Genomic DNA, 57,671 nt, shown 5'->3' on the forward strand with positions numbered 1-57,671 from the left:
GGGGCGCCCCCCCCCCCCCTGGGGTGCCCCCCCCCGGGGCGCCCCCCGGGGGGGGCCCCCCCCCCCCCCCCGGCCCCTCCCCGCGGGGGTGCCCGGCCCCCGGGGGGGCCGGCCCACCCACGGCTGCCGTCAGGCCACGGGGCCCGCGGCCCCGGCCCTGCCGCTGAGGGCCTCCAGGTCGCTCCTGCGGACCCGGATCACCAGGACGGCGGTGAGCAGCGCGACCGCGACCATGGCCACCGCCGCGGTGAACGCGGTCGAGATGCCCGAGGTCAGCACCTCGTGGCTCCAGGGGGCCGGGAGTTCCCCCGTCCGCAGGAACTCGGCCCGCTGCTCCGGGGAGGCGTGGGCGAGGAAGTCCGCCGCCTGCCGCTCGCCCTCGGTACGGCTCGCCGTGCCGAAGACCGTCACCAGGATGGAGAGGCCCAGCGAGCCGCCCACCTGCTGCGTCGCGTTGAGCAGGCCGGAGGCGGCGCCTGCCTCGTGCGGGGCCACCCCCGAGACGGCCGTCAGCGTCAGGGTGACGAAGTTGAGGCCCATGCCGAAGCCGAAGAGGACCATCGGGCCCAGGACCCCGCCGACGTACCCGCTGTCCGCCTCGATGAACGTCAGCCACAGCAGGCCGAGGCCCGTGAGCGTGGAACCGGTCACCATGAAGGGCTTCGGGCCCAGCACGGGCAGGAACCGCTGCGACAGCCCGGCGCCGGTCACGATCGCCACCGTGACCGGGAGGAACGCGAGGCCGGAGGCGATCGGGGAGTACCCCAGCACGTTCTGCACCCACAGGACGATGAAGAAGAACATGCCGAACATGGCCGCCGCGAGGCTCAGCATGATCACGTACGTCCCGGAGCGGTTCCGGTCGGCGAACATCCGCAGGGGCGTGATCGGTTCCTTCGCGCGCGACTCGACCAGGGCGAAGGCGACGAGCAGGACGGCCGCGGCGGCGAACGAACCGACCGTCAGCGAGTCCCGCCAGCCGTTCTCCGAGGCGCGGATGAAGCCGTAGACCAGCGCCGCCATGCCGAGCGTCGAGGTCGCCGCCCCCGCGATGTCGAACCGGCCGGGGTGGCGCTCCGACTCGTTGATGTACCGGGGCGCCAGGAAGGCGATCAGCAGGCCGATCGGCACGTTGACGAAGAGCACCCAGCGCCAGTCCAGCCATTCCGTGAGCATGCCGCCGGCGAGCAGCCCGATGGCGCCGCCGCCGGCCGAGACCGCCGCGAAGACGCCGAACGCCCGGTTGCGCTCCGGCCCTTCGGGAAACGTGGTGGTGATCAGGGCGAGCGAGGTCGGCGAGGCGATCGCTCCGCCCACGCCCTGCAGGGCCCGGGCGGCGAGCAGGTGCCAGGGCTCCTGGGCGAAGCCGCCGAGCAGCGAGGCGAAGGTGAAGAGCAGGATGCCGGCCATGAAGACCCGGCGGCGGCCGAGGATGTCGCCGGCCCGGCCGCCGAGGAGCAGCAGACCGCCGAAGGTCAGCGTGTAGGCGCTGAGCACCCAGGACAGATCGGTGGTGGAGAAGGAGAGCGCGTCCTGGATGTGCGGGAGCGCGATGTTCACGATCGTGGCGTCGAGGACGACCATCAGCTGGCAGGCGGCGATGACCGTCAGTGCGATTCCCGGCCGGCCCCCGGAGCCGGCGAGGCCTTTCTCGGCCTGTGTGTCGACCGGAGTTGTTGTCACTATGGATCCCCCACGGAAGAATTAGTGAACGTGACCGTTCACTGGTCTTCACGGTAGTGAGTCCCTCTCAGTGAACGCAACCGTTCACTGGGCACTGCCGGTGGTTCGCCTCGGATCCAACGGAGAGACCCTGATGATGACTTCGCGCTCCACGGCCGCCGCCCGGCCGGACGGGGCGGCGTCCCGCAGACGCGGACCGGTGCTCGAACGCGCCATCCTGGACGCGGTGCTCGACCAGCTGAGCAGCGTCGGATGGAACGGCCTGACCATGGAGGGTGTCGCGCTCGGCGCGCAGACGGGCAAAGCCGCGGTGTACCGGCGCTGGCCGTCCAAGGAAGACCTGGTCGCCGACGCCCTCCGGGCCGGCCTGCCCCGCTTCGGCGAGGCCCCCGACCTCGGCGGCTTCCGCGACGAGCTGTACGAGCTCTGCCGCCGCGTCCGCGACGTGATGAACTCGCGCCCCGGCCTCGCCCTGCGCGCCGTCCTTCACGAGTGCGACGAGGAAGCGGCCGTGCGCCTCCGCGCCCTGATCGACACGGGCGTCATCGGCCCCTCGAAACAGCTCTTCGGTCAGGTGCTGGAGCGCGGCATCGCGCGTGGAGAGGTGCGCCCCGACGCCCTCGACGACCTCGTCCTCGACGTCATCCCCGCGATGATGATGTACCGGTCGAAGGTGTGCGGCAGCGAATGGACGGACGAGGAGATGGCCGAGGTGATCGACCGGATCATGGTGCCGCTGGTGCGCTCGGGGCCGTCCTGACCGACCTCTCGGAGCGGGGGCGGAGCGCCTGACGGGAATCCGGGTACCGCACGCGGCACCCGGCGGCGTAACCTGTCAGGCGCCATGCCGTACGAACCTCCCACCCACACCGTCGAGCGGTCGCTCCGAGCCACCACCGGCGCCAAGATCGTCGCCGGGGTCGACGAGGTCGGACGCGGAGCATGGGCCGGGCCCGTCACCGTCTGCGCGGCCGTCACCGGCCTGCGCCGTCCCCCCGAGGGCCTGACCGACTCCAAGCTGATCACTCCGAAGCGGCGCACCGCCCTCGCCGCCGAGCTGGAGCGCTGGGTCACCGCCTACGCGCTCGGCGAGGCGTCCCCGCGCGAGATCGACGAACTCGGGATGACCGCCGCCCTCCGCCTCGCGGCCGTCCGGGCCCTCGACGGCCTTCCCGTCCGCCCGGACGCGGTGATCCTCGACGGCAAGCACGACTACCTCGGCAGTCCGTGGCGGGTGCGTACGGTGATCAAGGGCGACCAGTCCTGCATCGCCGTCGCCGCGGCCTCCGTGATCGCGAAGGTGCGGCGGGACGCCATGATGGCCGAGCTGGACTCCGGCCCCGACTGCACCGGCTTCGGCTTCGCTGCCAACGCGGGCTACCCTTCGCCCGTCCACAAGGCCGCCCTCGAAGAGCTGGGGCCCACCCCGCACCACCGGCTCTCCTGGTCCTACCTGGACGCCATGCCCCGATGGAGCCATCTCAAGAAGGTCCGCCTCTCCGCGGAAGCGGCCGCTCTGGAGAGCGGGGGCCAACTCGGCTTCGACTTCTGATCTTCCGGCCGCGGAACCTCACCGACGAGGTCCCGAAGGGCCGGGGGCGCACCTGTGCGCCCACCCGACGGTGCCGTCCGAAACGGCATTTGATAGACATCCACCCATGCCTCTCCCTCCCGAGGAGCCTCAGATTCACGAGAGCGCCCAGGGTCCTAGCGCCACCGCGGCCGCCGGCCGCCCCGCGTCGACCCCTCGTCCCGTCCCCGGCCCGCGTTCCGCGGCCTCCCCGCGTCCCGGTGGACCGGGCTCCGGCCCGGCCCGTCCCGGACCGCCGGCCCCGCGTCCCGTCCCGGGCCCGCCCGCACCCAAGAGCCGTCCGGAGAATCGTTCCGGCCACGGCGGCCCGCAGCTCCAGCTCATCCCCGCCTCCCCCGACGGAGCCCTCGACGCCGCCGAGGAGGCCCTCGACCTGCTTCTGGACAGCGGGAGGGCGCCCGGCGAGGTCCTGGTGCTCACCACCGGCGAACGCCACCCCTGGACCGCGCACGAGCTGTCCTTCGGCGAGTCCGCCTACTGGGCCCAGCAGGACACCGCCGAGGACGTGTTCTTCGCGGAGGCCGCCGCGGTGGACCGGGTCACCGCCCGTCCCGTGGTGATCGTCGCCGTCAACGGCGGCGACGACGTGGCCGCCCGTGCCCTGCCGGTCGCCCGGTCCCGCGCGGGTGCCCTGCTGGTGGTCTGCGGAGACCCCGAGCGGGTCGGCGCGGTCCTCGGCGCCGGAGTCTGAACCGGTCGCGTCTCCGCCGGACCGGCAACGGCCCGGCGGAGCGGCCGGCCGGCTCAGCGCGCGGCGGCCCTGCGCAGCGGTTCGGCCGCCCCGCCCGCCGTCCGCGGCACGAGGTGACCCAGCTCGCCGGTGGGCTCGCCCAGCGCGATCGGGACGGAGTCCGAACTCGGCCGACGGCCGCCCCGGCCCTCGCCGAAGACCTGCCAGCCGGCCTTGGTCAGGGTGATGTACGCGCCACAGCGCAGTCCATGGAGCGTGCAGGCGTCGCGGAGCCCCCACATCCAGGCCCCGTCCTCCTCCGTCCAGCGCTCGTCGCCGTCGCGGCAGTAGACGAGTACCGCCGTCCGGACGGGGGCGCGCCGCCGGAGGTCGTGCGGGACCACCCGCCGCAGGTGGGCCAGGAGCGCGTTGCGGAACTCCCAGCCGTCGGCGGGGCCGGGACGGCGCGCGAACGAGGCGCTCGCGGTGAGGCGCTCCTCGTGGTCGAGCACCGCCACGACCGCGGTCGTGGGCAGGGGACGGTGGCGGGAGTGCAGTCCGCTCACGACCTCACGCGGACTGCGCAGCAAGGGAATTCCGGCCGCGGCCCAATCGGCGGGCTCCAGCATCCGGGCGAGGCGGCTCGCAGAGGCGGAACTCGAGCCGAGCGAGGCGGTGGACGGAGCGAATCCGAGGGTCACGGTCCTCCCTTCGGATACGCGCCCGCGAGGCGGGCAAGGTCGGGTGAGGGCGCAGCACGGCACAGTCCTTCCGGACCGCTGGAGCCGTGTGGGGCGGTTCCCCAATTCTTGCTTGGCCCGAGCGGGGCGGCAACGAGCAATTGAGGCGGCTGACGGTAATGAACCGTTATGCCACTGATATCCCTGCCCAGTTACCCAGTATTCACTCGCCGTTTCCCGGCCCTTCTCAGCCCTGGACGGCGAGCACCAGTGGAAAGACCCCTTCCGCTCCGGACCGCCGCAGGAGCCGGGCCGCCACGGCCAGGGTCCAGCCCGTGTCGGACAGGTCGTCGACCAGGAGCACCGGGCCGCCCGCGGCGGCCACCCGTTCCGCGAGGCCGGGCGGGACCTCCAGCGCCCGGTGCAGCCCGATCACGCGCTGGGCGCTGTTGGTCCGGGACAGGCGCACGTCCTCCGCCTCGGGCGCGTACTCCACCGATCCGAGCAGCGGCATCCGACCGATCTCGGCGATCCGCGTGCCGAGCGAGCCGACCAGGGCCGGTCGCCGCCGCGAGGCCACCGTGACCACCCCGGCCGGCCGGGGGGGCGCGTCGGCGCCGCCGGACGCCCAACCACCGGGCCCCTTCGCCCAGTCCGCGAGCACTTGGACCACCGCCTGCACCACGTCGTCCGGCACCGGTCCGTCCGGCGTCGTCTCGGCGAGCAGCGGCCGGAGGCGGTTGCCCCAGCCGATGTCCGAAAGGCGCCCCAGGGCCCGGCCGCCGAACGCCTGCTCACCGGCCGGGATCCGGCCCTTCAGGTCGACCCCGGCGGCGGCCAGCCCCGTCGGCCACATCCGGCGCGGCTCCACCTCCACGCCCGGGCGGCCCAGCTCGCCCCGGGCCGCGTCCAGCGCCGCGCCGGTCACCTTCGGATCGAACCGCGGCCCCGCGCAGTTGTCGCAGCGGCCGCAGGGCGCGGCCTCCTCGTCGTCCAGCCGGCGCCGCAGGAACTCCATCCGGCACCCGGTCGTGGTGGCGTACTCGCGCATCGCCTGCTGCTCGGCGGACCGCTGCCGGGCCACCCAGGCGTACCGCTCGGCGTCGTAGACCCACGGCTGCCCCGTGCTCTCCCAGCCGCCCTTGACCCGGTGCACGGCCCCGTCCACGTCGAGGACCTTGAGCATCGTCTCCAGACGGGTCCTGCGCAGTTCGACCAGCGGTTCCAGCGCGGGCAGCGACATCGGCCTCCCCGCGGAGGCGAGCACGTCGAGGGTCCGACGCACCTGCTCCTCCGGCGGGAAGGCCACGGAGGCGAAGTACTGCCAGATCGCCTCGTCCTCCTTGCCGGGCAGCAGCAGCACCTCCGCGTGCTCCACGCCGCGCCCGGCGCGGCCGACCTGCTGGTAGTAGGCGATCGGCGACGACGGCGAGCCGAGGTGCACGACGAACCCGAGATCCGGCTTGTCGAAGCCCATGCCCAGCGCCGAGGTCGCCACCAGCGCCTTCACCCGGTTCGCCAGCAGGTCGTCCTCGGCCTGCTGGCGGTCCGCGTTCTCCGTCCGCCCGGTGTACGAGGCGACCGTGTGCCCGCACTGGCGGAGGTAGGCGGTGACCTCCTCGGCGGCCGCGACGGTCAGTGTGTAGACGATCCCGGAGCCGGGCAGCTCGTCCAGGTGGTCGGCGAGCCAGGCCAGCCGGTGGGCCGCGTCGGGCAGCGAGACCACGCCGAGACTGAGGGACTCGCGGTCCAGCGGGCCGCGCAGCACGAGGGCGTCGGTGCCCGCGCCGGTGCCGAGCTGCTCGGCGACGTCCGCGGTCACCCGGGCGTTCGCCGTGGCGGTGGTGGCGAGGACCGGAACACCGGACGGAAGATCGGCCAGCATCGTCCGCAGCCGCCGGTAGTCGGGACGGAAGTCGTGCCCCCAGTCCGAGATGCAGTGCGCCTCGTCCACCACCAGCAGCCCCGTGGCGGCCGCGAGCCGCGGCAGGACCCGGTCGCGGAAGTCGGGGTTGTTCAGCCGCTCGGGGGAGACGAGCAGGACGTCGACCTCGCCGGCGGCGACCTCCTCGTTGACGCTCTCCCACTCATCGGTGTTCGACGAGTTGATCGTGCGGGCCCGGATGCCCGCCCGCGCCGCCGCGTCCACCTGGTTGCGCATGAGGGCGAGGAGCGGCGAGACGATGACGGTGGGCCCGCTGCCGCGCTCGCGCAGCAGGGAGGTCGCCACGAAGTACACGGCCGACTTGCCCCAGCCCGTCCGCTGGACGACCAGCGCCCGGCGGTGGTCGGCGACCAGCGCCTCGATGGCGCGCCACTGGTCCTCGCGCAGTCTCGCCGTGCCGGTCGGGTCCCCGACGAGTCGGGCGAGCACGGCGTCGGCGGCGGTGCGGAGCGCGGCGCGGTCTTCGGGACGGTCTGCGTGGGTCATGCGTCCATGCAACCCGATGCCTCGGACATTCGGCGAACGAGGTGGCGATCTGTGGACAGTGCAAATCTGTTCATCACACCGTATGTAGGGAGTTATCCACAGGGGTTGTCGGAAACGTGAGATCACGAGACGGTCCTCGCCATGAACGCGAATCACCACGAAGTCAGCGCATCCACCCGAGGCCAGCAGATCACCCTGCGCAGCCCGTCCGAACTCGCCGACGCCCTGCCGTTCGTGCTCGGCTTCCACCCGAACGACTCGGTCGTGCTCGTCGCCCTGCACGGCGAGAGCGGACGCTTCGGCGGCCGGATCAGGGTCGGCATCCCCCGCTCGCCCGGCGAGTGGGACTCCACCGCGGACCACCTCGCCGAATGCCTCGTCGAGGCCTCCGCCCGCCGCGCCGCGCCACCCGACGGCATCGTCGGCTTCCTCTGTCAGGACCCGAACCCGGGCGAGACCGCCCGCGAGGTCCACGAGCGGCTGCGACCCCTCGCCCAGCGCCTCCGGACCGCCTGCGGAACCCTCGACATCCCCGTCTACGAGGTGCTGTGCATCTCGGGCGGGCGCCACTTCTCCTACTGCTGCCCCGACGTCCGCTGCTGCCCGCCCGACGGCACCCCGCTCTCGCTCGGCGGCACCTCGGCCCTGGCGGCCGCCGCGGTGTACGCGGGAATCGAGGTGCGGGGCTCGCTGCGGGAGATGGAGGCGAGCTTCAGGCCCACCGGCGCACCCGGTGACGCACGGCAGCGCGCCGCCCTCGACGCCGCCGCGGCCAAGATCGTCCCCCGCGTCGTGGAGGGCGCGGAGGAGCACGGCCGGACGCGGCTGCGCGAGGCGACCGTGGCCCTCGCCGGCCGGCTCCTGGGCAGGTTCGCCGAACCGCCGCGCCGGATCGGGGAGGACGGGACCCGTCGGGGCCGGGCCGTGATCGAGGCGGACGACGACGCCCGAGTCGACCCCGGTGAAGCCGCGGCCGTGATCGTGGGCCTCCAGGACCGCGCCACCCGCGACCGCCTCGCCGAATGGATGGAGGGAGCGGAAGGAGCCGCGGCCGTGCGGCTCTGGCGCGTCCTCGCCCGGCGCTGTGTCACCCCCTACGAGGAGTACGCGGCGGCGCCGCTGGCCCTCGCCGGCTGGGCGGCCTGGTCGACCGGCGACGAACCGACCGCCCGCGTCGCCCTCAACCTCGCCCTCCGGGCGGATCCCGAGTACGTCTTCGCCCGCCTCCTGCACCAGGCGTGCAACGAGGGCCTCGACCCCGAGTCGCTGCGTTCCTGCCTGCGGCAGGGGCGGGAGAGCCGCGCCGAGGCCCGCGAGAGGACCACCGTGCCCCTCTCCCGGACGCGCACCCGGACCCGCGCACGGGGAGTCCGCCCCGGAGGGCCGCGACCGGCGCTCCCGCGGGCGGGGCACGGCGCCGCCCGGCGGGGACGGGGCACCTCGGGCGTGCGGCCCGCGGGCCGCGCCGCGAGCCGGCCGGGCAACCCCGCCCCGCACCACGGCGGACGACGCGGGACGAGGAGCGGCCGATGACGACCGTGACCCCGCCCGCCGCCGAACCGTTCACCTCTGTGGCGGAGCCGGGCGAGCCGTGCCGCCGAGGCCCCGCCGGCCGTCCGGATCGCACAGAGAGCACGCCACACCCTCCATGGTCCTCAGCCCTGTCCCGGCCCCCGGACACCCGACGGAACATCCCGCCCGGCACCCGGTCGCGGGCGGCGGCGCCCCCGCCGCCCACGGCCCCCGCCCCGGCGAACTCCCCCCGGTCCACGACGCCCTCCTCTGCGTCGCCCTGCCCGCCTTCGCCGTCTCCCCCGAGCACGGCCAGCTCACCGGAAACGGACCGGAAGGCGTGTACGCGTCGGGGAGGCGCCTGCTCTCCCGCAGCGTCCTGCGGGTCGCCGGACGCGAGCCCGTCCCCCTCCAGGGACGGCTCGCCGCCGCCGACCGGGCCGTCTTCGTCGGTGTCCTCAGGCTCCCCGGCGACACCGGACCCGACCCCGGGGCCACCGTCGAGCGCTCCCGCGGCGCCGACGGAGCCGAGCGGATCACCCTCCGCAGCGCCTCCCCCCGGCCCGTCAGGGTCCTGGTGGAGCTCGCTCTGGGCACGGATCTCGCGGAGCTGGGCGCGGTCGCGTCCGGTCGGCCCCGCCCCGAACTCAGGCCCAGCGTCCACGGCACCGGCCTCCGCTGGACCGCGCCCGACGGCCGGTCCGTCGCCGTCACGGCCGACCCGGCGCCCACGGACTCCCTGGCGGCGGTCGGCGTCCTCCGCTGGGAAACCGACCTCGCCCCCGGCACCGCCACCACCCTCCGCCTCCGCCTCCACGCCGACCGGAGCCCCGGTGCGGCCCCGCCCGGCGGGGGCGGCCGCCCCGGCGGGCACCTGCTCCCGGACGCCCGGGCGGAGGGCGACGACCGCAGGACCGGCCCGTTGCTCCGCGCCTGCGTCGAGGACCTGCGGGCCCTCCTCCAGCGCGACCCGGCACACCCCGCCGACGTCCATCTCGCGGCCGGCGTCCCGTGGCGCTGCGGACCGGTCACCGCGGAGGCCCTCTGGGCGGCCCGCATGGCCCTGCCGCTCGGCACCCGGCTCGCCGCCGGAACCCTCCGCGCCCTCGGCCGCACCCAGGTCACCGGTGGAGCCGAGTCCGGGCGACTGCCCGGCCCGCTGCGGGACGCGGGACCGCACCTCCCGCCCCGCTGCACCGGAGTCGAGGCCACCCTCGCCTTCCCCGTCGTCCTCGCCGAGGCCCGGCGGTGGGGCCTCCCGGCCGCCGACCTGGACGAGCTCCTTCCGGTGGCGGAGCGCTGCCTCGGCTGGCTGCGCCGCGGACTCGGTGCGGACGGGCTCCTGCCGGACCCGGCGCCCGGCGGCCCCTGGCGGGCCGAGACCCAGGCCCACGCCCATCGGGCCGCCCTGCTCGGGGCCGACCTCCTCGACGCCTGCGGGCGGCCCGGCGGAACCGAACTCCGGGCGGCGGCCCGCACCCTGCGCGAGCGGTTCCGGAGCACGTTCTGGCTCGACGACCCGTCCGGCGGCCGGCCCGCCGCCGCCCGGGCACCGGAGGGACGCTCCTGGCCCCAGCTCGGCGGATGGGTGGCCCACCTCCTCGACACCGGGCTCCTCGACGGCGGCCGGTACGCCCAGGGGCTGCTCGACCGGACGGAGACCGAACAGGTCGCGCGGCTGCTCGGCACCCCCGCGCTCGACTCCGGCTGGGGGCTGCGCGGCCTCGGCGCCAAGGAGCCCGGTCACAATCCCTTCGGCCACCGGGCCGGAGCCGTCCGCGTCCACGAGACGGCCGTCGCCGTCGCCGGACTGGCCGTCGCCGGCTACGAGAAGGAGTCCGCGTCCCTGCTGCGGGGCCTCCTCGACGCCGCCGAACACTTCGGCCACCGGTTGCCCGAGATGTACGCGGGTGAGCAGCGGACCTCGGGCGCGCGCCCCGTGCCGCACCCGGCCGCCTGCCGGCCCGCCGCCGTCGCGGCCGCCGGAGCGGTCCACGCGCTCGCCGCCCTGGCCGGCATCCGCCCCGACGCCCCCGGCCGGAGCGTCGCCGTGCAGCCGATGGCCTCGGCACCGCTGGGGGAGCTCCGGCTCTCGGGTCTCGTGGTCGCCGGGGAGCCCTTCGCCGTGCGGGTGAGCCGTCTCGGACTCGGTATGGTCGAGGAGGCCGCCGAGGGCCTGCAGCTGGGGGTGTGACGGATGCCGGAGACGGAGAAGAGGAAGCCCTCGCGACAGGGCGGGGCCCTCGCGGGCGGAGAACGCGAGGGGCGTGCTTATCGTCAGGAAGACGACTATGATCGCGGCATGCCTCCCTACGACCCGTCGGCCTTCCCGCCCTTCGCTGTCACCGTCGACCTGGTCGTCCTCACCGTGCGGAGCCACGCGCTGTGCACCCTGGTCGTCCGCAGGGGAGAAGACCCCTTCCGGGGGCGGTGGGCGCTGCCCGGGGGCTTCGTCCGCGACGACGAGGACCTCGGCGCCGCCGCCGCGCGCGAACTGGCCGAGGAGACCGGGCTGTGCGCCCACGACCCGTCGGCGGCGCCGGTGCCGGACAACGGCGCGCACCTGGAGCAGCTCGCGACCTACGGGGCGCCCAAGCGGGATCCGCGGATGCGGGTGGTGAGCGTCGCGCACCTCGCGCTCGCCCCCGACCTGCCCGCCCCCCGGCCCGGCGGCGACGCCAACAGCGCGCGCTGGGCCCCCGTGGAGGAACTGCTCGACCAGGCGCGGGCGGCCGGGCCCGACTCCCCGGACGCACTCGCCTTCGACCACGCCCAGATCCTCTCCGACGGGGTGGAGCGGGCCCGCTCCAAGATCGAGTACTCCTCGCTCGCGACGGCGTTCTGCCCGCCGGAGTTCACCGTCGGCGAGCTGCGCCGGGTCTACGAGGCCGTCTGGGGCGTCTCGCTCGACCCGCGCAACTTCCACCGCAAGGTCACCGGCACCCCGGGCTTCCTCGTGCCGACCGGCGGGACCACCACCCGCCAGGGAGGCCGCCCCGCCCAGCTGTTCAGGGCCGGCGGCGCGACCCTGCTCAACCCGCCCATGCTGCGCCCCGAGGTCTGAGGGGCGCACGCCCCCGCCGCCCCCGGGGCGACACCCCTGCGCCAAAAGTCCGAAATCTGACGTTATCTTGCTGCGATAGCGCCGCCCTGCCGCGGAGCGGTGACTCCTACCGCGAGAGAAGCGATGCTCCAGGCCATCGGACTGACCAGCACCCCCCGCCGCGATCGCCTGCCCGCCGTGGACGATCTGACCTTCGAGGCCCCGCCCGGGGCCGTGACCGCCCTCGTCGGCCCGCCGGGTTCCGGCAAGACGACCGCCCTGCGCCTCCTGCTCGAACTCGATCCGGGGCGCGGCCTCTCCTACTTCCGGGGCCGGCCGTTGCGCCGGATCGCCCAGCCCGCGCGCGAGGTCGGGATCGTCCTCGGCGACGTGCCGGGGCACCCCTCCCGCACCGTCCGCGGACAGCTGCGGATGCTCGCGGCGGGCGCGGGAGTTCCGGTGGCCCGGGCCGACGAGGTGATCCGCGCCGTGGGCCTCGGCGGACTGGAAGGGCGAAGGCTCGGCACCCTGCCGCGCGGGGCCGAATGCCGACTCGCCCTGGCGGCGGCCCTGTTGGGGGAGCCGCACACGCTCCTCCTGGACGACCCGGGCGCGGGGCTTTCCCCGGACGAGCGGGGCCGGCTGCACGCGCTGCTGCGCGCGCACGCCCAGGCCGGCGGCACCGTCCTCTACACCACCCGGGACGCCAAGGACGCGGCGCGCAACGCCGACCGCGTCGTCACGCTCGACGGCGGCCGCCTCGTCGCCGCCCAGGACGCCGGCGACTTCGCCCGTACCCGGCTGCGGCCCAGGGTCGCCGTCCGCACCCCGCACGCCGCCCGGCTCGCCGCCGCCGTGACCCAGGAGGCCAGGGCCGCGCGCCGCCCGGTCGAGGTCGACACGGAGGACGGCACCCTCCTCCTCGTGTACGGCGGCGACTGCGCCCAGGTGGGGGACATCGCCTTCCGGCACGGCGTACCGGTCCACCGGCTCGTGGACGAGACCGGCGACGGCGGTCTCGCCGGGGCCCGGCCGGAGGAGGCGCGCGACCCCCTCCCGGCGGCGGGCGGCGCCGCGCCGGACCGGGCCGCAGGGGCGCGCCGGCCGGTCCGCTCGCCGCTGCGCCCGCTCCGCTACGAGCTGCGCCGGATCGCCGGCGTGCCGTCCACGGGGCTGATCCTGGCGGGAACCCTGGCGGTGTCGGCCGTGCTCGCGGTGCTCCTCGGACGGGGCGGCGGCACCCCGCTCCCGGCGGTGCTCGCCGCGTGGCCCGACCTCCTGCCGCTGCCGCCCGCGGCGCTCGGCGCCGGGCTGATCGGCGCGCTCTCCTTCGGCGAGGAGTACCGCTACCCCGCGCTCGCCGCGGGCCGTGGCGCCGTGCCGCGCCGGTTCGCGCTGCTCCTCGCCAAGCTCGCCGTTTCCGGGGCCGCCGCCCTGCTCCTCGGCGCGCTCGTGGCGGGTGCCGACCTGGCCGCCCTCCGCCTCTTCTACGGCGCCGACTTGATCGACCTACCCGGCAACCGGCACGCAATGGGGGCGAGTTGGCTGGGACTCTCGGTCGGCTGCGCCTGGGCGGGGGTGCTGGGGGCCGGGGTCTTCAGGGCCGCGGCGGCCGGGGTGGCGGCGGTCCTCTTCGTCCCGGTCGCCTTCGTCCCGCTGCTGCGGCAGGTGATGAGCGGTCCCGCCGTCCGGTCCGTCGCCGGACTCCCCGCCCGGCTGGGCGAGTTCGCCGCCCCTCGGTGGGCGCCGCCCCTCGACCGGTGGATCGCCGGTGTGCTGGAGGTGGTGGCGCAGCCCGCCGGAGTGGCCCTCCTGCTCACGTTGACGGTCCTGCTCTGCGCCTATCTGCTCACCGGGCTTCGCCGGCAGGCCCGTTGGTGACCGCTTCCGGATCGGTATGTTCCGCTTGGGCCGCAACTCCCTTGCGCAATGCCCCTTATGTCCGAATAATCGTCAATTGTGTAGGGGGTGCTGATCACCCTTTCGTGTGCTTTTCACCAAAGACCTCAAGGGCCACGGAGGCCACGCCGACAAAGGATGCGTGAGTACCCTTGCGCACACGATGATGACCGCCGCCCGCTCCGTCGACTCCGGCCTCGGCGCCCCGGGCGATCTCGACCGCTACCCCTACGCGGAGGCGTCCGTCGCCGACCGCGTGGGCCCGCCCTCCTGGGAGGGGGTGGACACGGAGCTCGGCCGCGTCGGCCGCCGCACCGCCGGCAGCCGGGGCCGGGGACTGCACGGCCAGCTCGTCCAGCAGCTCGGCCAGATGATCGTCTCCGGCGACCTCGGCGCGGACCGCCCCCTCGTCCCCGAGGAGATCGGCCAGCGCTTCGAGGTCTCGCGCACCGTCGTGCGCGAGTCCCTCCGCGTCCTGGAGGCCAAGGGCCTCGTCAGCGCCCGTCCCAACGTCGGCACCCGGGTCCGCCCGGTCAGCGACTGGAACCTGCTCGACCCCGACATCATCGAGTGGCGCGCCTTCGGCCCGCAGCGCGACGACCAGCGGCGCGAGCTCAACGAGCTGCGCTGGACGATCGAGCCGCTGGCCGCCCGCCTCGCCGCAGGTCACGGCCGCGAGGACGTGCAGCAGCGCCTCGCCGACATGGTCGAGATCATGGGGCACGCGTACGCGCAGGGCGACGGCATCACCTTCTCCCGGGCCGACACCGAGTTCCACTCCCTGCTCATCCAGCTCGCCGGCAACCGCATGCTGGAGCACCTCTCCGGCATCGTCGCCGCCGCCCTCCAGGTCTCGGGCGGCCCCGTCACCGCCTGTGACCGCCCGAGCGAGAGCTGCCTGGCGCACCACGGCCGGATCGTCGACGCCCTCGGCGCGGGGGACGCCGTGGCCGCCGAGGCCGCCATGCGCCAACTGCTCACGGTCCACCCCGAGGTGGAGCCGCGCGTGGTCCCCGCCCCCCGCGAACACTGATCCGCGGACCGTGGCCGGAAGCGCACGGGCGCGTACGCAGGGAGAGCCGCCGGATCCGAGCGCGGTCCGGGGAGCCCGACCGGGTTCCCCGGACCGCGCCAGGGTGTCGGCGGCGCCGAATGTACGCTTGATCACCCTTCCGCCCGGTTCGTCGCCGATGCGGTGTGACTCGGGACACGAAGATTGGGCGTAACACTCCTCCGAGCCGTGCGATGACCTAAGAGGTGACAGCCGAGGAAGGAATACAGCAGCCGGTGCAGGCGCTGTGCACTTCCCCGGTCCAGCCCGCGCCGTCGGCACATTCCCCGTCGACGGTCGTCGGCTCCGGCCCGATCCTTCGGGCGGGGCCGGAAGCCGTTTCCATCGTTCCGAGAGGTTGTTCGTGTCGGCCAGCACATCCCGTACGCTCCCGCCGGAGATCGCCGAGTCCGAGTCTGTGATGGCGCTCATCGAGCGGGGAAAGGCTGATGGGCAGATCGCCGGCGATGACGTGCGTCGGGCCTTCGAGGCTGACCAGATTCCGCCAACCCAGTGGAAGAATGTTCTGCGCAGCCTCAATCAGATCCTCGAGGAAGAGGGTGTGACGCTGATGGTCAGTGCAGCGGAGTCGCCGAAGCGCGCCCGCAAGAGCGCAGCAGCGAAGAGCCCGGCCAAGCGCACCGCCGCCAAGACCACCGTCACCGCCCGGGCGACGACGGTGACGAGGACCACCGTCGCGACCGGCTCGGCAGCCCCCGCGGCCGAAAGCGCCGACCCGGCCGACGAGGCCGCGTCGCCCGCCAAGAAGGCGGCCGCGAAGAAGACCGCCGTCAAGAAGACGGCGGCCAAGAAGACCGTCGCCAAGAAGACGGCGGCCAAGAAGACCGCGTCCAAGAAGTCCGACGACGAACTGATCGAGGGCGAGGAGCTGCTCGAGGACGTCGCGCCGGGCAAGGACGAGGAGGAGACCGAGGGCGAGACCAAGGGCTTCGTCCTGTCCGACGAGGACGAGGACGACGCGCCCGCCCAGCAGGTCGCCGTCGCCGGTGCCACCGCGGACCCGGTCAAGGACTACCTGAAGCAGATCGGCAAGGTCCCGCTCCTCAACGCCGAGCAGGAGGTCGAGCTCGCCAAGCGCATCGAGGCCGGTCTCTTCGCCGAGGACAAGCTCGCCAACTCGGACAAGATCGCGCCCAAGCTCAAGCGCGAGCTGGAGATCATCGCCGAGGACGGCCGCCGCGCCAAGAACCACCTCCTGGAGGCCAACCTCCGTCTGGTGGTCTCGCTGGCCAAGCGCTACACCGGCCGCGGCATGCTCTTCCTGGACCTGATCCAGGAGGGCAACCTGGGTCTGATCCGCGCGGTCGAGAAGTTCGACTACACCAAGGGCTACAAGTTCTCCACGTACGCCACCTGGTGGATCCGCCAGGCGATCACCCGCGCCATGGCCGACCAGGCCCGCACCATCCGTATCCCGGTGCACATGGTCGAGGTCATCAACAAGCTCGCGCGCGTCCAGCGCCAGATGCTCCAGGACCTGGGCCGCGAGCCCACCCCGGAGGAGCTGGCCAAGGAACTCGACATGACCCCCGAGAAGGTCATCGAGGTCCAGAAGTACGGCCGTGAGCCGATCTCCCTCCACACCCCCCTGGGTGAGGACGGCGACAGCGAGTTCGGTGACCTCATCGAGGACTCCGAGGCGGTCGTCCCGGCCGACGCGGTCAGCTTCACGCTCCTCCAGGAGCAGCTCCACTCGGTCCTCGACACGCTCTCCGAGCGTGAGGCCGGCGTGGTCTCCATGCGCTTCGGCCTCACCGACGGCCAGCCGAAGACGCTCGACGAGATCGGCAAGGTCTACGGCGTGACCCGCGAGCGGATCCGCCAGATCGAGTCGAAGACGATGTCGAAGCTGCGCCACCCGTCGCGCTCGCAGGTCCTGCGCGACTACCTCGACTGACCGGTCCGGTCCGTCAGAGGCGCACGACAGCGGACGAAGGGTCCGGTTCCCCGCTCGGGAGCCGGGCCCTTCGGCCGTTCGCGGGTGCAGGGGACCCCTCCGTGGCGGACGCTGGGTGAACGTACATCAGCGGAGAGTCAGGAGGCTCCATGCGTGGTCCCTTCGCCCGAGCGTTGACGGGTGCCCTGGGTCTGGTCACGGCGATGGCGGGACCGGTGGCCGGTGCCGCCCCGGCCGCCGCGGACGGCGTCGTGGTGGGCGGCAGCCCGGCCGCGATCACCGACGCCCCCTGGGTGGTGGCGCTGTCCAGTCGTGACCGGTTCGGGGGTACGCGGGCGGGCCAGTTCTGCGGCGGGGTCGTGGTGGCGCCCACGAAGGTGCTCACGGCGGCCCACTGCCTGGGCCGTGAGGTGCTCGGAGGCGAGCCCTGGCAGCTGCGGGACTTCTCGGTGATCGCGGGGCGGGCGGCGCTGCGCGGGCAGGGCGGGCAGGAGGTGCGGATCGCGAGCACCTGGGTGAACCCCGACTACGACCCGACGACCAACTCGGGCGACCTCGCCGTGCTCACGCTCGCCGAGCCCCTCCCGCGGTCCTCCGTCATCGAGGTGGCGTCGCGCGGCGACGCGGCGGAGGAGCCGGGGACGGCGGCCGAGGTGTACGGCTGGGGCGACACGAGCGGGAACGGCAGTTACGCCTCCTCGCTCCGCTCGGCGCGCGTCCAGGTGCTCCCGGACGCGGCCTGCGAGCGGGCGTACCCGGCCGGCTTCGGCGGGGCCTCGTACCGCAAGGAGACCATGCTGTGCGCCGGCGACCCCCGGGGCGGCCGGGACGCGTGCCAGGGCGACAGCGGGGGCCCGCTGGTGGCGCGGGGGGTGCTGGTCGGGCTCGTCTCCTGGGGCAGCGGCTGCGGGCAGGCCGAGAACCCCGGGGTCTACACGCGGGTGTCCACGGTGCTGCCCGAGCGGCTCTGAGGGGCCTCGGGGCACCTCCACGGGCGACCCCCGGCCCTGACGCCCGGCGTCCCCCTGCGGTACGACGCGGAAGCGCCGCCCCGCAGGGGCTCCGGGCACGAGAACGGGCGGTCATCCCCCTGGTCGGGGATGACCGCCCGTCGTCCGGTCGTCAGGGACCGGTCCTGAGCTCGTCGTGGCCGCGCGGCGTCAGTGCTCGTCGCCCACCGTGCGGGCCGGCACATCGGTCAGCCGGTCCGTCTCATCCTGTATCTCAACGGCGATCTTCTTGAGTTCCGGCTCGAACTTGCGACCGTGATGGGCGCAGAAGAGCAAGTCACCTCCGCTGGCCAGGACGACACGCAGGTAAGCCTGGGCGCCGCAGCGGTCGCAGCGGTCAGCGGCCGTCAGGGGGCTCGCGGGGGTCAGAACAGTAGTCACGTCGCCTCTTCTCTAGCTCGACGAGCTGTCGTACCAGGGCCAACATCCAACCAGGCCGAAAACGTTCCCGCTCGTGGCTTTTCCTTGAAACTTTTTCCCAAGGTGGCTGTCTGCTGCCGGTTGGCGGCGAATGAGCCGTATTGCGTCGCTCTACGGGTTTCGCATTGCTGTGGTGGGTCGGTTGCCCTCCCGGCGGGGTTGCCGGTTGTTGATGAGGACGTGCCCGGAGCCTAGATGGTTCATGCCGGGAAGGGAACGTGATGTTCGCGTCACCCCTTCGAGGGATCGAACATCCATGCGAGTCTGGACTAGCATGAGTAAACCGGGAGGGTGGCGTTTCAGCGGCCCCACCAGGCATCGGTACCCTCTGAGCGGTGAGCGACGCCGGTACTCACCCCATCGTGCAAGATTTCAAATTCAGCGAGGAGCGAACCGCGTGACCGCCGAAACGTCCGCGCCGTCCAGTGCGCTGCTGACCGCAGACCGTGACGGTTCCAACTACACCGCGCGGCACCTGCTCGTCCTCGAAGGGCTCGAAGCGGTCCGCAAGCGCCCCGGAATGTACATCGGGTCCACGGACAGCCGCGGCCTGATGCACTGCCTCTGGGAGATCATCGACAACTCGGTCGACGAAGCCCTGGGCGGCTACTGCGACCACATCGACGTCATCCTCCACGACGACGGGTCGGTCGAGGTCCGGGACAACGGCCGGGGCATCCCGGTCGACGTCGAGCCCAAGACCGGCCTGTCCGGCGTCGAGGTCGTCATGACCAAGCTGCACGCCGGCGGAAAGTTCGGAGGCGGCTCGTACGCGGCCTCCGGCGGTCTGCACGGCGTCGGCGCCTCCGTGGTCAACGCGCTCTCGGCCCGCCTCGACGTCGAGGTCGACCGGAACGGCGCCACCCACGCGATCAGCTTCCGGCGCGGCGTCCCCGGCATCTTCACCGAGCAGGGCCCGGACAGCCCCTTCGACCCGTCGAGCGGCCTGGTCAAGGGCAAGCGGGTGCCCAAGACCCGCACCGGCACCCGCGTCCGCTACTGGGCCGACCGCCAGATCTTCCTCAAGGACGCCAGGCTCGCCCTGGAGACCCTGCACCAGCGCGCCCGCCAGACGGCCTTCCTCGTGCCCGGCCTCACCATCGTCGTCCGCGACGAGCGGGACCTGGAGGGGATCGGGAAGAGCGAGGAGGTCTTCCGCTTCGACGGCGGCATCAGCGAGTTCTGCGAGTACCTCGCCCAGGACAAGGCCGTCTGCGACGTGCTGCGCCTCACCGGCCAGGGCACCTTCAAGGAGACCGTCCCCGTCCTCGACGACCGCGGCCACATGACCCCCACCGAGGTCACCCGCGAGCTCGGCGTCGACGTCGCCCTGCGCTGGGGCACCGGGTACGACACCACCGTCCGGTCCTTCGTGAACATCATCGCCACCCCCAAGGGCGGCACCCACGTCTCCGGCTTCGAGCAGGCCGTCACCAAGACCGTGAACGAGGTGCTGCGCTCGGCCAAGCTGCTGCGCGTCGCCGAGGACGACATCGTCAAGGACGACGCCCTGGAGGGCATGACCGCCGTCGTCACCGTCCGCCTCGCCGAGCCGCAGTTCGAGGGCCAGACGAAGGAGGTCCTCGGCACCTCGGCGGCCCGCAGGATCGTCGCCACCGTGGTCGCCCGCGAGCTCAAGGCCTTCCTGACCTCCACCAAGCGGGACGCCAAGGCCCAGGCCCGGGCCGTCCTGGAGAAGGCCGTCGCCGCGGCCCGCACCCGGATCGCCGCCCGCCAGCACAAGGAGGCGCAGCGTCGGAAGACCGCCCTGGAGACCTCCTCGCTGCCGGCCAAGCTGGCCGACTGCCGCAGCGACGACGTCGAGCGCAGCGAGCTCTTCATCGTCGAGGGGGACTCCGCGCTCGGCACCGCCAAGCTCGCCCGCAACAGCGAGTTCCAGGCCCTGCTGCCGATCCGCGGCAAGATCCTCAACGTCCAGAAGTCGTCCGTCTCGGACATGCTCAAGAACGCCGAGTGCGGCGCGATCATCCAGGTCATAGGAGCGGGCTCGGGCCGCACCTTCGACATCGACGCGGCCCGCTACGGCAAGGTCATCATGATGACCGACGCCGACGTCGACGGCTCGCACATCCGGACGCTGCTGCTGACCCTCTTCCAGCGCTACATGCGCCCGATGGTCGAGGCCGGCCGGGTATTCGCCGCCGTGCCGCCGCTGCACCGGATCGAGCTGGTCCAGCCCAAGAGGGGCCAGGACAAGTACGTGTACACGTACTCCGACAGCGAGCTGCGGCAGACGCTCCTGGAGTTCCAGCGCAAGGGGGTCCGCTACAAGGACGCCATCCAGCGCTACAAGGGCCTCGGCGAGATGGACGCCGACCAGCTCGCGGAGACCACGATGGACCCGCGCCACCGCACCCTGCGCCGGATCAACATCGGCGACCTGGACGCGGCCGAGACGGTCTTCGACCTGCTGATGGGCAACGACGTGGCGCCCCGCAAGGAGTTCATCACCAGCTCGGCGGCGACGCTCGACCGCTCGCGCATCGACGCCTGAGCCGCACCGCACCACCGTCCGGCACACGCACCGCGACGCACCGCAACGGCCCGGCCCCGCTCCACGGGGGCCGGGCCGTTCGGCGTCCATACGCATATCGGCCCGGTCCGGTCAGGAGCCGGACCGAAGGATCACCTGATGGGGTGAAGACCGGAGGGAGAAGAGTCCGGGATCTCCCCACTCTGTCCATCCTTGGGCACGCGGCCGAAACGGTTCGCTGACAAGGAGAGTTGACCGGTGGAACAGCTGGACGAACAGGAGCGCGCGGAGGCGCGGGGCGACGGGGCGGCGGAAGGGGTGCCCCGGCAGCGGTACGACGAGGCCGCGCACCGCGCGCCCGGGGCGGCCGAGATCTACCTGGAGGTCCAGCGCAGTCCCGCCTTCCAGGAGGTGCGCCGCCGCTACCGCCGCTTCGCCTTCCCCGCGAGCGCGGCCTTCCTCCTCTGGTACCTCGCCTACGTCGTCGCCGCCACGGCCGCCCCCGGCCTGATGGCCCGCCCGGTGGCCGGCGCGGTCAACGTGGCGATGATCGCGGGCCTCGGCCAGTTCCTCACCACCTTCCTCCTCACCTGGGCCTACGCGCGCCACGCCCGGCTGCGCCGGGACCGGGCGGCGCTCGAACTGCGCTGGGACACCCAGGAGATGACGAGGGGGGCCGGACAGTGGTGACCGGAGACCACCAGACCCTCGCCCTGCTGCTCTTCAGCGCCTTCGTCGCCGTGACCCTCGGCATCACCACCTGGGTGAGCCGCAACCGGCACGGCTCGGCCGAGGAGTTCTACGCGGGCGGCCGGCTCTTCTCGCCGATGGAGAACGGCTTCGCCATCGCCGGCGACTACATGTCCGCGGCCTCCTTCCTCGGCATCTCCGGCCTCATCGCGCTCTACGGCTACGACGGCATGCTCTACTCGGTCGGCTTCCTGGTCGCCTGGCTGGTCGTGCTGCTCCTGGTCGCCGAACTCGTCCGCAACTGCGGCCGGTTCACCCTCGCCGACGTCGTCGCCGCGCGGATGGCCGAACGGCCCGTCCGCATCGCGGCCGGCACCTCCTCGGTGGCCGTGTCGGTGCTCTACCTGGTGGCCCAGATGGTCGGCGCCGGCAGCCTGGTGGCCCTCCTCCTCGGCGGCACCGGCGAGGCGGCCCGCACCTGGACGGTCGTCGGCGTCGGCGCGCTGATGGTGATCTACGTGTCGCTGGGCGGGATGCGGGCCACCACCTGGATCCAGATCGTCAAGGCGGTGCTGCTGATGGCGGGCACCGTCGCGCTCACCGTGCTCGTCCTGGTCCGCTTCCACGGCGACGTCGACAGCCTGCTCAGCACCGCCGCCGAGCGCAGCGGGCACGGCGGCGCCTTCCTCGGCCCGGGACTGCGCTACGGGGGTGACTGGACGGCCCGGCTCGACTTCATCAGCCTCGGCCTCGCGCTCGTCCTCGGCACCGCCGGGCTGCCCCACATCCTGTCCCGCTTCTACACCGTGCCCACCGCGCGGGCCGCCCGGCGCTCCGTCGTCTGGTCCATCGGCCTCATCGGCGGCTTCTACCTGATGACGATCGTCCTCGGCTTCGGCGCCGCCGCCCTCATCGGCTCCGAGGAGGTCCGCGCCTCCAACGCCTCGGGGAACACGGCCGTCCCGCTGCTCGCCCTCGACCTCGGCGGGGGAGCGGGCTCCACCGGCGGCACGGTGCTCTTCGCGGTCGTCGCGGCCGTCGCCTTCGCGACCATCCTCGCCGTCGTCGCCGGGATCACCCTGGCCTCCTCGGCCTCCGTCGCCCACGACCTCTACGCCTCGCTGCGCAGGCCCGGCGGCAGGCGGTACGGCGAGGTCGCGGTCGCGCGGGTGGCCGCCGCCGTCATCGGGGCCGCCGCGATCGGGCTCGGCCTGCTGGCCAGCGACCTCAACGTGGCCTTTCTCGTCGGCCTCGCCTTCGCGGTCGCCGCCTCGGCCAACCTCCCGGTGCTGCTGTACTCGCTCTTCTGGCGCCGCTTCACCACCCGGGGCGCGGTCTGGTCCGTCTACGGCGGGCTCGTCCCGGCGGTGCTCCTGGTGCTGCTGTCACCGGTGGTCTCCGGCAGCCCGGAGGCGCTCTTCCCGGGCGTCGACTTCCAGGTCTTCCCGCTGCAGAACCCGGGCGTGGTCTCCATCCCGCTCGGCTTCCTCGCCGGCTGGCTCGGCACGGTTACCTCGCCCGAGCCGCCCGACGAGGCGCGGCACGCCGAGACCGAGGTGCGGGCGCTCACCGGCGCCGGCGCCGTCTGAGCCCGCCCGGCGCGTCAGGGCGAGGAGACCCAGGTGTAGCGGTGCTCGGGGCGGCCGGTCTCGCCGTACCGGAGGGAGAGCCGTACCCGCCCGGAGCGTTCGAGGAGCTTGAGGTAGCGCTGGGCGGTCTGGCGGCTGACGCCGGCCCGCTCGGCGAGCTCCTGGGTGGAGAGCGGGCCCTCGGCGGCCAGCAGCACCCGGCGGACCAGCTCGGCCGTGGTCGGGGAGTGCCCCTTGGGCAGGCCGGGGGCGGCGGTGCCCGCCGCCAGGGTGCCGAAGATGCGGTCGACCTCGGCCTGCTCCGCCTCGCCGCCGTTCTCCAGGGTGCGGCGGAGCGTCGCGTACGCCTCCAGCTTGGAGCGCAGTCCGGCGAAGTCGAACGGCTTCACCAGGTACTGGAGGGCGCCGTGCCGCATCGCCGCCTGCACGGTCGCCACGTCCCGGGCCGCGGTCACCATGATCACGTCGCACTGGTGGCCGCGGGCCCGCAGCTCGCGGATGGCGGCGAGACCGTTCTCGTCGGGGAGGTAGTGGTCGAGGAGGACCAGGTCCACCGGCCGGCCGTCCAGGACGGCCAGGGCCTCCGCCGTCGAGTGGGCGGTGGCGGCGACCCGGAAGCCGGGCAGCTTGGTCACGTACGCTGCGTTCACCCGCGCCACGCGGGCGTCGTCGTCGACGACGAGCACGTCGATCACCGGAATCGCTCCTCGGCCGGGGTCGGGTCCGCCGGCCCGCGCGGTGCGGGCGGCGAGGTGTCCGTCAGGGCGTCCGGCAGGACCACGGTGAACTCCGCCCCGCCGGCCGGGCCGGCCGCCACGCGCGCGGTGCCGCCGCGCCGTTCGGCGAGCCGCCGCACCAGTGCCAGGCCGAGACCGCGCCGGCCGTGGGCGGGCGGTTCCTTGGTCGTCCACCCCTCGGTGAAGATCAGCTCCCGGCGCTCCTCGGGGACGCCGGCGCCGCTGTCGGCGACCCGCAGGACCACCGTCCGGCCCTCGGCGCGCAGCGCCACCTCGACCCGGGCGTCCGGGGTGCCGGCCGCGGCGTCCAGGGCGTTGTCGACGAGGTTGCCGACGACGGTGACCAGCTCGCGAGGGTCGACCAGCCGGTCGGGGAGCAGGGAGTCGGCGGCGACCCGCAGCGCGACGCCGCGCTCGGCGGCGACCGTCGCCTTGCCGACCAGGAGGGCGGCGAGCAGCGGGTCGTGGACCTTCTCGGTCACCTGCTCGGCGGTCGTCCGGTGGACCCCGACGACCTCGGTGACGAAGTCGGCCGCCTCCTCGTACAGCTCCAGCTCCAGGAGCCCCAGGAGGGTGTGCAGACGGTTGGCGTGCTCGTGGTCCTGGGCCCGCAGGGCGTCGATCAGGCCGCGCGTGGAGTCCAGCTCCCGGCCGAGCCGCTCCAGCTCGGTGCGGTCGCGCAGGGTCGCCACGGCGCCGCCGTCGTCCGTGGGCATCCGGTTGGCGATCAGCACCCGGTGCCCCTGGACGGTCACCAGGTCGGCGCCGCTCACCCGGCCGGTCAGCACGTCCGCGGTGCGGCCCGGGCCGAGGAGCGCGTCGAGCGGCCGCCCGGCGGCCTCGGGGCCGAGGCCGAGGAGGCGCTGGGCCTCGTCGTTGAGGAGCCGTACGGAGCCCTTCCGGTCGAGGGCCACCACGCCCTCGCGGATGCCGTGCAGCATCGCCTCGCGCTCGGCGAGCAGCGCCGAGATGTCGGAGAAGGCCAGGTCGCGGGTCTGCCGCTGGATCCTCCGGGAGATCAGGTACGCCGCCAGCGCGCCGGCCGCGAGCGCGCCGCCCGCGTAGGCCAGGAGGCCGGGGATCGCGGAGAGGAGGCGGTCGCGGACGCTGTCGTACTCGATGCCGACGGAGACCGCGCCGACGATCCCGCCGTCGGCGTCCCGCAGTGGCGCCTTGCCGCGCGCCGAGCGGCCGAGGGTGCCGCTGTCGATCTCCATGACCTCGCGGCCGGCCAGGACCTCGCTCGGGTCGGTGGAGACGGTCCGGCCGATCTGGGCGGGGTCGGTGTGCGACCAGCGCACGCCGCGGGTGTCCATGACCACCACGTACTCGGCGCCGGTCGCCGCCCGGATCCGTTCCGCCTCGCGCTGCACCGGCCCCGTCGCCGACGGGGGGCCGCCGGCCAGGTCGCCGGCCGTGCGGGTGGAGGCCATGGTCTCCGCGATGGCGAGGGCCCGCCGCATGGCCTGGTCGTCGAGCTGGGCGCTCAGCGGGGCCAGGAAGAAGCCGGTGGCCAGCACCGTGACGCCGGTGGCGACGGCCAGCTGCATCAGCAGCACCTGCGAGAACACCCGCCGCGGCCACCCTAGCCGTCGCCGGCGGCGCCCGTCGGGGCGTGCGGAGGGGAGCGAAGCGGTGCCGGTCATGCCCGAAACGGTACGGGGGCGGCGCACGCGACCGGAAACGCGGCGGTGGCAGGGGGCGGAGCCGGGCGGTCCGGAGGGCGCCACGCGCGCGTGGCGGGGCGGGTTCCGCCGGGGAGGGACCGCGCGGGGCTTCCGGAGGGTGCCCACGCGCGCGCGTGGGGCAGGGGTACCAGGGAGGCGGGCTGCCTATCCTGGAGGGCCGGCCGCTCCTGGGAGCCGGCCCGGGAGCCGTGTCTCGTACCGTCCAGCGAAAGGCCTGCTTCTTGAGCGCGCAGCAGATCCCCGTCGTCGTCCTCGCCGGGTTTCTCGGGGCGGGGAAGACCACGCTCCTGAACCAGCTGCTGCGCGGCGCGCGGGGGACCCGGATCGGGGTCATGGTCAACGACTTCGGCGACATCGGGATCGACGCGATGACGGTGGCCGGGCAGGTGGGATCGACCGTCTCCCTCGGGAACGGCTGTCTGTGCTGCGCGGTGGACGCGAGCGAGCTGGACGAGTACCTGGAGGTGCTGACCCGGCCCGAGCTGCGGCTGGACGTGATCGTCATCGAGGCCAGCGGGCTCGCCGAGCCGCAGGAACTGGTCCGGATGGTGCTCGCGAGCGAGAACCGGCGGACCGTCTACGGCGGTCTGGTCGAGGTCGTCGACGCCGCCGAGTTCGACGCCACCCGGCGCCGGCACCCCGAGACCGACCGCCACCTCGCCCTCGCCGACCTGGTCGTCGTCAACAAGGCGGACCGGGTCTCCGGGGAGGAGCTGAGGGCCGTCCGGGAGACCGTCGCGCGGCTCGCGGACCGGGCGGCGGTGATCGAGGCGGAGCACGGCCGGATCGATCCCGAGCTGCTCTTCGACCGGGTCGTCCCGGAGGACGAGATCGCCGGCCAGATGTCGATCGAGGACATCCTCTACGCCGACGAGGGCGGCCACGCCCACCCGCACGCGGCCTACGACACCGTCTCCCTGGCCACGGCGGTCCCGCTGCACCCCCGGCGGCTGATGGCCTTCCTCGACTCGCGCCCCGAGGGGCTGTACCGCATCAAGGGCTTCGTGGACTTCGGCGCCGCCGACCCCGACCACCGCTACCTGGTGCACGCCGTCGGCCGCTTCCTGCGCTTCTACCCGGAGCCCTGGCCGGCCGGCGGGGAGCGCCTCTCGCAGCTGGTCCTGATCGGCTCCGGCGTCGACGCGGCGGCCCTGCGCAAGGAACTCGCCGGCTGCGAGGTCGACGGCCCCGCGGACGCCCCGGACGAGCACGGCATGTGGGGCGTCCTCCGGTACGTGCCGCAGGGCGACGAGCCGCCGGCGGAGGAGTAGGGCCCTCTCAGGCGGGCACGCCCGCGGGAGAGAGGCCGACGGCGGCCAGGTAGGCGTCGAAGCTCGCGTCGGCGCGCGGGCCGGCCCAGCCCACGTACCCGTCCGGGCGGATCAGGAAGACGCCGGTGCCGTACGGCTCGCAGGCCGCGAGCCGGGCCGCGCGGACCGGCTCGGGCAGGGCCGCCGGGGGCTCGGCGGCCCCGACCGCGAGCAGGGTGAAGTGCGGGCCCCGGAAGAGGTCGAAGAGGCGCCCCCCGCCGCACGGGCCGTCCGGGGCGCGGTCGCCGGCGCGCACGGCGGCCTCCGGCGCCCCGGGGCGGGTGTCCACCGCGAGCGCCGAGTCGCGGTAGCCGACGCCGAGCTGCTGGACGTCCCCGCCCCGCTGGGGGGCGTCGCCGTCGGCGGTGGCCCGGTGGAGGCGGGTGCTGAGCCCCAGGACGTCCGCCGCGACCGGGCGCCGCTCGGCCTCGTAGCTGTCCAGGAGCGCGGCCGGGGCGCCGTGCAGCAGCACCTGCGCGAGCTTCCAGCCGAGGTTGTACGCGTCCTGGACGCCCGTGTTGAGGCCCTGGCCGCCGGCGGGGGAGTGGACGTGGGCCGCGTCGCCCGCCAGGAAGACCCGGCCCTCCCGGAACCGGTCCGCCAGCGCCGCCCGGGCGCGGTAGTCGGAGGCCCAGGGCACCTCCGTGACCTCCTCCGCCGCGAGCGGCGTCCGGGCGGCCAGCAGCGCGCGGACGCCCTCCGGGGTGGTGTCCACGCCGGCGGCCGGGTCCTCGAAGGTGGCGGCGAGCTGGAACAGGCCGTCACCGCCCGGCAGCGGACAGAGCGCCACCCCGCCGTCCGCGGCCCGCCAGACGTGCCAGTGGTCCCGGTCGGCCACCGCCCCGGGGGAGATCCGCACGTCGGCGACGAGCATCGGGCGCGGGTCGACGGTCTCGCCGGTCATGCCGATGCCGAGCGCCCGGCGGACCGTGGAGCGGCCCCCGTCGGCACCGACGAGGTAGGCGGCCCGGACGGTCTCCCCGGTGCTCAGCCGGGCCTCCACGCCCTCGTCGTCCTGGCGCAGGCCGGTGAGCGCGGCCCCGAACCGGACGGCGCCGCCCAGCTCCGTCAGCCGGGCGTGGAGCAGCTCCTGGGTGCGGGACTGCGGGATCAGCAGGGTGTTCGCGTACGGCACCTGCTCGGTGGGCTCGGAGCGCTCGATCATGTCCCACTCGCCCCGCCGCTCGGTGCCCTCCCAGGCCAGCATCCGGGGGTACGGCCCCCCGGCCGCCAGCACCCCGGGGAGGACGCCGAGGTCGTCCAGGACCTCCTGGGTGCGCGGCTGGAGCCCCTTGCCGCGCGAACCGGGGAAGAGGCCGCCGGCCCGCTCCAGGAGGAGCGCCCGGACGCCCCGGCGGGCGAGGTCGAGGGCGAGCACGAGCCCCGTCGGGCCCGCCCCGGTGATGACGACGTCGGTGTCCCCGTGTGCTGTCACGGCTGACCGCCTCCATTCCTTAACGGCGTTAAATCGCGGTGCCCCCAGCATCGCCTTAACGTCGTTAAGGAGTCAAGGGGATACCGTGACGGGGTGGCGACCAAGAAGACGAGCAAGCTGGACCCCGGCCTGGTGGCGGAGACCGCCCTGCGGCTGCTGAACGAGCGGGGCCTGGAGGGACTCACGCTCCGCGCCATCGCCCAGGAGCTGCACGTCCAGGCCCCCGCCCTGTACTGGCACTTCAAGAACAAGCAGGCGCTGCTCGACGAGATGGCGACCGTCATGTACCGCCGGATGGTCGCCGACCCGGCCGCCCGGCCGGCCCCCGGGCGGAGCTGGCAGGAGCTGATGCTGACCGCCAACCGGGGCCTGCGCGCCGGACTGCTGCGCTACCGCGACGGCGCGAAGGTCTACAGCGGGGCCCGGTTCACCGGCAGCGACCACGCCCAGGACATGGAGCGCCAGCTCGGGGCCCTCGTCGACGCCGGGTTCTCGCTGCGCGAGGCGGTGCGGGCCAGCACGACGGCGTACATGTACACGCTCGGCTTCGTCACCGAGGAGCAGGGCACCGAGGCCCGGCCCGGCGATCCCCGCGAGGGCTTCGACATCGAGGAGCGGGCCCGGCGCCTGGCCGCGTACCCGCTCGCGGCGGCGGCCGGCGCCGAGATCTTCGCCGGCTACGACGAACGGTTCGAGGAGGGGCTGCGGCTGATCATCGCCGGCATCGAGACGGTGTACGCCCCCGGCGCCGCCCGCGCCTGAGGGGATGCGGGCGCCCCGGCGCCGCCCGCGTCCGAGAGGGCCGGGCGCACGCGACGAAGCCCCCGCTCCGGTCGGGAGCGGGGGCTTCGCGTCGTCGGTGCGGGGCCGTGCGCGGTCGTCGGCTCAGACCGCCGGGCCCGCCACGACGTCCACCGTCGCCGGCAGCGGGGTGCCCGAGCCGTCGCGGCGCGGGTCCGGCTCCGGCAGCGCGGCCGGGGCGCCGTTCTTCTGCGCGGCACGGGCCGGCAGGGCGCCCGCCCAGGCCAGGACCAGGACGTCCTCGCCCTTCAGGAAGCGCTGGCAGCGCACGCCGCCGGTCGCCCGGCCCTTGCGCGGGTACTGGTCGAACGGCGTCAGCTTCGCCGAGGTCGCCGCGGAGCCGGTCAAGGTGCCGGTCGAGCCCGCCACCGTGAAGACGGCCGCGTCCGCCGCCGGGTCCACCGCGCCGAAGGACAGCACCTCGGCGCCGGCCGTCAGCTTGATGCCCGCCATGCCGCCGGCCGGGCGGCCCTGCGGGCGCACCTGGGACGCCGGGTAGCGCAGCAGCTGCGCGTCGGAGGTGATGAAGACCAGGTCCTCCTCGCCCGTCCGCAGCTCGGTCGCGCCGACGATCCGGTCGCCGTCCTTGAGGGCGATCACCTCCAGCTCGTCCTTGTTCGCCGGATAATCCGGCACCACCCGCTTGACCACGCCCTGGAGGGTGCCGAGCGCCAGGCCGGGGGAGGACTCGTCCAGCGTGGTCAGGCAGACCACCGTCTCGTCCCCGTCGAGCGACAGGAACTCGCTCAGCGGCGCGCCGCCCGCCAGGTTCGGCGCGGCGGCCGTGTCGGGCAGCTGCGGCAGGTCGATGACCGCGATCCGCAGCAGGCGGCCCGCCGAGGTCACCGCGCCCACGTCGCCGCGCTGGGTGGCCGCCACCGACGAGACGATCACGTCGTGCTTGGTCCGCTTCGCGTCCGGATCGGCCGGCGGCAGCTCCGCCGAGACCGTCCGGGCCAGCAGGCCGGTCGAGGAGAGCAGCACCCGGCACGGGTCGTCCGCGACCTCCAGCGGGACGGCCGCCACGGGGGCGCCCGCAGACTCCAGGAGGACCGTGCGCCGGTCGGTGGCGAACTTCTTCGCGACCGCCGCCAGCTCGGCCGACACCAGCTTGCGCAGCTCCGCGTCGGACTCCAGGATCCCGGTCAGCTCGTCGATCTCGCCGGTCAGCCGGTCGCGCTCGGTCTCCAGCTCCAGGCGGTCGAACTTCGTGAGCCGGCGCAGCGGGGTGTCCAGGATGTACTGGGTCTGGATCTCGCTCAGCGAGAAGCGCTCCATCAGGCGCTCCTTCGCCTGCGCCGAGTTGTCGCTCTCCCGGATGAGGCGGATGACCTCGTCGATGTCGAGGAGCGCGACGAGCAGGCCCTCGACCAGGTGGAGCCGGTCGCGCTTCTTGCCGCGGCGGTACTCGGAACGGCGGCGGACCACCGCGAAGCGGTGGTCGAGGTAGACCTCCAGGAGCTCCTTGAGCCCGAGGGTGAGCGGCTGGCCGTCGACCAGGGCCACGTTGTTGATGCCGAAGGACTCCTCCATCGGCGTCAGCTTGTAGAGCTGCTCCAGGACGGCCTCGGGCACGAAGCCGTTCTTGATCTCGATGACCAGGCGGAGCCCGTGCGCCCGGTCGGTGAGGTCCTTGACGTCGGCGATGCCCTGGAGCTTCTTCGAGCCGACCAGGTCCTTGATCTTGGAGATGACCTTCTCGGGGCCGACCGTGAAGGGCAGTTCGGTGACGACGATGCCCTTGCGGCGGGCCGTCACGGTCTCCACCGCGGTGGTGGCCCGGATCTTGAAGGTGCCGCGGCCCGACTCGTACGCGTCCCGGATGCCGTTCAGGCCGACGATCCGGCCGCCGGTCGGCAGGTCGGGGCCCGGGACGAAGCGCATCAGCGCGTCCAGGTCGGCGTTCGGGTGGCGGATCAGGTGGCGCGCGGCCGCGATCACCTCGCCGAGGTTGTGCGGGGGCATGTTGGTCGCCATGCCGACCGCGATGCCCGAGGCGCCGTTCACCAGCAGGTTCGGGTACGCGGCGGGGAGCGCGACCGGCTCCTGCTCCTGGCCGTCGTAGTTGGGCCCGAAGTCGACCGTGTCCTCGTCGATGGATTCGGTCATCAGCAGGGCGGCCGGGGCCATCCGCGACTCGGTGTACCGCATGGCGGCCGGCGGGTCGTCGTTGCCGAGCGAGCCGAAGTTGCCGTGGCCGTCGACCAGCGGCAGGCGCATGGAGAAGGGCTGCGCCATGCGCACCATGGCGTCGTAGATCGAGGCGTCGCCGTGCGGGTGGAGCTTGCCCATGACCTCGCCGACCACGCGGGCGCACTTGACGAAGCCCCGGTCGGGGCGCAGGCCCATCTCGTTCATCTGGTAGACGATGCGCCGCTGGACCGGCTTCATGCCGTCGCGGGCGTCGGGCAGGGCGCGCGAGTAGATGACCGAGTAGGCGTACTCGAGGAAGGAGCCCTGCATCTCGTCGACGACGTCGATGTCGAGGATCCTCTCCTCGTACGCGTCGTCCGGCGGCGGTGTCTTCGTGCTGCGGCGGGCCATCGCGGCTGCGGCTCCTTCTCCGGCAAAGCTTGAGTCTGACGCGGACCATTGTGGACCGTGCCACCGACAACGCGGACCGCGACCCGGACGAGGGACATCTCCGGGGTCCGGGAACTTCGCCAGGTGTCGGCGCGCTTGCATACAGTGGCAGGACTTTTCAGATCGCGATCGAAGGGACGTACATGCCCATGGGTCACACGGCCACGGCCGAGGCCGGCTCCGGCGGCCTGACAGCGACCGAGCACCGGCTGGCGAACGGCCTGAGGGTGGTCCTCTCCGAGGACCACCTGACCCCGGTCGCCGCGGTCTGCCTCTGGTACGACGTCGGCTCGCGCCACGAGGTCGAGGGCCGCACGGGCCTCGCCCACCTCTTCGAGCACCTGATGTTCCAGGGCTCGAAGCAGGTGCACGGGAACGGCCACTTCGAGCTGGTGCAGGGGGCCGGCGGCTCGCTCAACGGCACGACCAGCTTCGAGCGCACCAACTACTTCGAGACCATGCCGGCCCACCAGCTGGAGCTCGCGCTCTGGCTGGAGGCCGACCGGATGGGCTCGCTGCTCGCCGCCCTCGACGACGAGTCGATGGAGAACCAGCGCGACGTCGTGAAGAACGAGCGCCGCCAGCGGTACGACAACGTGCCGTACGGCACCGCCTTCGAGAAGCTCACCGCGCTCGCGTACCCCGAGGGCCACCCGTACCACCACACCCCCATCGGCTCGATGGCGGACCTGGACGCGGCCACCCTGGAGGACGCGCGGGCCTTCTTCCGCACCTACTACGCGCCCAACAACGCGGTCCTGTCGGTCGTCGGCGACATCGACCCGGAGCAGACGCTCGCCTGGGTCGAGAAGTACTTCGGCTCCATCCCCGGCCACGACGGCAAGCCCGCCCCGCGCGACGGCGCCCTGCCCGAGGTCATCGGCGAGCAGCTGCGCGAGGTCGTCGTCGAGGACGTCCCGGCCCGCGCCCTGATGGCCGCCTACCGGCTGCCGGAGGACGGCACGCGCGCGTGCGACGCCGCCGACCTCGCCCTCACCGTGCTCGGCGGCGGCGAGTCCTCCCGCCTGCACAACCGGCTGGTCCGCCGCGACCGCACCGCCGTCGCCGCCGGCTTCGGCCTGCTCCGGCTCGCCGGCGCCCCCTCCCTCGGCTGGCTGGACGTGAAGACCTCCGGCGGCGTCGAGGTCCCCGCCATCGAGGCGGCCGTCGACGAGGAGCTCGCCCGCTTCGCCGCCGAGGGCCCGACCGCGGAGGAGATGGAGCGCGCCCAGGCCCAGCTGGAGCGCGAGTGGCTCGACCGGCTCGGCACCGTGGCCGGCCGCGCCGACGAACTGTGCCGCTTCGCCGTGCTGTTCGGCGACCCGCAGCTCGCCCTGACCGCGGTCGACCGCGTCCTCGCCGTCACCGCCGACGAGGTGCGCGAGGTGGCCGCGGCCCGGCTGCGCCCGGACAACCGCGCGGTGCTGGTCTACGAGCCCGCGGAGGGCCCGGAAGCCGACGAGAACAGCGACGAGGAAGAGGGAGCGGACCAGTGACCGACGCCGCCGTGTCTCTGACCAGCATGGAGTTCCACCCGCAGCCGCAGGCCGGCGCGGCCAGGCCGTGGGCCTTCCCGGCCCCCGAGCGCGGCGCGCTCGACAACGGCCTGACCGTGCTGCGCTGCCACCGCCCCGGCCAGCAGGTCGTCGCCGTCGAGATCTTCGTCGACGCGCCGCTGGACGCCGAGCCCGAGGGGCTCGACGGCGTCGCCACCATCATGGCGCGCGCCCTCTCCGAGGGGACCACCGAGCGCGGCGCCGAGGAGTTCGCGGCCGAGCTGGAGCGCTGCGGTGCCACCCTCGACGCGCACGCGGACCACCCCGGCGTCCGGGTCTCCCTGGAGGTGCCGGTCTCCCGGCTCCGCAAGGCGCTCGGGCTGGTCGCCGAGGCGCTGATCTCCCCGGCCTTCGACGCCGACGAGGTCAAGCGCCTGGTGGACAACCGCCTCGACGAGATCCCGCACGAGGCGGCCAACCCCAGCCGGCGCGCGGCCAAGCAGCTCTACAAGGAGCTGTTCCCGGCCACCTCCCGGATGTCCCGGCCCCGCCAGGGCACCAAGGAGACGGTGGAGGCCATCGACGCCGAGGCCGTCCGCGCCTTCTACGACGCGCACGTGCGGCCCGCCGCCGCCACGGCGGTCGTCGTCGGCGACCTCACCGGCGTCGACCTCGACGAGGTCCTCGCCGAGACCCTCGGCGGCTGGACCGGCAAGCCGGCCGCGCCGCGCCCGATGCCGCCGATCACCGCCGACGACACCGGACGGGTCGTCATCGTCGACCGCCCCGGGGCCGTCCAGACCCAGCTGCTCATCGGCCGGATCGGCCCCGACCGCCACGACGCCGTCTGGGCCGCGCAGGTCCTCGGCGTCTACTGCCTCGGCGGCACCCTGACGTCGCGTCTGGACGCCGTCCTGCGCGAGGAGAAGGGGTACACGTACGGCGTGCGCGCCTTCGGGCAGGTGCTCCGCTCGGACGGCGAGGGGCACGGCGCCTCGATGCTCGCGATCAGCGGCTCGGTCGACACCCCCAACACCGGCCCGGCCCTGGACGACCTGTGGAAGGTGCTCAGGACCCTGGCCGAGGGCGGTCTGACCGACGCCGAGCGGGACGTCGCGGTGCAGAACCTGGTGGGCGTGGCCCCGCTCAAGTACGAGACCGCGGCCTCGGTCGCCGCGACGCTGTCCGACCAGGTCGAGCAGCACCTCCCGGACGACTACCAGGCCCGGCTGTACGCGCGGCTGGCCGAGACCGGCACGGTCGAGGCCACGGCCGCGGTCGTCAGCGCCTTCCCGGTGGACCGGCTCGTCACCGTCCTGGTGGGCGACGCGGCGCAGATCGAGGAGCCCGTGCGGGCCCTCGGCATCGGCGAGGTGACCGTGGTGAGCTGACCCGCCGTCGGCTCCGGCGGAGGTCCCCGATGCGCGGAAGCGCCGGCGACCTCCGCTTTGTCCGTTATGGAGACAAGGATGATCGTATGCCCTGTGGCATGTCTTACAAATGGGCGAGTCTGTTTGGCGATTGAGATCCGTCCGGCCTAGCGTCGGTCCGTCTGTCCGACCCGACGCACGCGCCGCACCCGCGGCACCCGGACAGCATCGCCGAGTCCCCGTCAGGCGCGAGCCAGGGGAGCCGGGGACCCACGCAGTCCCTGGGGTGAATCGGACGCCTTCGCCACGCGGAGGGGCCCGTAGGAGACCTTCCTGCTCCGAACCCGTCAGCTAACCCGGTAGGCGAGAAGGAAGGAAAGGAACCGTCTTGGCGTTCACCCGTGCCACCGGGAAGCACCGTGGTGCGAGCCGACTGGCTCGCCGCAGCGCCGGCATCGCCGGCGTGGCCGCCCTCGCCACCACCGGCGTCGTCGGCACCCTCGCCTCCCCGGCGCTCGCCGCCGACACGGACAACCGCTCCGCCGAGGACACCGGCCTCACCCAGGTGATCGCCGACGAGTCCCTCGCCGACCAGGTCAGCGCGCAGGCCGCCGCCCAGGAGCGGGAGGCCGCCGAGGCCGAGGCCCGGGCCAAGGCGCGCGCCGAGGCGAAGCGCAAGGCCGAGGCCCGCGCCCAGGAGATCCGCGAGGCCAAGGAGCGCGCGGCCCGCGAGGCCGAGCGCCGCCGCCTCGCCTCCTTCAACCTCCCGGTCGCCGGCTCGTACGTCTCCACCGGCTACAAGACCGGCGGCTCCCTCTGGTCCTCCGGCAGCCACTCCGGCGTCGACTTCCACGCCGCCTACGGCAGCTCGGTCGTCTCCGTCGGCTCCGGCACCGTCGTCGAGGCCGGCTGGGGCGGCGCGTACGGCAACAACATCGTGATCCGGATGAACGACGGCACGTACACCCAGTACGGCCACCTGTCGTCCATCGGCGTCTACGTCGGCCAGTCCGTCGAGCCCGGCCAGCAGATAGGCGTCTCCGGCTCGACCGGCAACTCGACCGGCCCGCACCTCCACTTCGAGGCCCGGACCACCGCCGAGTACGGCTCCGACATCAACCCCGTCGCGTACCTGCGCGCCCGCGGCGTCAGCCTCTGACCCGCCACCCCGCCCAGGAAAGGCCCCGGCTCCCCCGAGCCGGGGCCTTTTCGTCGCCCGGGGACCGGCGCGACCGCCGCCCGGGGGAGGACGAATTCCGAGGGGGCATCGGAATTTCCGGCACACTGCAATAGAGTCGCGGAAACAGCGCCGCTCGAATTCGGTGCACGCGGAGCGAAAGCGGAGGTCGGACATGCGGGTTCCCGCGCAATCGGTATGCACGGCGATCCGGGACGACATCGTCTCGGGGATCTTCGAGCGCGGCGGCCGGCTGACCGAGGACCAGCTCGCCCGCCGCTACGGCGTCTCCCGCGTCCCGGTCCGCGAGGCCCTGCGCACCCTGGAGTCCGAGGGCTTCGTCGTCAGCCGCCGCCACGCGGGCGCCCAGGTCGCCGAACCCACCGAACAGGAGGCCGCCGACCTCCTCGACGTACGGGCGCTGCTCGAACCGCTCGGCGCCGCCCGGGCCGCCCAGCGGCGCACCGACGCCCACCTCAAGGTGCTCCGCGGCCTGGTCAGGCTGGGGCAGGAGCGGGCCCGCCGGGGGCAGGGCGAGGACCTCAGGGCGCTCGGCGGCTGGTTCCACGAGACCCTCGCGCAGGCCTCCGGCAGCCCGGCGCTCGCCGCGCTGCTCACCCAGCTGCGCCACAAGATCGCCTGGATGTACGCGGTGGACCTGCCGGACCGGCCGGTGGACGTCTGGGCCGAGCACGGGGCGATCGTCGACGCCGTCGCGCGCGGGGACGCCGAGCGGGCCCGCGCGCTCACCGCCCTGCACGCCGAGCGCGCGCTCCCGCTGCACCGGCTGAAAAGGCCCGAGCGGGGCCGTGTGAGGGTTTCGCAACATGCCGTCAACACGGCGAGTGCCCGGAATTAACACGGACACCGTATACAAAGAATAGCTATTCGGAGGCGTCCTCCGTGCTGCCCGAAAAAGAAAACGGGACGGCTCCGGAAATGCCGGACGGCCGTGTCCGCCGGGAATTCCGGGAACACGGCCGTACCGAGAAGACGTGGATCGACCCGCCGGTCAGACCGTCTCGGGAAGCTCGTCGAGGCCCTCGGCCACCAGCTTGGCGAGGCGCTCCAGCGCGGCCTCGGCACCCTCGGCGTCCGAAGCGAGCACGATCTCCTCGCCGCCCTGCGCGCCCAGGCCGAGCACCGCGAGCATCGACGCGGCGTTGACCGGGTTGCCGTCGGCCTTGGCGATGGTCACGGGGACACCGGAGGCCGTGGCGGCACGGACGAAGATGGAGGCGGGGCGGGCGTGCAGGCCCTCGGCCCAGCCGACGTTGACGCGGCGCTCAGCCATGGTGTTGCCCTTCAGGTCTTCAGCGGTTGTCTAGACCAGTCTCTCACGGCGTGCGGCGTGCTCCTGCCGACCTTCGTCCCGCATCCGTGCGACGTTCGGCCCTCCTTACCTTGCACGCGGTGCGGAGGGCGCGCGAGCCGTGCACCGCAGAGGAGTGGGTGCGCGGGCGGTGCCGGTGTCGCACCCCGGCCGTAGGCTTTGCCCATGCGGAGCGCGTCGGAGCAGGCGGACGGACCGGACGGACCGGGCGGCGGAGCGGGCGGCGGACCGGCCGGGGGAGCGGACGGCCGCCCGGCCCCGGAGGAGCACGCCTACCCCGACCACTGGGAGGCAGACGTCGTGCTCCGCGACGGCGGCACCGCGCGCATCCGGCCCATCACCGCCGACGACGCGGACCGGCTCGTCAGCTTCTACGAGCAGGTCTCGGACGAGTCGAAGTACTACCGCTTCTTCGCCCCCTACCCCCGGCTCTCCGCCAAGGACGTCCACCGCTTCACCCACCACGACTTCGTCGACCGGGTCGGCCTCGCCGCCACCGTCGGCGGCGAGTTCATCGCCACCGTCCGCTACGACCGGATCAACGACCTCGGCCGCCCCGCCTCCTTCCCCGCCGACGAGGCCGAGGTCGCCTTCCTCGTCCAGGACGCCCACCAGGGCCGGGGCGTCGCCTCCGCCCTCCTCGAACACATCGCGGCCGTCGCCCGCGAGCGCGGCATCCGCCGCTTCGCCGCCGAGGTGCTCCCCGCCAACACCAAGATGATCAAGGTGTTCACGGACGCCGGGTACACCCAGAAGCGCAGCTTCGAGGACGGCTCCGTCCGCCTCCACCTCGACCTGGAGCCGACCGACCGCTCCCTCGCCGTCCAGCGCGCCCGCGAGCAGCGCGCCGAGGCCCGCTCCGTCCAGCGGCTCCTCGCCCCCGCATCGGTCGCCGTCGTCGGCGCCGGGCGCGCCCCCGGCGGAGTCGGCAGGACCGTCCTGCGGAACCTGCTGGACGCCGGCTTCAAGGGCCGGGTGTACGCGGTCAACCCGGGGCTCGGCGACGGCGAGGGCGAACTCGACGGCGTGCCCGCCTTCCCCTCCGTCGCGGCCGTCGGCGCCCCCGTCGACCTCGCGGTCGTCGCCGTCCCCGCCGAACGGGTCCCCGAGGTCGTCGCCGACTGCGGCGAACACGGCGTGCGGGGCCTGGTCGTCCTCTCCGCCGGATACGCCGAGAGCGGCACCGAGGGCCGCGCCCGGCAGCGGGCCCTGGTCCGCCAGGCCCGCTCGTACGGCATGCGGATCATCGGCCCCAACGCCTTCGGCATCATCGACACCGCCGACGACGTCCGGCTCAACGCCTCCCTCGCCCCCGAGATGCCCGCCGCCGGCCGCATCGGGCTCTTCACCCAGTCCGCCGCCATCGGCGTCGCCCTGCTCGCCCGGCTGCACCGGCGCGGGGCCGGCCTCTCCTCCTTCATCTCCGCCGGCAACCGCGCGGACGTCTCCGGCAACGACGTCCTCCAGCACTGGTACGACGACCCCGCGACCGACGTCGTCCTCCTCTACCTGGAGTCGATCGGCAACCCGCGCAAGTTCACCCGGCTCGCCCGTCGCACCGCCGCCGTCAAGCCGGTCGTCGTCGTCAAGGGCGCCCGCCACAGCGGCAGCGCCCCGCCCGGCCACCGGGTCCCCGTCACCCGCGTCCCGCACGCCACCGTCGACGCGCTGCTCCGCCAGGCGGGCGTCATCCGCGTGGACACCGTCACCGAACTCGTCGACGCCGGGGTGCTGCTCGCCGGGCAGCCGCTCCCGGCCGGACCGCGCGTCGCGATCCTCGGCAACTCCGAGTCCCTCGGCCTCCTCGCGTACGACGCCTGCCTCACCGAGGGGCTGCGCCCGCAGCGGCCCCTCGACCTGACGACCGCCGCCACCCCCGCCGACTTCCGGGACGCGCTCGCCGCCGCCCTCGCCGACGACACCTGCGACGCGGTCGTCGTCACCACGATCCCCTGGGTCGGCATCGAGGGCACCACCGAGGTGCTGGCCGCCTCCCTCCGCGAGGCCGTCGCCGGCAGCGGGGCCGCGGGCGCCGCCAAGCCGGTCGTCGTCGTGCACGTCGAGATGGGCGGCCTCGCCGAGGCCCTGTCCGCCGCCACCAGCACCCGCCCCACCCCCTCCCGCACCCGCCGCCCGGCCGCCCCCGCACCCTCCTCCGTGCCCGCCTCCGCGACCCCGGAGGCACAGGAGCCGCCGGAGACACAGGAAGCCCCAGGGGCACAGGAGGCGCAGGAGCCGCCCGAGCAGGCCGCCCCCGCCCGGAACATCCCCGCCTACCCCGCCGCCGAGCGGGCCGTCCGGGCGCTCGCCGAGGCCGTGCGGTACGGCCAGTGGCGCCGGCAGGCCGCCGACCCGGGCCGGGTCCCGGAGTACGACGGCATCGACGAGTCCGGCGCCGCCGCGCTCATCGCCCGCGTGCTCGGCGAGCGGGGCGCCGGGCAGGAGTCCCGAGGAGTGACCCTCACCACCGACGAGGCCGGCGAACTGCTCGGCCGGTACGGCATCGCCGTCCGCCCCACCCTGCCCGCGCCCGGCCCCGACGAGGCCGTCGCGGCCGCCGCCCGGCTCGGCTATCCGGTCGCGCTCAAGACCACCGCCCCCCACCTGCGCCACCGCCCGGACCTCGGCGGCGTCCGGCTCGACCTGGCGACCGAGGAGCAGCTGCGCACCGCCTACGCCGAGCTGGCCGAGGCCCTCGGCAAGCCCGAGGAGCTCCAGCCGGTCGTCCAGGCGATGGTGCCCCGCGGCGTCGACACCGTCGTGCGCGCCGCCATCGACCCCGCCGTCGGCGCCGTGCTCTCCTTCGGGCTGGCCGGCGCCGCCTCCGAGCTGCTCGGCGACACCGCCCACCGGCTGGTCCCGGCCACCGACCGGGACGCCGCCGAGCTGGTCCGCTCCATCCGCACCGCCCCGCTGCTCTTCGGCTGGCGCGGCTCGGCCCCCGTCGACACCCCGGCCCTGGAGGAGCTGCTGCTCCGGGTCTCCCGGCTGGTCGACGACCATCCGGAGATCGTCTCCGTCGCGCTCGAACCGGCCGTGGTCGCCCCCAGCGGCGTCTCCGTCCTCGGCGCCGCGGTCCGGCTCGCCCCGCCCCCGCCCACCACCGACCTCGGCCCCCGCCGCCTGCCCAGCTACTGAAGGGCCGGGGGATGCCCGCGGCCCCGTAGGATGGAGTCCATGGTGAAGAGCGGTACGACGACCCAGGGGCTGCGCGCGGCGATCGAGCGCAGCGGCTACTACCCGGCACTCGTGGCCGAGGCGGTGGAGGCTGCCGTCGGCGGCGAGGACGTCGCGTCGTACGTGGTCCACCAGGAGACCACCTTCGACGCCAACGAGGTCCGGCGCCACGTCACCGTGCTCGTGCTGACCCCGAGCCGCTTCATCGTCAGCCACACCGACGAGCAGGCGGCCGACAACAGCTCGCCGAGCCCCTACGCCACCACGTCCACCGAGTCCGTGAAGCTGGACCGGATCTCGTCGGTCGTGGTCAGCCGGGTCGTCGCCAACCCGGAGTCGTACACCCCGGGCACCGTGCCCCGCGAGGTCGTCCTCACCATCGGCTGGGGCGCCGTCTCCCGGATCGACCTGGAGCCCGCCGCCTGCGGCGACCCGAACTGCGACGCCGACCACGGCTACACCGGCAACGCCACCGCCGACGACCTCAGCCTGCGGGTCAGCGAGGCCGGCGACGGCCCGGACACCGTCCGGCAGACCCTCACCTTCGCCCAGGCGCTCTCCGAGGCCACCGCCGACACCGCCCCGACGGCCGGCCGCTGATGGCCCAGCCGACCTCCGTCGCCCACGGCTGGCCGGACGACCCGGTGCCGCTCGCGCCCGAGACCGCGCCGGTGCCCGCGTACGGCTCCGGCTCCCTCGGCGACCTGCTGCCCACCCTCGTCGCCGGCCAGGGCGTGCCCGGCTTCGACGCGCGGATCGCCGAGCTGGCCCCGGCCGACCGGGTCTGCGTCTTCCTCGTCGACGGGCTCGGCTGGGAGCAGATCCTGGCCCACCCGGACGAGGCGCCCTACCTGACCTCGCTGCTCGGCAGCTCGCGCGGCGGCACCGGCCGGCCGATCACCGCGGGCTTCCCCGCCACCACCGCGACGTCGCTGGCCTCCGTCGGCACCGGCCGCGCCCCCGGCGCCCACGGCCTCGGCGGCTACACGGTCCGCAACCCGGAGACCGGCGAGCTGATGAACCAGCTCAAGTGGCGTCCCTGGACCCCGCCGAAGGCCTGGCAGCCGTACCCGACGGTCTTCCAGCAGGCCCACGCGGCCGGGATCCACACCGCGCAGGTCTCCTCCCCGATCTTCGAGCAGACCCCGCTGACGCAGATCGCGCTCAGCGGCGGCATCTTCCATGGCCGCCTCTCCGGCGAGGAGCGGATGGACCTCGCCGCCGAGCAGCTGGCCGGCGGCGACCGCTCGCTGGTCTACACGTACTACAGCGAGCTCGACGGCGCCGGGCACCGCTTCGGCCTCGACTCCGACGCCTGGCGCGGCCAGCTGATGCTGGTCGACCGGCTGGCCCGGCGGCTCGCCGAGCAGCTGCCCGCCCGCTCGGCGCTGTACATCACCGCCGACCACGGCATGGTCGACGTGCCCTTCGACGAGGAGCACCGGATCGACGTCGACGAGGACTGGGAGCTGCGCGCCGGCGTCGCCCTCCTCGGCGGCGAGGGCCGGGCCCGGCACGTCTACGCCGTCCCCGGCGCCGAGGCCGACGTCCTCACCTGCTGGCGCGAGGTCCTCGGCGAGCAGTTCTGGGTGGCGGGCCGCGACGAGGCGATCGCCCTCGGCTGGTTCGGCGACACGGTCGACGAGCGGGTGTACGGCCGGATCGGCGACGTCGTCGCCGCGGCCCACGAGGACGTGGCGCTCGTCGCGTCCGTCAACGAGCCGCTGGAGACCCGGATGGCCGGCATGCACGGCTCGATGACCCCCGCCGAGCAGCTCGTGCCGCTCCTCGAAGTCCGCACCTGACGCCCCCGCGGCCGCGACCCCGTCCCGGCCGCGGCCCCGTCACCTCCCTCCCGTACCCCGACCCGAAAGGTCCCCGACCCGTCATGCCCGAGCTGGTGTTCTTCTCCGGAACGATGGACTGCGGAAAGAGCACACTGGCTCTCCAGATCGCGCACAACCGCGACGCGCGCGGGCTCCAGGGCGTGATCTTCACCCGGGACGACCGGGCGGGCACGGGGAAGCTGTCCTCCCGGCTCGGCCTGGTGACCGAGGCCGTCGAGGCGCCGGAGGGGATGGACGTCTACGCGTACCTCGTCGACCAGCTCTCCCAGGGCGGCAAGGCCGACTACGTGATCGTCGACGAGGCGCAGTTCCTCGCCCCGACCCAGATCGACCAGCTCGCCAGGATCGTCGACGACCTCGGGCTCGACGTCTACGCCTTCGGCATCACGACCGATTTCCGCACCAAGCTCTTCCCCGGCTCGCAGCGGCTCATCGAGCTCGCCGACCGGATCGAGCAGCTCCAGGTGGAGGCGCTGTGCTGGTGCGGCGCCCGCGCCACCCACAACGCGCGGACCGTCGGCGGCCACATGGTCGTCGAGGGCGAGCAGGTCGTCGTCGGCGACGTGAACACCGCCGCTGAAGTGGTCGGTTACGAGGTGCTGTGCCGCCGCCACCACCGGCGCCGGATGACGAGCGCGAGCTCCCGCGCGGGGTCCCTCTCCCCGGACGTGCTGCCGGTCAACCCGGCCTGATCCTCGTTCACTCGTACAACTTTTCGGTCGGGGTGCAGGTCTCAGGGGTGGCGCACGCAGTCAGGCGTGCCGTGATGACTTCCCTGGGGGAACCCATGAACTTCGCACGCACGACCGGCCGTCGGAGGGTGTCCGCCGCGATCACCACGGTCCTCGCCGTGACGCTCGGCGCGGGCGCCCTGGCGGTCCCGGCGGGCGCGGCGCCCCTGCCCGCCGCCGCGGCGGCCGAGGCGGGAACGGAGGCGGCGCCCCTCCCGTACCCGGCGGGCGTCTCCTCGTTCGAGGCGGTCGGAAAGACCGGTTTCCTGACCAAGAACTGGTCGAGCAGCGCGCCTCTCGTGTTCACCTGGACCCGGTTCGCGGACGGTTCGACCACCACGATCGACGCCCCGGTGGCCGACTCCACCGGCACGGACGTGATCATGACCGGCAAGGGGTCGACCCCCCGCCGTTCCCTGGTCCTCCAGCTCCGTGACATGGCCGACGGGGGCCGGTCCGTCACGATGGACCTCCGTCCGCTGAACGCCGTCTACGTGCAGGCCGTCTCGAAGGACACGATCCTGGCGGAGGTGACGAAGCCGGACGGTTCCGCGGAGCTGCGCCTGGTCACCAGCGCCGGCGGCGCCCTCACCCAGCGGAAGATCGAGGGCATCCCGTCCGACGCCCGGAGCTTCGAGTCCACCCCCGCCCGCGACGGCTCCGTCCTCGTCGACTACTACCGGCCGGGCGACGGCACCTACCAGGTCGCCGCCGTCGATCTCGCCGCCGCCAAGGCGGTGTTCACCGACGAGCACGCCCGGGTCTCCCGCGACCCCCACCGGGAATACGCCTCGATCTCCGCGACGCACCTCGCCTGGGTGAGCGGTAAGATGATCGTCACCGCGAACCAGGCCACCGGCGCCACGTCCTCCGAGATCTCGGGCTACGAGGGCGAGGGACTCTCCCTCACCGCAGGCCTGCTGGGTTCGTGGGTGACGTTCGGCACCCCGACGTCCCTGGAGGGGAACGGCTACGGCACCACCGATGAGGTGCTCCCGTACATGGCGCTGGACCTGGACTCGGGCGAGACGATCACGCTCCTCGACTACGTCGGGGTGCCCCGCACCGCTGCGGACGGCTCCGTGTTCGTGCTCGGCGGCACCGTCGAGCACGGCGAGGGCCTCTACCGGGTCTCGCTCGGCGCGGACGGCAGGCCTGCCGTCGAGATGGTCGCCACCACCGGGAAGCCGACGCAGCTGGTCCACCTCGGCACGCGGTTCCCGCAGCCCTTCGACCTCGCCGGGCCTGCTCCGCTCAAGTGGAGGATGTCCCGGGACAACGCCGACATCGACCTGCGGATCACCCACCGCGCTACCGGCAGGTTCTTCTCGAAGAAGCTGCACCTCTACACGGAGTCCGCCGGCAGCCCCTACTACTACGGTCCCGGGGAGTTCGGCATCACCTGGGCGGAGGTCGCCGCCGGCATGGGCGCGGACACTCCGTCCGGCACGTACGACTGGTCGTACACGGCCGTCCCGCAGAACGGCATCGGTCCGGACCTGAAGGCCTCCGGCAGCTTCACGGCCGGCCGGAACCTTCCCACCCAGCACGACACCAACCGGGACGGCACCCCCAACCTGCTGGCCCGTGACGCCGAGGGCGTGCTGTGGAACCTCCCCACCGAGTACGACATCGACCGGAAGTCCCTCGTGAGGGACTCCGCTCCCCTCCGGATCGGCAGCGGCTGGCAGGTCTACGACCGGATCGAGATGCTCGGATCCGTCGGCCACGGACCCTCCGACTACATCGCCCGGGACAAGGACGGCGTCCTGTGGCTGTACGACGTCACCGGCTCGGGCACCCAGCCCCGCCAGCGGATCGGCGGCGGCTGGAACACCTACACCCAGCTCGTCGGCGGCAGCGACCTGGACGGCGACGGTCGTCCGGACCTGGTGGCCGTGGACAAGGCGGGCGCGCTGTGGTTCTACAAGAACACCGGGAACGTGGCCGCGCCGTTCGCCGCGCGGAAGAAGATCGGCACCGGTGGGTGGGGGATCTACAACCGGATCACGGCCACCGGCAACATCGGTGGCGCCGCCGCCGGTGACCTCGTCGCCCGCGACAAGGACGGCGTGCTGTGGCTGTACCTGGGCAAGGGTGACGGCACCTTCGCCGCGCGCAAGCAGATCGGTGGCGGGTGGAACGCGTACACGGACACCATCGGGATCGGTGACGGCAACTACGACGGCCGCCCCGACCTGTTCGCGTACGGGCCGAACAAGACGGCCTACTTCTACGCCGGGACGGGCGACTACCGGAAGCCCTTCGGGCCCCGTGTCGCCAGCCCCGTCCTGACCGGCCAGCCCGCCTACAACCACGTCCTCTGATCCACCCCGCAGGGCCGGCCGAACTTCGCAGATCCGTACAACCTTCCGGTCCGGGCGGAAGTCTGACTGAACGGCGCGGGTACGAATGCGCCTTCAACTGGCTTCTGGGGAGGTACCTCTCATGTCCGGATCCACGAACCGCCAGGGCGTCTCCGCCGCGATCACCGCCGTCCTCGCCGTCACGCTCGGCGCGGGCCTCCTGGCGGTTCCGGCCACCGCCGTTCCCCTGCCCCGCGCCGCGTCGGCCGGGGTGGGGTCGGAGGCGGCGCCCCTCGCCTACCCGGCGAACGCCTTCTCCTTCGACGCCGCCGGGAAGACCGGCTTCCTGACCCGCGGATGGGAGGGCGGCCGGCCGGTGTTCAAGTGGACCCGGTTCGCGGACGGTTCGGCCACCACGATCGACGCGCCGGTGGCCGACTTCTCCGGCACGGACGTGATCATGACCGGGAAGGGGCGGACACCCGCCCGTTCTCTGGTCCTCCAGCTCCGTGACATGGCCGACGGCGGCCGGACCGTCACGATGGACCTGCGCCCGCTGAACGCCACCTACGTGAAGGCCGTCTCCAAGGACACGATCCTGGCGGAGGTGACGAAGCCGGACGGTTCCGTCGAGCTGCACCTCGTCACCAGCACGGGCGGCACCCTCGCCCAGCGGAAGATCGAGGGCATCCCGGCGAACGCCTGGGGCATCCACGCCACCCCGGTCCGCGACGGCTCCGTCCTCGTCGACTACCGCCGGACGGGCGACACGACCGGATCCCACGTCGCCGCGGTCGACCTCGCCACCGCGAAGGCGGTCTTCTCCCGCGAGAACGCCCCGCTCACCAGCAGCCGGTTCCGGGAGTACAGCGCGGTCTCCGCCACGCACCTGGCCTGGGTGGGCAAGGAGGGGAAGATCGTCACCGTGGACCGCGCCACCGGCACCGAATCCTCGTTCACGGGCTACGACGGCCAGGGACTCGGCCTCACCGTGGGCCTGACGGGCTCGTGGCTGACGTACGGCACCCCGTCGTCCCTCAAGGGGGACGGCTTCGGCAACGTCCTCCCGGTGGTGCCGTACACGGCGAAGTCCCTGACCACGGGCGAGACGTTCCAGCTCCTCGACTACGTCAGCGAGGCCATCCCCGGCCCCGACGGCACGCTGCTCGTGCGCGGCGGCAGCGTCGAGGACGGTGACGGGCTCTTCCGGATCGCGCTCGGCGCGGACGGCAGGCCGACCGCCCGGATGGTCGCCACCACTGGGGAGCCGGTGGAGCTCCGCTACCTCGGCCAGCGGTTCCCGGACCGCTACGACCTGGCGGGCTCGATCCCCCTCAAGTGGCAGCTGTCCCGCGACAACGCCGATGTCGACCTGACGATCACGCACCGCGCGACCGGCAAGTCCTTCTCGAAGACGCTGCACCTCTACACGGAGTCCGCGGGCAGCGAGTACCTCTACGACCACGAGACCTTCGGCATCACCTGGGCCCAGATCGCGGCCGAGTCCCCGATGGGCAAGGACGCCGAGGCCGGCGCGTACGACTGGTCGTTCACGGCCCGCCCGCAGAACGGCGTCGGCCCGGACCTGAAGGTATCCGGCAGCTTCACCGCCGGCAGGTACCTCTCCACCCCGCACGACCTCAACTGGGACGGCAACCCCGACCTGCTGGCCCGTGACGCCCAGGGCGTGCTCTGGTTCGCCGCGAGCGAGTACGACCCGGCCGGGAAGACCCTGGTGCGCAGTTACGACCCCCACCGGATCGGCGGCGGCTGGCAGGTCTACGACCGGATCGAGACCGTCGGCGGCATCGAATCCGGCGCCACCGACTTCGTCGCCCGCGACAAGAGCGGCGTCCTGTGGCTGTACGACGTGACGGACAGCGGCTACGGAATGAAGATCGCGGCCCGGAAGCGGATCGGCGGCGGCTGGAACACCTACACCCAGCTCGCCGGCGGCAGCGACCTGGACGGCGACGGCCGCTCCGACCTGGTGGCCACCGACAAGGCGGGTGCCCTGTGGTTCTACAAGAACACCGGGAACGTGGCCGCGCCCTTCGCCGCGCGGAAGAAGATCGGCACCGGCGGCTGGGGCGTCTACAACCGGATCACGGCCACCGGCGACATCGGCGGCGCCGCCGCCGGTGACCTCGTCGCCCGCGACAAGGACGGCGTGCTGTGGCTCTACCTCGGCAGGGGCGACGGCACCTTCGCGGCCCGCAAGCAGATCGGCGGCGGCTGGAACGCCTACACCGACACCATCGGGATCGGTGACGCCAACTACGACGGCCGCCCCGACCTGTTCGCGTACGGGCCGAACAAGACGGCCTACTTCTACGCCGGTACCGGCGACTACCGGAAGCCCTTCGGCCCCCGCGTCGCGAGCCCCGTCCTGACCGGCCGGCCCGCCTACAACCACGTCCTCTGATCCGGTCCGCCGGGCCTCCGGCGGACCGGCGGCGCGGCCCGGTGTCCCTCCCGGCGACGGGGGTGACACCGGGTGTTCACCCGGGGGCCGCCGGGAGATCGCCGGGTGATCCACTTCGGGTCGCCCGAACCAGGAGTAATGGGTTCGTCCCGCCGTGCGTTCGCCGCGGGTGATCGACGAGAGCCCCGTGCTCCCTGGAGGACCCGTGCCACCCGCCGCCACACCCGCGCCCGCCCCCGACCGGGAGGCGGCACGGGGCGGCCCCCGCCGGGCCCGGAACCCGCTGCTCCTCGCGCCCGCCGGGGCCGGCCTGCTCACGGCCGCCGTCTTCGTCCTGGCCACCGCGCTCGCCCGCAGCCACCCCCTCGGCCCGTACACCCGGAACGTCGTCGACCTCGGCCAGCAGTACCTGCCCTACCACGCCTACTGGCGCGCCTTCCTGCTCGGCGACACCCACGGCGACGCCTTCCTCAACTGGAACTCCGGCTTCGGCGCGGGCTTCCTCGGCGACATCGGCACCTACCTGAGCAGCCCCTTCTCGCTCCTCGTCGTCCTCTTCCCGGCCGACCGGCCGGAACTCGCGCTGTACGTCATCACCACGCTCAAGATCACCGCGGCGGGCGCGGCGATGGCCGCCCTGCTGATCCGGCTCCACCCGGCCGGACGACCCGGCGGCCCGTGGCCGCTCGCCGCGCTCCTCGGCGCCGCGTACGCGCTCTCCGGCTGGACCTTCAACCACGGCGCCTCCGTGCCCATGTGGCTGGACGGGCTGATCGCCTTCCCGCTGCTCTGCCTGGTCGCGGAGTGGACCCGCGCCGGCCGCCGGCCGGTGCTCGGACCGCTGGTCGTCGCCGCCGCCTGGACCGCCAACTTCTACACCGCCTACATGGCCACCCTCGGCGCGGCCCTCTTCCTCGCCGTCCGGCTGCTCACCGCCGGTCCCGGGACCACCGCCCGGCAGCGGCTCGCCACCCTGCTCCGGGCCGGACGGACCGTGGGCCTGGGCATCGGACTCGCCGCCCCGCTCGTCCTCGTCGTCTTCAGCGGGACCCGGTACGCCGACCCGACGCCCGAGACGGTCTTCGCCCCCGCCTCCTGGCCCGAACTGCTCGGCCGCTTCCTGCCCGCCACCGCCAACGTGGACACGCCCGCCCTCTTCATCGGCACGCCCGCCCTCCTCCTCGCCCTCACGCTGCCCTTCAACCGGGCCGTCGCCCCGCGCGTGCGGCTCGGCTGGACGGCGCTGATCGTCCTGGTGACGCTCTCGCTCCAGTGGGGTCCGACCCACCTCCTCTGGCACGCCGGCGCCTCGCCCAACGGCAACCCGTACCGCCAGACCTTCGTGCTCTGCGGGCTGCTGCTGATCGCCGCCTGGCTCTCCGCCGCCCCCGGCGTGCCCCGCCCGGCCGCCCTGCTCGGCGCCGCCGCCGTCCTCGCGGCGCTCGCCCTCGCCGCCCGGAGCAGCGCCGACATCGACGCCTGGAGCTACCCGGCCGCGGCCGCCGCCCTGCTGCTCGCCCTCACCGCCTCGGCCCTCGTCCCGCGCCCCGGCCGGCCCGCCGCCTCCCGCGTGCTGCCCGTCGCCGGAGCCGTCGTCCTGCTCGCCGCCCAGACGGGGGAGAGCGCCGTCAGCGGGATGCGCGTCGAGCAGCAGCAGCGCGCCGACGTCGCCTGGGCGCCCCGGATCGGCACCTGGCAGCGGGCGGTGGCCGCCGAGGTGGCCCGCGCCGACGCCTGGCCCGCGTACCGCACCGACCCCGGCCCGCTGCCCGGAGGCAACGAACCCCTGCTCCTCGGCGGCGAGGGCGCCGACGCCTACTCCAGCCTCACCACCGAGAACACCTCCCGCACCCTGGACTCCCTCGGCTTCGGCCACTACGCCAAGGGCCGCCACCCCGAGACCCTCGACAACCCCGTCACCGACGCGATCTTCTCCATCGGCACCCGGATCCGCTCCGAGGCCACCGAGCCGGTGCGCCAGGACGCCGCGCCCCGCGGCAGCGCGACCGCCGCCACCACCCCCGTACCGCCGCTCGTCACCGTCCACCCGGCCGGGAACGCGACCGTGGACCCCGCCGACTCCGCCTTCCGCAACCAGGAACTCCTCCTCGGCTCCTCCGTCTACACCCTGCCCGCCGTCCGCCGCGCCGGCACCGTCCTGACCGCCCGCTGCCCGGCCGGCTCCGAGGTCTGGCTCTGGGCACCCGAATACAAGGGCACCGCCGCCCTCGCCGGCGCCGCCCCCGCCGACTACGACGGCCGCCCGCCCGCCGTCCGCGCCCCGATGCGCGCCCTCGGCACCGTCCCGCCCGGCGGCCGGATCCGCATCGACCTGCTGCCCGAAGGACGCCCCACCCTGCCCCGCCAGTCCGTCGGCTGCCTCGACCGCTCCCGCCTCGCCGCCGCCGTCACCCGGCTCACCGCCACCGGCGCCACCCGCGTCACCGCCACCGGCCACGGCCTCACCGCCGAACTGCCCCCCGGCAGCACCGGCACCGCCGTCGTCGCCGTGCCCCGCGCCACCGGCTGGCGGTGCGCGGCCGGTGACGCCGAATCCGTCTCCGCCCGCTCCCACCGGGGCCTGCTCGCCGTCCCCCTGGACGGCCGCGCGACCCGCGTGAGCTGCTCCTTCCGGCCCCCCGGCGTCCGCCTCGGCGCCGCCGTCGGAGGCGCCGCGCTCCTCGCCCTGCTCGCCACCGCGCTCCTCGCCCGGCGGACCCGGAACGGTTCGCACCCGGGACGGCAAGAGTTCACCGGCCGTCCACACGAGGCTCGTTCGGGCGGCCGGGACGGCGATTACGCTGCCCGCCGTACCGGCGCCTGACAGCCGGAAGACACCCCGGCTCCACCGCGCACGGCCTTCCGTGCGCCGCCCCCGATTCCATCCGTGTCCGCCTCCGATCCAGTGTGGGGATTCTCCGCGTGCCCAAACTCTCCGTCGTCGTCCCCTTCCACAACGTCGGGCCGTACGCCCCCGACACCGTGCGCAGCCTCGCCCTCAACGCGGACCCGGACTTCGAGTTCCTCCTGGTCGACGACTGCTCCACCGACGAGACCCCGGACGTCCTCGACCGCTGGAAGGACCGGATCCCGAACGCCCGGGTCATCCGCCACGAGACCAACCTCGGCGTCGCCCAGGCCCGCAACACCGGCATCGACGCCTCCACCGGCGACTACGTCACCTTCCTCGACGGCGACGACTGGTACGCCCCCGGCCACCTCCGCGCCGCCGTCGACGCCACGGAGCGCCTCGGCTGCGACTTCGCCCGCACCGACCACGTCCTCGCCGAGGGCCGCAAGCGGAACATCAAGTACGCCCCCGCCAAGGTCCGCGACGCCGTCATGGACCCCCGCGACGGCATCGCCCCGGCCAGCATGATCACGATGGTCGACTACCCCTTCGTCCCCTTCGGCGTCTACGGCCGCTCCCTCTTCGAGAACGGCGCGTCCCGCTTCGAGACCACGCTGCGCACCGCCGAGGACCGGCTCTGGGTCTGGCGCCTCCACCTCAAGGCCCGCACCTACGCCGCCCTCTCCCTGCACGGCGTCTTCTACCGGCGCGGCGTCACCACCTCGCTCACCCAGATCAGCGACAACCGCCAGCTGGACTTCATCCCCTCCTACGACCTCCTCCTGGAGGAGGTCTCCCGGGACCGCGACGCCGACCGCTTCCTGCCCAAGGCCGTCCGCACCTACTGCGCCATGATCGCCTTCCACGTGAACAAGGCCGGGAAGTACGAGCCGGAGGTCGCCGAGCGGCTGCGCGCCGACGTCGCCGACGCCCTGCACCGCATGCCGCAGGACGTCCTCGAAGAGACCCTCGCCACCATGGACACCCCCCGCGCCACCCTCCTGCGGAGCCTGCGCGAGACCGGAAGGACCCTCTGACCATGACCACCGACACGGCCGCCGGCCCGCGCCCGGTCCAGATCTTCCAGGTCTCCACCCTCTACGGCGCCGCGACCGTCGCCGCGGCGATCGACGCCGGACTGTACGGCGCCCCCGGCGACGCCCGCCGCCTCCTGCTGCTCTCGCACAACGCCGAGATCCCGGAGACCGCGCTCCGCCTGGAGACGATGACCGGCTACGCCCGGATCGCCACCCGCTTCGACGGCGTCCTCGACTGGAACGAGACGATCCACCCGTACCACCCGGCCGCCTGGGCCCCCCGCCCGGAGGAGGCCCCCCTCTGGCAGCGCGTGCTGCGCACCGCCTGGGACCTCGGCACCGCCCCCGTCGAGCTGATCGTGGAGTCCATCCAGGTCAACCCGGCCAAGGCACTCGGCGCCTGCTTCCCCGAGAGCGCCGTCGAGGTGTACGCCGACGGGCTGATGAGCTACGGCCCCACCCGCACCGACGTCGCCCAGTCGCTGGCCTGCCGCATCCGCCGGCTCCTCCACCTCGACCTGGTGCCCGGCCTGACCCCGATGCTCCTCACCGAGTACGGCACCCCGTCCGCGCTGGTCCCCGACGCCGCCTTCCGCGCGGTCCTCGCGGAGATCGCCGTCGAGGCCGGCGAGGACCCGGCCGTCGCCGAGGCCGTCGCCGCCCGGCCGACCGCGCTGCTCCTCGGCCAGTACCTCGCCGCGCTCGGCCTCCTCACCGTCGAGGAGGAGGAGGAACTGCACGTGCGGATGCTCCGCGGCGCCGCCGCACTCGGGCACCGCAGCATCGTCTTCAAGCCCCATCCCACCGCCCCCGCCGGCTACTCCACCGCCCTGCGCCAGGCGGCCAAGGAGACCGGGGTGCGGCTCACCGTCCTCGACGTGCCGCTGCTCGCCGAGACCTTCTACGAGCGCTGCCGGCTCCGGCTCGTCGTCGGCTGCTTCTCCACGGCGATGCTCACCGCCGCCGTCTACTACGGGATCCCCGTCGCCCGCGTCGGCACCGGGGAACTCCTGGAGCGGCTGACCCCCTTCGAGAACAGCAACCGGATCCCGCTCACGGTGGTCGACCACCTCGTGCCCTCCCTGGAGGATGGCGGCACGCCGGCCGTGCCCGGCCCCGCCCCGGACTCGCTCGCCCCGCTGGTCAGGGCGGTGGGTTACTGCATGCGGCACAAGAGCCACCCCGGCCTGCGGGCCGAGACCGAGCGGTACCTCGCGGCGCACCACGACGACCCGGCGGTCGCCCACCACTTCGGCACCGTCCGGCTCACCCAGCTCGGCCTGCCGGGCGGCGAACCCGTCCCGGCGGCCGGCCCGTCCCGGCTCCGCCGGAGCCTCGCCCGCACCCGGCGCTGAGGACGCCGCCGGGGCCGGGGTGCCGCCGGGGCCGGGGTCGGGGCCGGGGACGCCGCGGGGGCTCGGGGACGCCGCCGGAGGGCCGGGGACGCCGCCGGAGGGAGCGCCGTCAACGGCCGCGGGACCTCACGAGGGTGAACACCGCGCCCTCCGGGTCCGCGACCAGGGCGAGCCGTCCGGCCGTGCCGTCCCGGGGCGGCCGCAGCACCCGGCCGCCCAGCTCCGCCACCAGCCGGGCCGCCGCGTCCGCGTCGTCGACCTCGAAGTACGTCATCCAGTGCGGGCCCCGGTCCCGGGGCAGCGCCTCGCCCACCCCGTGCAGCGAGGCGACCGGGCGCCCGTCCACGAGCAGGGTGGCGTAGTCGGAGTGGGCCGAGACCACCGGCTCGACCTCGTACCCGAAGACCGAGCGGTAGAACTTGCCGACCGTGGCCGTCTCGTAGGTGAGCAGCTCGTTCCACACCGGCGTCCCGGCCGGCCCGGCGAGCGCGGTGCCGTGGTGGGCCTCCGCCTCCCAGACCCCGAAGACCGCCCCGGTGGGGTCGGCGCAGATGACCAGCCGGCCCGCCTCGCCCGCGTCCAGCGGGCCCACCGCGACCGTCCCTCCGCAGTAGCGGACGGACTCGGCGGTCTCGTCGGCGTCCGGGGTGGCCAGATAGGTGGTCCAGGCCGTGCTCAGGTGCCGGTCGGGGGGCAGCTGTCCGATGCCGGCCACCTCGCGCCCGCCCAGCAGGGCCCGCACGTAGGGGCCGAGCTGCTGCGGGCCGGGGACGAACTGCCAGCCGAAGAGCGCCTGGTAGAACTCCTGCGTCGCGTCGATCCCGTGCACCATCAGACTCACCCAGCAGGGGGTGCCCGGGCTGCGCCGAGCGGCCTCGGTCATCGTCACTCTCTCCTCGGACCTGGTCGGGACCGTGCCCCGCCGCCGGTGGCTTCGCCGGGCCGCGCACGGCGCGCCCCGGTCGCACCCCGTCTGGTGCGATCCTCCGGGAGGACGCCGGGTCCGTCCCCGGCGCGCACGCGGCTGCGCGAGGATGGCCCCATGAAGCCCATCATCTCCGCAAGCGAACTCGTGAGCGAGTCGGCGGGAGCCCGGCCGCCGGTCCTCCTGGACGTGCGCTGGACCCTCGGGGGCCCGCCCGGTCGCCCCGCGTACGAGGCCGGACACCTGCCCGGCGCGGTCTACGTGGACCTCGACGCCGAACTGGCCGGACCGCCCGGGGAGGGCGGCCGGCACCCGCTGCCGGACCCGGACGCCTTCGGGGCGGCCATGCGCCGGGCGGGGGTCCGTGCCGACCGGCCGGTGGTGGTCTACGACGGCGGGCTCGGCTGGGGCGCCGCCCGTGCCTGGTGGCTGCTGCGCTGGACGGGCCACCCGGACGTGCGGGTGCTCGACGGCGGCCTGGCGGCCTGGCCGGGGGAGCTGTCGACGGCGGTCCCCGAGCCCGAACCGGGCGACTTCACGCCGAAGCCGGGCGGGCTGCGGCTGCTCGACGCGGACGAGGCGGCGGCGCTGGCCCGTTCGGGGCTGCTCCTGGACGCCCGGGCCGCCGAGCGGTACCGCGGCGACGTGGAGCCCATCGACCGGGTCGGCGGCCACATCCCCGGCGCCCACTCGGCCCCGACGACGGAGAACGTGGCGGGTGACGGCCTCTTCCTCCCCGCGGACGCCCTCCGCGAGCGGTTCGCGGCGCTGGGCGCGGCCGAGGCGCCGGAGGTCGGCGTCTACTGCGGCTCGGGGGTCTCCGGCGCCCACGAGGTGCTGGCCCTGGAGCTCGCCGGCATTCCGGCGGCGCTGTACGCCGGCTCCTGGTCGGAGTGGTCCTCGGACCCGTCCCGCCCGGTCACCACGGGGCCGGACCCGCGGTAGGACGCGGAAGGGGCCCGCGCCGAGCGGATCGGCGCGGGCCCCTTCCGTACGGGTCCTACTCCTGCTTCTTCCGGCGCGTCCCGAAGACGATCTCGTCCCAGCTGGGGACCGCCGCGCGGCGGCCCGGGCGGACGCCGTCGGCCTCCGCCTGCCGGTCGGTGGCGCCGTGCAGCCGGTCGCGGTGGCCGGAGACGGCGCGCGGCATGAGGACGTCGGCGTAGGCCGCGCCCGCCCCGGCCGAGGCGGCGGGAGCCGGCGGCTCCTCCGCCTCGACCTCGTCGGACGGCTCGCCGTCGGGCTGCTCGGGGACGACCAGGTCGCCGCGGAAGCTCGGCACCGCCTCCAGGAGGCTGGTGAGCGAGTCCCGCTCCTCCTCCGGCTCCGCCGCCGAGGCCGTCAGCGGGGTCCGGTCGAGCTGCCGGTCCAGGGCCCGGTCGAGCGGCCGGTCCAGGGTGCGGTCCAGCGGCCGGTCCCGGGGGAGCCGGGCGATGCGCGGCACGAAGGGGAAGCTCGGCTCCGGCGCGGCGGCGAGGGTGTCGTCGGTCTCGCCGATCAGCGCCCGCGCCTCGTCGTCCACGGCCTGGACCAGCCGGCGCGGCGGGTCGTAGGTCCAGCTGGCGGTGTGCACCTCGCCGGCGACCCGGTAGACGAGCAGCACCTCCCAGGTGCCGTCGTCGCGCCGCCAGGAGTCCCACTGCACGGTGTCCTTGTCGGCGCCGCGCAGCAGCAGCCGCTCCTGCACCGCCTCGCCGAGCTGGGGGCCGCTGTTCTCGCCGGGGCGGCGTACCGGGGTCTTGCGGGCGCGCTCGGCCATGAAGGCGCGCTCGGCGAGCACGGGGCCCTCGAAGCGGCGGACGCGGTCGACGGGGATGCCGGCGAGCTGGGCGACCTCCTCCGCGGAGGCACCGGCTCGTATCCGCGCCTGGATGTCCCGGGGGCGGAGGTGGCTCTCGACCTCGATCTCGATCTGGCCGAGGCGCGCGCGGTCGTTGCGCACGGCGGCCCGCAGCCGCTCGTCGATCGGGAGTGTGTACTCCGTGCTGTCGGCAGCCTTGAGCACCAGTCGTGTGCCGTCGTTGGAGACGGCCACGACACGCAGTTCGGGCATGGGGACCTCCCGGGTGGTGCCTGCCGACGTCACGTGCGTCGCTGCTTCCGCTAGTCGAGTGTGGCCTGCCCGGGTGCAGCCTGCCACTACCTTGCCGAGTTGCCCGGCGTGTCGGGCGTGGACCCTGGTCCGCCGTTATGGCACGGTTACCTGTTCACTACCCATAGTGACTGGGTGTCACACTGTGTAGCGGTTCTGTTTCCGGGCGCCCGAAGGCGTTCGGGCCCAGGGTTCGTCAATGTACTCCATTCGGGCCACTCGGGTGGACCGGCACGCCGCCCAACTTCTCGGGGTGCGCGGGAGTTGGGCCCGACCCCTCAATCCTCTTGCGTGGCACTCTTCACAGAACCCCCTGAACCGGAACTATTCGCTTCGCTCAGTTGTCCCTTCTGGGTGCACGGTGGAACAGATGAGCAAGCAGAGGGTGGAGATGCGCCACAGGCAGCCGACCGACACGGACGAGCCGGAGATACGGACGCCGGGCCCCGCGAGCGGGTCCCCGGAGCCCGGGGCCGAGGCGAAGCGGAAGATCGACCTGAGCGTGCCCCAGGTCGCCGGCAGCGCCCTCGCCGCCGTCATCGCCGCCAAACTCGCCTCCACCCTCGGCGTCTACGGGACGATCCTGGGCGCCGGCGTGATCAGCGTCGTCGCGACCTGCGGCGGCCCGCTCTTCCAGCAGCTCTTCAAGCGCACCGGCGAGCAGATGCGGGACGTGACCGTCGCCGCCAAGCCGAGGGCGCGTCAGGTCCCCGCGGCGCCGCCGGCGGACGACCGCCACACCCTGATGCTCGGCACCGTCCCCGACGCGGCCGGCCCCTTCCCGTACGACGAGGAGTTCGGCGCCGCCACCACCCACGGCACCCGGCTGCGCGGCTGGAGGCGCCCGGTGCTCGCCGCCGCGCTCGTCTTCGGCGTCACCATGGGCGGCATCACCACCTACGAGCTGGTCTCCGGCGAGGACTTCAGCGGCACCAAGGGCACCACCACCTTCGGCTCCGTGGTCCGCGGCGGCGACACCGGCCGGCAGGACGCCCCGGAGCCGACGCGGGAGGAGGAGCGGGAGCCGGCGACCCCCGCGCCGACCGGCACCACCGGCGGGGGCGAGCCGGGGGAGACCGGACAGCGGCCCGGCACGGGCACCGCCACCCCGTCCGACGGCACCACGCCGGACTCCGGGAGCGCGACGCCGTCCGGCGGCGCCACGACCGCGCCGGCCCCGGACCCGACCGGCTCCGCCGACGGCGGCACGGACCCCGCGGAGGAGCCCTCGACGGCCCCGACGGACCCGCCGGCCCCCGAGACGCCGTCCGCCCCCACCGAGACGCCCGCCGCCGGTCCGGCCCTCGGGGACGCCCCCGCGGCCGCCCCCTCCGGCGGCGCGGCGGAGTGAGCCCCCGTCAGTCGCCCAGCACCCGGCGCAGGTAGTCGTTGGCGAAGAGCCGGTCCGGGTCCAGCCGGTCGCGCAGGGCCGTGAACTCGGCGAAGCGCGGATAGGCCTCCGCCAGGTAGGCGGCGTCCCGGGTGTGGACCTTGCCCCAGTGCGGCCGGCCCCCGTGGGCGGTCATGATGCGCTCCACCGCGGTGAAGTACCCGTGGTGGGGCGTTCCCCGGTACAGGTGCACGGCGACGTAGGCCGTCTCCCGGCCGGAGGCCGTGGAGAGCGCGATGTCGTCGGCGGGCGCGGTGCGCACCTCCACCGGGAAGCTCACCTTCAGCGGCGAGCCCTCCACCATCGCCTTCAGCTCGCGCAGCGCCGCCGTCGCGGCCTCCCGCGGCAGCGCGTACTCCATCTCCAGGAAGCGGACCCGGCGCGGCGAGGTGAAGACCTTGTACGGGATGTCGGTGTACGTGCGGGCCGAGAGCGCGCGGCTGGAGATCCGGGCGATCGCCGGGATGGCGGGCGGCACCGCGCGGCCGAGCGAGCAGGCGGCCTGGAAGACCCCGTTGGAGAGGAACTCGTCCTCGAACCAGCCGCCGAGACGCGGCAGCGGCGCGGCGGGGCCCGCGCTGCGGTTGTTGCGCTTGGTGTTGCAGTTGTCCGTGTGGGGGAACCAGTAGAACTCGAAGTGCTCGTTCTCCGCGTGCAGCTCGTCGAACTCGGCGATCACCCGGTCGAAGCGCATCGGCTCCTCCCGCGCGGTGAGCAGGAAGACCGGCTCCACCGCGAAGGTGATCGCGGTGACCACGCCGAGCGCCCCCAGGCCGATCCGGGCGGCCGTGAAGATCTCCGGGTTCTCCTCCGCCGAGCAGGTCATCAGCGTCCCGTCGGCCGTGACCAGCTCCAGGGCGCGGATCTGCGCCGCGATGGAGGCGGAGTCCCGCCCGGTGCCGTGGGTGCCGGTCGAGGTGGCCC

General features: G+C 74.1%; 42 protein-coding genes and 1 riboswitch (1 of these 43 running past the window's edge). Of the genes, 30 read left to right on the plus strand and 12 right to left on the minus strand.

The window, feature by feature from the left end; genetic code table 11:
* Positions 1-129: 129 nt before the first annotated feature.
* Positions 130-1,683, minus strand: a complete 1,554-nt coding sequence (locus ACFW6A_RS33850; protein WP_351849274.1) for an MFS transporter — start codon at positions 1,681-1,683, stop codon at positions 130-132.
* A 133-nt stretch (positions 1,684-1,816) separates the two neighbouring features.
* Here ACFW6A_RS33850 and ACFW6A_RS33855 point away from each other — a divergent pair, with 133 nt between their 5' ends.
* The 3 genes from ACFW6A_RS33855 to ACFW6A_RS33865 all read left to right on the plus strand — a co-directional run bounded on the left by ACFW6A_RS33855 (position 1,817) and on the right by ACFW6A_RS33865 (position 3,965).
* Positions 1,817-2,443: a TetR/AcrR family transcriptional regulator gene (locus ACFW6A_RS33855; RefSeq protein WP_351849276.1), complete on the plus strand. Its 627-nt coding sequence runs from the start codon at positions 1,817-1,819 to the stop codon at positions 2,441-2,443.
* Between the two features lie 84 nt (positions 2,444-2,527).
* Positions 2,528-3,235 (plus strand): ribonuclease HII, encoded by a 708-nt coding sequence (locus ACFW6A_RS33860; RefSeq protein WP_351849279.1) that lies wholly within the window; start codon positions 2,528-2,530, stop codon positions 3,233-3,235.
* A 106-nt stretch (positions 3,236-3,341) separates the two neighbouring features.
* On the plus strand, positions 3,342-3,965 hold the full coding sequence (locus tag ACFW6A_RS33865) for a hypothetical protein (protein ID WP_351849281.1): 624 nt from the start codon (positions 3,342-3,344) through the stop codon (positions 3,963-3,965).
* Positions 3,966-4,018: 53 nt separating this feature from the next.
* On the opposite strand, the gene ACFW6A_RS33870 is transcribed toward ACFW6A_RS33865, so the two are convergent.
* Both ACFW6A_RS33870 and ACFW6A_RS33875 read right to left on the minus strand, forming a co-directional pair.
* Positions 4,019-4,645, minus strand: a complete 627-nt coding sequence (locus tag ACFW6A_RS33870; protein WP_351849283.1) for a hypothetical protein — start codon at positions 4,643-4,645, stop codon at positions 4,019-4,021.
* Positions 4,646-4,871: 226 nt separating this feature from the next.
* Entirely contained in the window at positions 4,872-7,055 is a 2,184-nt protein-coding gene (locus ACFW6A_RS33875) for a RecQ family ATP-dependent DNA helicase (protein ID WP_386645399.1), read from the minus strand.
* A gap of 141 nt (positions 7,056-7,196) precedes the next feature.
* Here ACFW6A_RS33875 and ACFW6A_RS33880 point away from each other — a divergent pair, with 141 nt between their 5' ends.
* The 7 genes from ACFW6A_RS33880 (at position 7,197) to ACFW6A_RS33910 (ending at position 17,449) form a co-directional block, all read left to right on the plus strand.
* Entirely contained in the window at positions 7,197-8,588 is a 1,392-nt protein-coding gene (locus tag ACFW6A_RS33880; protein WP_386645402.1) for a DUF4192 domain-containing protein, read from the plus strand.
* 115 nt (positions 8,589-8,703) lie between these two features.
* Entirely contained in the window at positions 8,704-10,761 is a 2,058-nt protein-coding gene (locus ACFW6A_RS33885) for a glycogen debranching N-terminal domain-containing protein (RefSeq protein ID WP_386645405.1), read from the plus strand.
* A gap of 108 nt (positions 10,762-10,869) precedes the next feature.
* Positions 10,870-11,631 (plus strand): NUDIX domain-containing protein, encoded by a 762-nt coding sequence (locus ACFW6A_RS33890; RefSeq protein WP_351849295.1) that lies wholly within the window; start codon positions 10,870-10,872, stop codon positions 11,629-11,631.
* A 123-nt stretch (positions 11,632-11,754) separates the two neighbouring features.
* Positions 11,755-13,491, plus strand: coding sequence for an ATP-binding cassette domain-containing protein (locus ACFW6A_RS33895; protein WP_386645408.1), 1,737 nt, complete (start codon positions 11,755-11,757; stop codon positions 13,489-13,491).
* Positions 13,492-13,651: 160 nt separating this feature from the next.
* The gene (locus tag ACFW6A_RS33900; RefSeq protein ID WP_351849300.1) at positions 13,652-14,542 is read left to right on the plus strand and encodes an FCD domain-containing protein; all 891 of its coding nucleotides are present in this window, start codon (positions 13,652-13,654) and stop codon (positions 14,540-14,542) included.
* Between the two features lie 382 nt (positions 14,543-14,924).
* Positions 14,925-16,478, plus strand: a complete 1,554-nt coding sequence (locus tag ACFW6A_RS33905; RefSeq protein WP_351849303.1) for an RNA polymerase sigma factor — start codon at positions 14,925-14,927, stop codon at positions 16,476-16,478.
* A gap of 149 nt (positions 16,479-16,627) precedes the next feature.
* Positions 16,628-17,449, plus strand: a complete 822-nt coding sequence (locus ACFW6A_RS33910; protein ID WP_351849305.1) for a serine protease — start codon at positions 16,628-16,630, stop codon at positions 17,447-17,449.
* 189 nt (positions 17,450-17,638) lie between these two features.
* On the opposite strand, the gene ACFW6A_RS33915 is transcribed toward ACFW6A_RS33910, so the two are convergent.
* Entirely contained in the window at positions 17,639-17,869 is a 231-nt protein-coding gene (locus tag ACFW6A_RS33915) for a hypothetical protein (protein ID WP_030495106.1), read from the minus strand.
* 436 nt (positions 17,870-18,305) lie between these two features.
* On the opposite strand from ACFW6A_RS33915, the gene ACFW6A_RS33920 reads away from it, so the two are divergent.
* The 3 genes from ACFW6A_RS33920 (at position 18,306) to ACFW6A_RS33930 (ending at position 22,681) form a co-directional block, all read left to right on the plus strand.
* Complete coding sequence (locus tag ACFW6A_RS33920) at positions 18,306-20,423, plus strand: DNA topoisomerase IV subunit B (RefSeq protein WP_351849308.1); 2,118 nt, start codon at positions 18,306-18,308, stop codon at positions 20,421-20,423.
* Positions 20,424-20,720: 297 nt separating this feature from the next.
* Positions 20,721-21,092 (plus strand): DUF485 domain-containing protein, encoded by a 372-nt coding sequence (locus ACFW6A_RS33925; RefSeq protein ID WP_386482722.1) that lies wholly within the window; start codon positions 20,721-20,723, stop codon positions 21,090-21,092.
* Positions 21,089-22,681, plus strand: a complete 1,593-nt coding sequence (locus ACFW6A_RS33930) for a cation acetate symporter (protein WP_351849313.1) — start codon at positions 21,089-21,091, stop codon at positions 22,679-22,681. The genes ACFW6A_RS33925 and ACFW6A_RS33930 overlap by 4 nt, the downstream gene beginning before the upstream one ends.
* A gap of 14 nt (positions 22,682-22,695) precedes the next feature.
* On the opposite strand, the gene ACFW6A_RS33935 is transcribed toward ACFW6A_RS33930, so the two are convergent.
* Both ACFW6A_RS33935 and ACFW6A_RS33940 read right to left on the minus strand, forming a co-directional pair.
* Entirely contained in the window at positions 22,696-23,376 is a 681-nt protein-coding gene (locus ACFW6A_RS33935) for a response regulator (RefSeq protein ID WP_386645413.1), read from the minus strand.
* Entirely contained in the window at positions 23,373-25,064 is a 1,692-nt protein-coding gene (locus ACFW6A_RS33940; RefSeq protein ID WP_386645416.1) for an ATP-binding protein, read from the minus strand. The genes ACFW6A_RS33935 and ACFW6A_RS33940 overlap by 4 nt, the downstream gene beginning before the upstream one ends.
* A 263-nt stretch (positions 25,065-25,327) precedes the next feature.
* On the opposite strand from ACFW6A_RS33940, the gene ACFW6A_RS33945 reads away from it, so the two are divergent.
* Positions 25,328-26,377 carry a CobW family GTP-binding protein gene (locus tag ACFW6A_RS33945; RefSeq protein WP_386645419.1) on the plus strand — a complete coding sequence of 350 codons (1,050 nt, stop codon included), beginning with the start codon at positions 25,328-25,330 and terminating at the stop codon, positions 26,375-26,377.
* Between the two features lie 7 nt (positions 26,378-26,384).
* Here the strand turns inward: ACFW6A_RS33945 and ACFW6A_RS33950 are convergent, their stop codons facing one another.
* On the minus strand, positions 26,385-27,902 hold the full coding sequence (locus ACFW6A_RS33950) for an FAD-dependent monooxygenase (protein ID WP_386645422.1): 1,518 nt from the start codon (positions 27,900-27,902) through the stop codon (positions 26,385-26,387).
* A 42-nt stretch (positions 27,903-27,944) separates the two neighbouring features.
* On the opposite strand from ACFW6A_RS33950, the gene ACFW6A_RS33955 reads away from it, so the two are divergent.
* Positions 27,945-28,613 (plus strand): TetR/AcrR family transcriptional regulator C-terminal domain-containing protein, encoded by a 669-nt coding sequence (locus ACFW6A_RS33955; RefSeq protein ID WP_351849327.1) that lies wholly within the window; start codon positions 27,945-27,947, stop codon positions 28,611-28,613.
* A 123-nt stretch (positions 28,614-28,736) separates the two neighbouring features.
* Here the strand turns inward: ACFW6A_RS33955 and ACFW6A_RS33960 are convergent, their stop codons facing one another.
* Complete coding sequence (locus ACFW6A_RS33960; protein ID WP_351849330.1) at positions 28,737-31,196, minus strand: DNA topoisomerase IV subunit A; 2,460 nt, start codon at positions 31,194-31,196, stop codon at positions 28,737-28,739.
* 182 nt (positions 31,197-31,378) lie between these two features.
* On the opposite strand from ACFW6A_RS33960, the gene ACFW6A_RS33965 reads away from it, so the two are divergent.
* The 4 genes from ACFW6A_RS33965 to ACFW6A_RS33980 all read left to right on the plus strand — a co-directional run bounded on the left by ACFW6A_RS33965 (position 31,379) and on the right by ACFW6A_RS33980 (position 36,137).
* Positions 31,379-32,731 (plus strand): pitrilysin family protein, encoded by a 1,353-nt coding sequence (locus ACFW6A_RS33965; RefSeq protein ID WP_351849332.1) that lies wholly within the window; start codon positions 31,379-31,381, stop codon positions 32,729-32,731.
* A 26-nt stretch (positions 32,732-32,757) separates the two neighbouring features.
* Positions 32,758-34,122 (plus strand): M16 family metallopeptidase, encoded by a 1,365-nt coding sequence (locus ACFW6A_RS33970; RefSeq protein WP_386645449.1) that lies wholly within the window; start codon positions 32,758-32,760, stop codon positions 34,120-34,122.
* A 198-nt stretch (positions 34,123-34,320) separates the two neighbouring features.
* A riboswitch (cyclic di-AMP (ydaO/yuaA leader) is annotated at positions 34,321-34,481 on the plus strand.
* A gap of 8 nt (positions 34,482-34,489) precedes the next feature.
* Entirely contained in the window at positions 34,490-35,260 is a 771-nt protein-coding gene (locus ACFW6A_RS33975) for a M23 family metallopeptidase (protein ID WP_351849334.1), read from the plus strand.
* A 193-nt stretch (positions 35,261-35,453) separates the two neighbouring features.
* A complete protein-coding gene (locus ACFW6A_RS33980) occupies positions 35,454-36,137 on the plus strand; it encodes a GntR family transcriptional regulator (RefSeq protein WP_351849337.1) in 684 nt (227 codons plus the stop codon).
* 153 nt (positions 36,138-36,290) lie between these two features.
* On the opposite strand, the gene ACFW6A_RS33985 is transcribed toward ACFW6A_RS33980, so the two are convergent.
* Entirely contained in the window at positions 36,291-36,572 is a 282-nt protein-coding gene (locus ACFW6A_RS33985; protein WP_043227291.1) for an HPr family phosphocarrier protein, read from the minus strand.
* Positions 36,573-36,776: 204 nt separating this feature from the next.
* Here ACFW6A_RS33985 and ACFW6A_RS33990 point away from each other — a divergent pair, with 204 nt between their 5' ends.
* The 9 genes from ACFW6A_RS33990 (at position 36,777) to ACFW6A_RS34030 (ending at position 52,340) form a co-directional block, all read left to right on the plus strand.
* Positions 36,777-39,749, plus strand: a complete 2,973-nt coding sequence (locus ACFW6A_RS33990; RefSeq protein WP_351849340.1) for a GNAT family N-acetyltransferase — start codon at positions 36,777-36,779, stop codon at positions 39,747-39,749.
* Positions 39,750-39,788: 39 nt separating this feature from the next.
* Positions 39,789-40,388 carry a DUF5998 family protein gene (locus ACFW6A_RS33995; protein ID WP_043227249.1) on the plus strand — a complete coding sequence of 200 codons (600 nt, stop codon included), beginning with the start codon at positions 39,789-39,791 and terminating at the stop codon, positions 40,386-40,388.
* Complete coding sequence (locus tag ACFW6A_RS34000; RefSeq protein WP_351849344.1) at positions 40,388-41,593, plus strand: nucleotide pyrophosphatase/phosphodiesterase family protein; 1,206 nt, start codon at positions 40,388-40,390, stop codon at positions 41,591-41,593. The genes ACFW6A_RS33995 and ACFW6A_RS34000 overlap by 1 nt, the downstream gene beginning before the upstream one ends.
* 83 nt (positions 41,594-41,676) lie before the next feature.
* Positions 41,677-42,327, plus strand: a complete 651-nt coding sequence (locus ACFW6A_RS34005; protein ID WP_351849346.1) for a thymidine kinase — start codon at positions 41,677-41,679, stop codon at positions 42,325-42,327.
* 95 nt (positions 42,328-42,422) lie between these two features.
* Positions 42,423-44,693, plus strand: coding sequence for an FG-GAP repeat domain-containing protein (locus ACFW6A_RS34010; protein ID WP_386645428.1), 2,271 nt, complete (start codon positions 42,423-42,425; stop codon positions 44,691-44,693).
* A gap of 121 nt (positions 44,694-44,814) precedes the next feature.
* Positions 44,815-47,097: an FG-GAP repeat domain-containing protein gene (locus tag ACFW6A_RS34015; RefSeq protein WP_386645431.1), complete on the plus strand. Its 2,283-nt coding sequence runs from the start codon at positions 44,815-44,817 to the stop codon at positions 47,095-47,097.
* Between the two features lie 205 nt (positions 47,098-47,302).
* Positions 47,303-49,921 (plus strand): YfhO family protein, encoded by a 2,619-nt coding sequence (locus ACFW6A_RS34020; RefSeq protein ID WP_386645434.1) that lies wholly within the window; start codon positions 47,303-47,305, stop codon positions 49,919-49,921.
* A 98-nt stretch (positions 49,922-50,019) separates the two neighbouring features.
* A complete protein-coding gene (locus ACFW6A_RS34025) occupies positions 50,020-50,985 on the plus strand; it encodes a glycosyltransferase family 2 protein (RefSeq protein WP_351849361.1) in 966 nt (321 codons plus the stop codon).
* 2 nt (positions 50,986-50,987) lie between these two features.
* Entirely contained in the window at positions 50,988-52,340 is a 1,353-nt protein-coding gene (locus ACFW6A_RS34030) for a polysialyltransferase family glycosyltransferase (protein WP_386645437.1), read from the plus strand.
* Between the two features lie 109 nt (positions 52,341-52,449).
* Here ACFW6A_RS34030 and ACFW6A_RS34035 read toward each other — a convergent pair whose 3' ends face one another.
* Positions 52,450-53,223 carry a VOC family protein gene (locus tag ACFW6A_RS34035; protein ID WP_351849367.1) on the minus strand — a complete coding sequence of 258 codons (774 nt, stop codon included), beginning with the start codon at positions 53,221-53,223 and terminating at the stop codon, positions 52,450-52,452.
* Between the two features lie 159 nt (positions 53,224-53,382).
* Here ACFW6A_RS34035 and ACFW6A_RS34040 point away from each other — a divergent pair, with 159 nt between their 5' ends.
* Positions 53,383-54,210, plus strand: a complete 828-nt coding sequence (locus tag ACFW6A_RS34040; protein ID WP_386645440.1) for a sulfurtransferase — start codon at positions 53,383-53,385, stop codon at positions 54,208-54,210.
* 55 nt (positions 54,211-54,265) lie between these two features.
* On the opposite strand, the gene sepH is transcribed toward ACFW6A_RS34040, so the two are convergent.
* Entirely contained in the window at positions 54,266-55,318 is a 1,053-nt protein-coding gene (gene sepH, locus ACFW6A_RS34045; protein WP_351849374.1) for a septation protein SepH, read from the minus strand.
* A gap of 409 nt (positions 55,319-55,727) precedes the next feature.
* Between sepH and ACFW6A_RS34050 the strand changes: the two genes are divergently transcribed.
* Positions 55,728-56,708 carry a hypothetical protein gene (locus ACFW6A_RS34050; protein ID WP_386484799.1) on the plus strand — a complete coding sequence of 327 codons (981 nt, stop codon included), beginning with the start codon at positions 55,728-55,730 and terminating at the stop codon, positions 56,706-56,708.
* A 7-nt stretch (positions 56,709-56,715) separates the two neighbouring features.
* On the opposite strand, the gene ACFW6A_RS34055 is transcribed toward ACFW6A_RS34050, so the two are convergent.
* Positions 56,716-57,671: the 3' portion of a D-arabinono-1,4-lactone oxidase gene (locus ACFW6A_RS34055; RefSeq protein WP_386645443.1), read on the minus strand. The gene runs 388 nt beyond the window's last position; only the last 956 of its 1,344 coding nucleotides appear in the window; the start codon falls outside the window, past its right edge; the stop codon is at positions 56,716-56,718.

It is taken from the genome of Streptomyces sp. NPDC058758, from assembly GCF_042746075.1.
In the GTDB taxonomy this organism is placed as follows: Bacteria; Actinomycetota; Actinomycetes; order Streptomycetales; family Streptomycetaceae; genus Streptomyces.

What these genes read in the sequence shown, in the direction of transcription:
- ACFW6A_RS33855 (WP_351849276.1), top strand. Translation starts at nt 1,817, where the DNA reads ATGATGACTTCGCGCTCCACGGCCGCCGCCCGGCCGGACGGGGCGGCG.
- ACFW6A_RS33860 (WP_351849279.1), top strand. Translation starts at nt 2,528, where the DNA reads ATGCCGTACGAACCTCCCACCCACACCGTCGAGCGGTCGCTCCGAGCC.
- ACFW6A_RS33865 (WP_351849281.1), top strand. Translation starts at nt 3,342, where the DNA reads ATGCCTCTCCCTCCCGAGGAGCCTCAGATTCACGAGAGCGCCCAGGGT.
- ACFW6A_RS33875 (WP_386645399.1), bottom strand. Translation starts at nt 7,055, where the DNA reads ATGACCCACGCAGACCGTCCCGAAGACCGCGCCGCGCTCCGCACCGCC.
- ACFW6A_RS33880 (WP_386645402.1), top strand. Translation starts at nt 7,197, where the DNA reads ATGAACGCGAATCACCACGAAGTCAGCGCATCCACCCGAGGCCAGCAG.
- ACFW6A_RS33885 (WP_386645405.1), top strand. Translation starts at nt 8,704, where the DNA reads ATGGTCCTCAGCCCTGTCCCGGCCCCCGGACACCCGACGGAACATCCC.
- ACFW6A_RS33890 (WP_351849295.1), top strand. Translation starts at nt 10,870, where the DNA reads ATGCCTCCCTACGACCCGTCGGCCTTCCCGCCCTTCGCTGTCACCGTC.
- ACFW6A_RS33895 (WP_386645408.1), top strand. Translation starts at nt 11,755, where the DNA reads ATGCTCCAGGCCATCGGACTGACCAGCACCCCCCGCCGCGATCGCCTG.
- ACFW6A_RS33910 (WP_351849305.1), top strand. Translation starts at nt 16,628, where the DNA reads ATGCGTGGTCCCTTCGCCCGAGCGTTGACGGGTGCCCTGGGTCTGGTC.
- ACFW6A_RS33940 (WP_386645416.1), bottom strand. Translation starts at nt 25,064, where the DNA reads ATGACCGGCACCGCTTCGCTCCCCTCCGCACGCCCCGACGGGCGCCGC.
- ACFW6A_RS33950 (WP_386645422.1), bottom strand. Translation starts at nt 27,902, where the DNA reads ATGCTGGGGGCACCGCGATTTAACGCCGTTAAGGAATGGAGGCGGTCA.
- ACFW6A_RS33960 (WP_351849330.1), bottom strand. Translation starts at nt 31,196, where the DNA reads ATGGCCCGCCGCAGCACGAAGACACCGCCGCCGGACGACGCGTACGAG.
- ACFW6A_RS33965 (WP_351849332.1), top strand. Translation starts at nt 31,379, where the DNA reads ATGCCCATGGGTCACACGGCCACGGCCGAGGCCGGCTCCGGCGGCCTG.
- ACFW6A_RS33970 (WP_386645449.1), top strand. Translation starts at nt 32,758, where the DNA reads ATGGAGTTCCACCCGCAGCCGCAGGCCGGCGCGGCCAGGCCGTGGGCC.
- ACFW6A_RS33980 (WP_351849337.1), top strand. Translation starts at nt 35,454, where the DNA reads ATGCGGGTTCCCGCGCAATCGGTATGCACGGCGATCCGGGACGACATC.
- ACFW6A_RS33985 (WP_043227291.1), bottom strand. Translation starts at nt 36,572, where the DNA reads ATGGCTGAGCGCCGCGTCAACGTCGGCTGGGCCGAGGGCCTGCACGCC.
- ACFW6A_RS33990 (WP_351849340.1), top strand. Translation starts at nt 36,777, where the DNA reads ATGCGGAGCGCGTCGGAGCAGGCGGACGGACCGGACGGACCGGGCGGC.
- ACFW6A_RS33995 (WP_043227249.1), top strand. Translation starts at nt 39,789, where the DNA reads ATGGTGAAGAGCGGTACGACGACCCAGGGGCTGCGCGCGGCGATCGAG.
- ACFW6A_RS34000 (WP_351849344.1), top strand. Translation starts at nt 40,388, where the DNA reads ATGGCCCAGCCGACCTCCGTCGCCCACGGCTGGCCGGACGACCCGGTG.
- ACFW6A_RS34005 (WP_351849346.1), top strand. Translation starts at nt 41,677, where the DNA reads ATGCCCGAGCTGGTGTTCTTCTCCGGAACGATGGACTGCGGAAAGAGC.
- ACFW6A_RS34010 (WP_386645428.1), top strand. Translation starts at nt 42,423, where the DNA reads ATGAACTTCGCACGCACGACCGGCCGTCGGAGGGTGTCCGCCGCGATC.
- ACFW6A_RS34015 (WP_386645431.1), top strand. Translation starts at nt 44,815, where the DNA reads ATGTCCGGATCCACGAACCGCCAGGGCGTCTCCGCCGCGATCACCGCC.
- ACFW6A_RS34030 (WP_386645437.1), top strand. Translation starts at nt 50,988, where the DNA reads ATGACCACCGACACGGCCGCCGGCCCGCGCCCGGTCCAGATCTTCCAG.
- ACFW6A_RS34035 (WP_351849367.1), bottom strand. Translation starts at nt 53,223, where the DNA reads ATGACCGAGGCCGCTCGGCGCAGCCCGGGCACCCCCTGCTGGGTGAGT.
- ACFW6A_RS34040 (WP_386645440.1), top strand. Translation starts at nt 53,383, where the DNA reads ATGAAGCCCATCATCTCCGCAAGCGAACTCGTGAGCGAGTCGGCGGGA.
- sepH (WP_351849374.1), bottom strand. Translation starts at nt 55,318, where the DNA reads ATGCCCGAACTGCGTGTCGTGGCCGTCTCCAACGACGGCACACGACTG.
- ACFW6A_RS34050 (WP_386484799.1), top strand. Translation starts at nt 55,728, where the DNA reads ATGAGCAAGCAGAGGGTGGAGATGCGCCACAGGCAGCCGACCGACACG.